Origin of the sequence: Methylomonas sp. DH-1 (genome assembly GCF_046097555.1) — a bacterium.
Lineage (GTDB): Bacteria > Pseudomonadota > Gammaproteobacteria > Methylococcales > Methylomonadaceae > Methylomonas > Methylomonas koyamae.
Genome location: NZ_CP143089.1, coordinates 4,182,142 through 4,239,812 on the forward strand (window position 1 = coordinate 4,182,142; position 57,671 = coordinate 4,239,812).

At 56.5% G+C, this 57,671-nt stretch carries 50 protein-coding genes (2 of these 50 only partly in view); 22 read left to right on the forward strand and 28 right to left on the reverse strand.

Going from position 1 to position 57,671, the window contains the following annotated elements; genetic code table 11:
• The 8 genes from VXJ35_RS19150 to VXJ35_RS19185 all read right to left on the reverse strand — a co-directional run.
• Positions 1 to 606, reverse strand: partial view of a hypothetical protein gene (locus VXJ35_RS19150; RefSeq protein ID WP_157198234.1) — the 5' portion only. The gene continues 471 nt to the left of window position 1, outside the view; the window shows 606 of its 1,077 coding nt (coding positions 1–606); its start codon is at positions 604 to 606; its stop codon lies off the left edge, out of view.
• Positions 581 to 1,993, reverse strand: a complete 1,413-nt coding sequence (locus VXJ35_RS19155; protein ID WP_064022787.1) for an MBOAT family protein — start codon at positions 1,991 to 1,993, stop codon at positions 581 to 583. Before VXJ35_RS19155 ends, VXJ35_RS19150 begins: the two co-directional genes overlap by 26 nt.
• Before the next feature lie 130 nt (positions 1,994 to 2,123).
• A complete protein-coding gene (mltB, locus tag VXJ35_RS19160) occupies positions 2,124 to 3,095 on the reverse strand; it encodes a lytic murein transglycosylase B (RefSeq protein WP_331711080.1) in 972 nt (323 codons plus the stop codon).
• Between the two features lie 46 nt (positions 3,096 to 3,141).
• The gene (gene rodA, locus VXJ35_RS19165; protein ID WP_064022789.1) at positions 3,142 to 4,272 is read right to left on the reverse strand and encodes a rod shape-determining protein RodA; all 1,131 of its coding nucleotides are present in this window, start codon (positions 4,270 to 4,272) and stop codon (positions 3,142 to 3,144) included.
• Complete coding sequence (gene mrdA, locus VXJ35_RS19170; RefSeq protein WP_064022790.1) at positions 4,269 to 6,119, reverse strand: penicillin-binding protein 2; 1,851 nt, start codon at positions 6,117 to 6,119, stop codon at positions 4,269 to 4,271. The genes rodA and mrdA overlap by 4 nt, the downstream gene beginning before the upstream one ends.
• Positions 6,120 to 6,125: 6 nt before the next feature.
• Entirely contained in the window at positions 6,126 to 6,614 is a 489-nt protein-coding gene (gene mreD, locus VXJ35_RS19175) for a rod shape-determining protein MreD (protein WP_054760570.1), read from the reverse strand.
• Positions 6,601 to 7,500, reverse strand: coding sequence for a rod shape-determining protein MreC (mreC, locus tag VXJ35_RS19180; RefSeq protein ID WP_082409741.1), 900 nt, complete (start codon positions 7,498 to 7,500; stop codon positions 6,601 to 6,603). Before mreC ends, mreD begins: the two co-directional genes overlap by 14 nt.
• A gap of 166 nt (positions 7,501 to 7,666) precedes the next feature.
• Positions 7,667 to 8,710 (reverse strand): rod shape-determining protein, encoded by a 1,044-nt coding sequence (locus VXJ35_RS19185; RefSeq protein ID WP_054760567.1) that lies wholly within the window; start codon positions 8,708 to 8,710, stop codon positions 7,667 to 7,669.
• A gap of 114 nt (positions 8,711 to 8,824) precedes the next feature.
• Here VXJ35_RS19185 and gatC point away from each other — a divergent pair, with 114 nt between their 5' ends.
• The 4 genes from gatC to gatB are packed head-to-tail and all read left to right on the forward strand — an operon-like array spanning position 8,825 to position 12,644.
• Positions 8,825 to 9,112 carry an Asp-tRNA(Asn)/Glu-tRNA(Gln) amidotransferase subunit GatC gene (gene gatC / locus VXJ35_RS19190; RefSeq protein ID WP_064022791.1) on the forward strand — a complete coding sequence of 96 codons (288 nt, stop codon included), beginning with the start codon at positions 8,825 to 8,827 and terminating at the stop codon, positions 9,110 to 9,112.
• Positions 9,113 to 9,121: 9 nt separating this feature from the next.
• Positions 9,122 to 10,573: an Asp-tRNA(Asn)/Glu-tRNA(Gln) amidotransferase subunit GatA gene (gene gatA / locus VXJ35_RS19195; protein ID WP_064022792.1), complete on the forward strand. Its 1,452-nt coding sequence runs from the start codon at positions 9,122 to 9,124 to the stop codon at positions 10,571 to 10,573.
• A 13-nt stretch (positions 10,574 to 10,586) separates the two neighbouring features.
• Positions 10,587 to 11,189 carry a Uma2 family endonuclease gene (locus tag VXJ35_RS19200; protein WP_064022793.1) on the forward strand — a complete coding sequence of 201 codons (603 nt, stop codon included), beginning with the start codon at positions 10,587 to 10,589 and terminating at the stop codon, positions 11,187 to 11,189.
• Positions 11,190 to 11,207: 18 nt separating this feature from the next.
• The gene (gene gatB / locus VXJ35_RS19205; protein ID WP_064022794.1) at positions 11,208 to 12,644 is read left to right on the forward strand and encodes an Asp-tRNA(Asn)/Glu-tRNA(Gln) amidotransferase subunit GatB; all 1,437 of its coding nucleotides are present in this window, start codon (positions 11,208 to 11,210) and stop codon (positions 12,642 to 12,644) included.
• Between the two features lie 96 nt (positions 12,645 to 12,740).
• Here the strand turns inward: gatB and VXJ35_RS19210 are convergent, their stop codons facing one another.
• The 4 genes from VXJ35_RS19210 to VXJ35_RS19225 all read right to left on the reverse strand — a co-directional run bounded on the left by VXJ35_RS19210 (position 12,741) and on the right by VXJ35_RS19225 (position 15,944).
• Complete coding sequence (locus VXJ35_RS19210) at positions 12,741 to 14,054, reverse strand: selenium-binding protein SBP56-related protein (protein WP_054761074.1); 1,314 nt, start codon at positions 14,052 to 14,054, stop codon at positions 12,741 to 12,743.
• Between the two features lie 170 nt (positions 14,055 to 14,224).
• Entirely contained in the window at positions 14,225 to 14,497 is a 273-nt protein-coding gene (locus VXJ35_RS19215; RefSeq protein WP_064022795.1) for a DUF4242 domain-containing protein, read from the reverse strand.
• A 165-nt stretch (positions 14,498 to 14,662) separates the two neighbouring features.
• Positions 14,663 to 15,292, reverse strand: a complete 630-nt coding sequence (locus VXJ35_RS19220) for a hypothetical protein (protein WP_064022796.1) — start codon at positions 15,290 to 15,292, stop codon at positions 14,663 to 14,665.
• Positions 15,293 to 15,347: 55 nt separating this feature from the next.
• Positions 15,348 to 15,944: a TetR/AcrR family transcriptional regulator gene (locus tag VXJ35_RS19225; RefSeq protein ID WP_064022797.1), complete on the reverse strand. Its 597-nt coding sequence runs from the start codon at positions 15,942 to 15,944 to the stop codon at positions 15,348 to 15,350.
• 168 nt (positions 15,945 to 16,112) lie between these two features.
• Here VXJ35_RS19225 and dcd point away from each other — a divergent pair, with 168 nt between their 5' ends.
• From dcd to VXJ35_RS19245, 4 genes are all read left to right on the forward strand, one after another.
• Entirely contained in the window at positions 16,113 to 16,679 is a 567-nt protein-coding gene (gene dcd, locus VXJ35_RS19230; protein ID WP_054761080.1) for a dCTP deaminase, read from the forward strand.
• 39 nt (positions 16,680 to 16,718) lie between these two features.
• Positions 16,719 to 19,934 carry a glycoside hydrolase family 15 protein gene (locus VXJ35_RS19235; protein WP_064022798.1) on the forward strand — a complete coding sequence of 1,072 codons (3,216 nt, stop codon included), beginning with the start codon at positions 16,719 to 16,721 and terminating at the stop codon, positions 19,932 to 19,934.
• A 7-nt stretch (positions 19,935 to 19,941) separates the two neighbouring features.
• Positions 19,942 to 20,925: a glucokinase gene (glk, locus tag VXJ35_RS19240; protein ID WP_064022799.1), complete on the forward strand. Its 984-nt coding sequence runs from the start codon at positions 19,942 to 19,944 to the stop codon at positions 20,923 to 20,925.
• Positions 20,926 to 21,041: 116 nt separating this feature from the next.
• Positions 21,042 to 23,465: an EAL domain-containing protein gene (locus tag VXJ35_RS19245; RefSeq protein ID WP_064022800.1), complete on the forward strand. Its 2,424-nt coding sequence runs from the start codon at positions 21,042 to 21,044 to the stop codon at positions 23,463 to 23,465.
• Positions 23,466 to 23,561: 96 nt separating this feature from the next.
• Here VXJ35_RS19245 and VXJ35_RS19250 read toward each other — a convergent pair whose 3' ends face one another.
• Together VXJ35_RS19250 and VXJ35_RS19255 are read right to left on the reverse strand one after the other, a co-directional pair.
• Positions 23,562 to 23,942 (reverse strand): hypothetical protein, encoded by a 381-nt coding sequence (locus tag VXJ35_RS19250; RefSeq protein ID WP_064022801.1) that lies wholly within the window; start codon positions 23,940 to 23,942, stop codon positions 23,562 to 23,564.
• Between the two features lie 182 nt (positions 23,943 to 24,124).
• Positions 24,125 to 25,117, reverse strand: coding sequence for a hypothetical protein (locus VXJ35_RS19255; protein WP_064022802.1), 993 nt, complete (start codon positions 25,115 to 25,117; stop codon positions 24,125 to 24,127).
• 281 nt (positions 25,118 to 25,398) lie between these two features.
• On the opposite strand from VXJ35_RS19255, the gene VXJ35_RS19260 reads away from it, so the two are divergent.
• The 4 genes from VXJ35_RS19260 to VXJ35_RS19275 are packed head-to-tail and all read left to right on the forward strand — an operon-like array spanning position 25,399 to position 27,875.
• Positions 25,399 to 25,953, forward strand: a complete 555-nt coding sequence (locus VXJ35_RS19260; protein WP_064022803.1) for a flavodoxin — start codon at positions 25,399 to 25,401, stop codon at positions 25,951 to 25,953.
• Positions 25,954 to 25,961: 8 nt separating this feature from the next.
• Positions 25,962 to 26,735 carry a 4Fe4S-binding leucine-rich repeat protein gene (locus tag VXJ35_RS19265; protein WP_064023602.1) on the forward strand — a complete coding sequence of 258 codons (774 nt, stop codon included), beginning with the start codon at positions 25,962 to 25,964 and terminating at the stop codon, positions 26,733 to 26,735.
• A complete protein-coding gene (locus tag VXJ35_RS19270) occupies positions 26,725 to 27,402 on the forward strand; it encodes a hypothetical protein (RefSeq protein WP_064022804.1) in 678 nt (225 codons plus the stop codon). The genes VXJ35_RS19265 and VXJ35_RS19270 overlap by 11 nt, the downstream gene beginning before the upstream one ends.
• Before the next feature lie 17 nt (positions 27,403 to 27,419).
• Positions 27,420 to 27,875: an ankyrin repeat domain-containing protein gene (locus tag VXJ35_RS19275; protein ID WP_064022805.1), complete on the forward strand. Its 456-nt coding sequence runs from the start codon at positions 27,420 to 27,422 to the stop codon at positions 27,873 to 27,875.
• 206 nt (positions 27,876 to 28,081) lie between these two features.
• Here VXJ35_RS19275 and VXJ35_RS19280 read toward each other — a convergent pair whose 3' ends face one another.
• The 3 genes from VXJ35_RS19280 to VXJ35_RS19290 all read right to left on the reverse strand — a co-directional run bounded on the left by VXJ35_RS19280 (position 28,082) and on the right by VXJ35_RS19290 (position 31,232).
• Positions 28,082 to 29,308, reverse strand: a complete 1,227-nt coding sequence (locus VXJ35_RS19280; protein ID WP_197495901.1) for a methyl-accepting chemotaxis protein — start codon at positions 29,306 to 29,308, stop codon at positions 28,082 to 28,084.
• A 470-nt stretch (positions 29,309 to 29,778) separates the two neighbouring features.
• Complete coding sequence (locus tag VXJ35_RS19285) at positions 29,779 to 30,876, reverse strand: IS5 family transposase (RefSeq protein WP_064022807.1); 1,098 nt, start codon at positions 30,874 to 30,876, stop codon at positions 29,779 to 29,781.
• 47 nt (positions 30,877 to 30,923) lie between these two features.
• A complete protein-coding gene (locus VXJ35_RS19290; protein ID WP_157198236.1) occupies positions 30,924 to 31,232 on the reverse strand; it encodes a hypothetical protein in 309 nt (102 codons plus the stop codon).
• Between the two features lie 98 nt (positions 31,233 to 31,330).
• On the opposite strand from VXJ35_RS19290, the gene VXJ35_RS19295 reads away from it, so the two are divergent.
• Positions 31,331 to 32,248 carry a glycosyltransferase family 2 protein gene (locus VXJ35_RS19295; RefSeq protein ID WP_197495903.1) on the forward strand — a complete coding sequence of 306 codons (918 nt, stop codon included), beginning with the start codon at positions 31,331 to 31,333 and terminating at the stop codon, positions 32,246 to 32,248.
• Between the two features lie 5 nt (positions 32,249 to 32,253).
• Here the strand turns inward: VXJ35_RS19295 and VXJ35_RS19300 are convergent, their stop codons facing one another.
• The 6 genes from VXJ35_RS19300 to VXJ35_RS19325 are packed head-to-tail and all read right to left on the reverse strand — an operon-like array spanning position 32,254 to position 39,948.
• Complete coding sequence (locus tag VXJ35_RS19300; protein ID WP_064022808.1) at positions 32,254 to 34,383, reverse strand: bifunctional diguanylate cyclase/phosphodiesterase; 2,130 nt, start codon at positions 34,381 to 34,383, stop codon at positions 32,254 to 32,256.
• 4 nt (positions 34,384 to 34,387) lie between these two features.
• The gene (locus VXJ35_RS19305) at positions 34,388 to 36,010 is read right to left on the reverse strand and encodes a HAMP domain-containing sensor histidine kinase (protein WP_064022809.1); all 1,623 of its coding nucleotides are present in this window, start codon (positions 36,008 to 36,010) and stop codon (positions 34,388 to 34,390) included.
• On the reverse strand, positions 36,010 to 36,630 hold the full coding sequence (locus VXJ35_RS19310) for a DUF1638 domain-containing protein (protein WP_054761112.1): 621 nt from the start codon (positions 36,628 to 36,630) through the stop codon (positions 36,010 to 36,012). The genes VXJ35_RS19305 and VXJ35_RS19310 overlap by 1 nt, the downstream gene beginning before the upstream one ends.
• On the reverse strand, positions 36,627 to 37,655 hold the full coding sequence (locus tag VXJ35_RS19315; protein WP_064022810.1) for a uroporphyrinogen decarboxylase family protein: 1,029 nt from the start codon (positions 37,653 to 37,655) through the stop codon (positions 36,627 to 36,629). The genes VXJ35_RS19310 and VXJ35_RS19315 overlap by 4 nt, the downstream gene beginning before the upstream one ends.
• Complete coding sequence (locus tag VXJ35_RS19320; protein WP_064022811.1) at positions 37,652 to 38,317, reverse strand: B12-binding domain-containing protein; 666 nt, start codon at positions 38,315 to 38,317, stop codon at positions 37,652 to 37,654. The genes VXJ35_RS19315 and VXJ35_RS19320 overlap by 4 nt, the downstream gene beginning before the upstream one ends.
• Before the next feature lie 5 nt (positions 38,318 to 38,322).
• Positions 38,323 to 39,948: an ASKHA domain-containing protein gene (locus VXJ35_RS19325; protein WP_064022812.1), complete on the reverse strand. Its 1,626-nt coding sequence runs from the start codon at positions 39,946 to 39,948 to the stop codon at positions 38,323 to 38,325.
• A gap of 368 nt (positions 39,949 to 40,316) precedes the next feature.
• On the opposite strand from VXJ35_RS19325, the gene VXJ35_RS19330 reads away from it, so the two are divergent.
• Both VXJ35_RS19330 and VXJ35_RS19335 read left to right on the forward strand, forming a co-directional pair.
• Positions 40,317 to 41,597 carry an ATP-binding protein gene (locus tag VXJ35_RS19330; protein ID WP_064022813.1) on the forward strand — a complete coding sequence of 427 codons (1,281 nt, stop codon included), beginning with the start codon at positions 40,317 to 40,319 and terminating at the stop codon, positions 41,595 to 41,597.
• A 94-nt stretch (positions 41,598 to 41,691) separates the two neighbouring features.
• Entirely contained in the window at positions 41,692 to 42,231 is a 540-nt protein-coding gene (locus VXJ35_RS19335; RefSeq protein WP_064022814.1) for a response regulator, read from the forward strand.
• A 17-nt stretch (positions 42,232 to 42,248) separates the two neighbouring features.
• Here the strand turns inward: VXJ35_RS19335 and VXJ35_RS19340 are convergent, their stop codons facing one another.
• Positions 42,249 to 43,553 (reverse strand): HD domain-containing phosphohydrolase, encoded by a 1,305-nt coding sequence (locus tag VXJ35_RS19340; protein WP_064022815.1) that lies wholly within the window; start codon positions 43,551 to 43,553, stop codon positions 42,249 to 42,251.
• A gap of 5 nt (positions 43,554 to 43,558) precedes the next feature.
• Complete coding sequence (locus VXJ35_RS19345; protein WP_082881003.1) at positions 43,559 to 45,349, reverse strand: bacteriohemerythrin; 1,791 nt, start codon at positions 45,347 to 45,349, stop codon at positions 43,559 to 43,561.
• A 101-nt stretch (positions 45,350 to 45,450) separates the two neighbouring features.
• Between VXJ35_RS19345 and VXJ35_RS19350 the strand changes: the two genes are divergently transcribed.
• On the forward strand, positions 45,451 to 45,861 hold the full coding sequence (locus VXJ35_RS19350) for a hypothetical protein (RefSeq protein ID WP_064022816.1): 411 nt from the start codon (positions 45,451 to 45,453) through the stop codon (positions 45,859 to 45,861).
• Here the strand turns inward: VXJ35_RS19350 and VXJ35_RS19355 are convergent.
• Entirely contained in the window at positions 45,846 to 46,616 is a 771-nt protein-coding gene (locus tag VXJ35_RS19355; protein ID WP_064022817.1) for an ATP-binding protein, read from the reverse strand. The genes VXJ35_RS19350 and VXJ35_RS19355 overlap by 16 nt on opposite strands.
• Before the next feature lie 530 nt (positions 46,617 to 47,146).
• Between VXJ35_RS19355 and hsdR the strand changes: the two genes are divergently transcribed.
• Positions 47,147 to 50,554, forward strand: a complete 3,408-nt coding sequence (hsdR, locus tag VXJ35_RS19360; RefSeq protein WP_064022819.1) for a type I restriction-modification system endonuclease — start codon at positions 47,147 to 47,149, stop codon at positions 50,552 to 50,554.
• Positions 50,555 to 50,565: 11 nt separating this feature from the next.
• Here the strand turns inward: hsdR and VXJ35_RS19365 are convergent, their stop codons facing one another.
• Together VXJ35_RS19365 and VXJ35_RS19370 are read right to left on the reverse strand one after the other, a co-directional pair.
• A complete protein-coding gene (locus VXJ35_RS19365; protein WP_064022820.1) occupies positions 50,566 to 50,919 on the reverse strand; it encodes a DUF5615 family PIN-like protein in 354 nt (117 codons plus the stop codon).
• The gene (locus tag VXJ35_RS19370) at positions 50,916 to 51,149 is read right to left on the reverse strand and encodes a DUF433 domain-containing protein (protein ID WP_064023605.1); all 234 of its coding nucleotides are present in this window, start codon (positions 51,147 to 51,149) and stop codon (positions 50,916 to 50,918) included. Before VXJ35_RS19370 ends, VXJ35_RS19365 begins: the two co-directional genes overlap by 4 nt.
• A gap of 105 nt (positions 51,150 to 51,254) precedes the next feature.
• On the opposite strand from VXJ35_RS19370, the gene VXJ35_RS19375 reads away from it, so the two are divergent.
• The 5 genes from VXJ35_RS19375 to VXJ35_RS19395 all read left to right on the forward strand — a co-directional run.
• Positions 51,255 to 52,742, forward strand: a complete 1,488-nt coding sequence (locus tag VXJ35_RS19375) for an N-6 DNA methylase (RefSeq protein ID WP_064022821.1) — start codon at positions 51,255 to 51,257, stop codon at positions 52,740 to 52,742.
• 1,373 nt (positions 52,743 to 54,115) lie between these two features.
• Positions 54,116 to 54,583: a restriction endonuclease subunit S gene (locus tag VXJ35_RS19380; protein ID WP_082881004.1), complete on the forward strand. Its 468-nt coding sequence runs from the start codon at positions 54,116 to 54,118 to the stop codon at positions 54,581 to 54,583.
• 81 nt (positions 54,584 to 54,664) lie between these two features.
• A complete protein-coding gene (locus VXJ35_RS19385; RefSeq protein ID WP_064019980.1) occupies positions 54,665 to 55,762 on the forward strand; it encodes an IS5 family transposase in 1,098 nt (365 codons plus the stop codon).
• Positions 55,763 to 55,836: 74 nt separating this feature from the next.
• Positions 55,837 to 56,934 (forward strand): restriction endonuclease subunit S, encoded by a 1,098-nt coding sequence (locus VXJ35_RS19390; RefSeq protein ID WP_082881005.1) that lies wholly within the window; start codon positions 55,837 to 55,839, stop codon positions 56,932 to 56,934.
• 142 nt (positions 56,935 to 57,076) lie between these two features.
• Positions 57,077 to 57,671, forward strand: the 5' portion of a protein-coding gene (locus tag VXJ35_RS19395; protein WP_064022822.1) for a DUF6933 domain-containing protein. 29 nt of this gene lie beyond the right edge of the window; only the first 595 of its 624 coding nucleotides appear in the window; it begins with the start codon at positions 57,077 to 57,079; the stop codon falls past the right edge of the window.

Genomic DNA, 57,671 nt, shown 5'->3' on the forward strand with positions numbered 1-57,671 from the left:
GGCATAGGTCGTCAAATAAAACGGCCGGACCATGCCGGGAGAGGTCAGCCGCGTGAACAATACCTGCGGCGGAATTCCGCCACCGTACAACGCCAACTGCTGTTGCACCTGGCTTTTCAACAGGGTTTCCAATTTGGCCGAAACCAGATCCTTGTATTTGCGGTGGTAAAACGCCACCCATTCTTCGGCGCGGTCGTGCGGCCGGTCCGCGGCCAATTTCCAAACGTCGCCGGACACCAACAATTTGCCGGTGATTGCCGGATCCTGCGCCATATCGGCCAGCACCGGTAAAAACTCCGACCCGTCTATCGCCAATTGCACCGGCGCCAGTCCGGTCTCGGCAGCCAATACTTCCAAATCCATGCCTAACTGCATCCTAGAGTCGCCGACCAAAATCAAGGCCTGCTTACCCAACAAAGCCGCTTTACCGCGTTGCGCCGCCCAGAGCTCTTTGCTGTCCTGCACCGTCGGCCGAAAGCCGATTTGCCGCAGCCTGAGTTCGACCACAGCCAACAACACAACGGCCGCCAACAAACCGAACGCAAACGCGCGTTTGGCGGCGGGATTCGGCAACCTATCGCTAGAATTGGAAATAAATGAAGGCACGGCTGTCACCGTTGGAAAATAGCACGACGGAAATCGTCAACCCGGCAATCACCGAGCCGCGGACCATGGGCGAAAATCGTTCGAACAACTGCTCCAGCCGAATTTCCCGGGCCAGAATGTGCCATACCAACATCGCCGATACGATACCGGCCACCGCGATGCGGCTGGACTGGTCCAGCGCGGCGGCACCATCGCTACGCACCAACGCGGCCGCCATCGCCGCCAGGTTTTCGAAGCCCTGAGCCCGAAACGGAATCCAGGTTAACGACACCAACAAAAATGTCGCCAACATCAGCGCCAGCTTGGCGGCCGGACTTTCAAGGCGGAAACCGGCGGCGTGCTTGACACCGTGTTCCACCGCCAACAACCCGCCATGGATGATGCCCCATAAAGCAAAAGTCCAGGCGGCGCCGTGCCACAAGCCGCCCAGAACCATGACCAGCACTAAATTGAAAACGGTCCGCAATGGGCGGACGCGGTTACCGCCCAGACTGAAGTAAAGGTAATCGCGCAGCCAGCTCGACAGCGAAATATGCCAGCGCCGCCAGAAATCGGAAAAGCCCAACGCGCCGTAGGGGCAATGGAAATTGTCGGGCAGGCTGAAGCCCAAGGTCATCGCCGCACCGATGGCACACAGCGAATAGCCGGCAAAATCGAAAAATATCTGGCCGGAAAATGCCAATACCGCCAACCAGGCATCCGCCGCGGCGAAGGCTGCGGGATCGGCATAGACTCGGTCCACTACCGGCGCCAAACCGACATCGGCCAGTATGGCTTTGGCGAACACGCCGAACAAAAACAAGGTCAAGCCCCAGACGAAATGGTCGGCTGCGGTTTGCCGCGGCGTCTTGCATTGCGGCAGGAATTGCGGCGCCCTGACGATGGGACCGGCCACCAACTGCGGAAAAAATGTCACGAACAACGAGAAGTCGAGCAAGCTGGTTTCCGCGGCGATTTTGCGTTGGTAAACGTCCAGGGTGTAGGACAGGCTTTGAAAGGTATAAAACGATATGCCGATCGGCAATACGATGCCTAAAGGTTGCGGCTGGTAGCCTATTCCGAACCACGCCAAGATTTCGGCAGCGGTCTGGTTCAGGAAATCGGCATATTTGAAAAACCCCAGAAAACCCAGATTAACCAGCAGGCTTACCGCCAATAACGCCTTACGCCGAGGCTGATTCTGCGCCGCGCCGATCAGTTTGCCCAGACAAAAATCGACATTGGTCGAAATCCACAGCAACACAACGAACGGCGGGTTCCAGGCCGCGTAAAACAAATAACTGGCGATCAACAGCATCAGCTTGCGGCTGCGCCAATCCGGGATCGAGTAATACAAGGCCAGAACCACTAGCCAAAAAATCAGAAATAAAAATGAATCGAATTGCATAAAGACGTTGCTGACCGAGGCCGGAAGGGACGGCCGCCGAAAAAGTTTCGGCTAAGAGTAGTCCATAGCCGCAAATTCGATAGCTCGCGAGCCGAATAATCCGCCCCGACCCGGTTAGCTGCCCAGCAGATTACGCCTTGCGTGCGGCGATGGCCTGGCTCAGTTGGTATACCGCCATCGCGTACAGCGGACTGTGGTTGTAGCGGGTAATCACGTAAAAGTTATGCAGGCCGATCCACAGGTCCTCGCCGGTTTGCTGCTGGTAGCTGAGCAGCTTGGCCTTTTCGGCGCCGGCCAAATGCGGCGGCAGTTCGACCTGCAACTGACGCAATTCGGCCACACCGATATCCGGTTTGACGCCTTTGCTCAGGGCCTGCCGATACGATTCGCCCTTGGCCGAGACCGGAAAAGCCACCGGCGCACCGGCCTGCCACTGGTTGCGCACGAAATAATTGGCAACGCTGGCGATGGCGTCGGCCGGATTGCTCCAGATATCGCGTTTGCCGTCGCCGTCGAAATCCTTGGCAAAGCTGCGGAAACTGCTGGGCATGAATTGCGGGAACCCCATCGCCCCGGCATAAGACCCCATCGGTTGCAACGGGTCCATGTGCTCTTCCCGCGCCAGCACCAGGAATTGTTCCAGCTCCTTCAGAAAAAACTCGCTACGCGGCGGATAGGCGAAGCCGAGCGTCGCCAACGCGTCGATGACCCGGTATTTGCCGGTATGTGCGCCGTACTTGGTTTCGACGCCGATGATGGCGACGATGATTTCGGCCGGCACGCCGTACTGGCGCTCCACCGCCTGCAAGGTGGCGGCGTTGTCTTTCCAGAATTGCACGCCGCCGGCGATGCGGGCTTCGGTCATGAAGATTTCGCGGTACTGAAACCAGGGCTTACCCTCGGCCGGCTTGGACATCGCATCCAGAATCGGCTGCTGGATGTTGACGGCTTTGAACAGAGCGCGCAATTCCGCTTCGTTGAAACGGTGTTGCTTCGCCATCTGTTTGACAAAGGCGTTAAAAGAGTCGGTCGGCGCGATTTCGGCGGCAACCGGGCCGATGCCGATCAGCGACAACAGCAGAACCGCGAATTTGGTTTTCATAGTCATGTCAAAGTTGGATAAAAATGGCCCGGCAGCCAGCCGGGCGTTATACCGGCAACAACTTCCGGTGGGTATGGATCGACATCAAAATACCGAAACCGGCCATCAATGTCACCATCGACGTGCCGCCGTAACTGACCAACGGCAGCGGCACGCCGACCACCGGCAATATGCCGATCACCATGCCGATGTTGACGAATACGTAGACGAAAAACGTGAACGACAGGCTGCCGGCCAGCAAGCGGCAATAGGTATCCTGAGCTTGCACCGCGATGTAAAAACAGCGGCTGATCACCAGTAAATACAACAGCAGCAGGCCGACGCAGCCGAACAAACCAAACTCTTCGGCGAATACCGCGAAGATGAAATCGGTGGAACTCTCCGGCAGAAAATCCAATTCGGCCTGGGTACTGCCCAGCCAGCCTTTGCCGTTGATACCGCCGGAGCCGATCGCAATTTTGGATTGAATGATATGGTAACCGGTGCCCATCGGATCGGCCTCCGGATTGAACAAGGTCAACACCCGATTGCGCTGGTATTCGCGCATGAAGTGCCACAGAATCGGCGTCGATGCCGCCAGCCCGACCACCGCGCTCAGCATAAACCACCACGACAGTCCGGCAAAAAACAACACGGCCGCCCCCGAACTGGCCACCAGCAATGCCGTGCCCAAATCCGGCTGTTTGGCGATCAACAACACCGGCACCAGCAGCAACCCGGCAGCGATCATGACATGCTTGGGTTTGGGCGGCAGCGAATGTTCGGCCAGATACCAGGCCACCATCATCGGCGCGCTGATTTTGGTGAACTCGGACGGCTGAAACCTAAAAAAACCCAAATCCAGCCAGCGCTGGGCACCCATGCTGATCTGACCGATGACTGCAACGGCGATCAGCAATAACACGCACACCGAAAACAAAGCGACGGAAAAAGTCTGAAACCGGCGCGGATTGATGTGCGCCAATACCGTCATCAGGCCGATCGCCAGCCCGGCGCGGCTGGCATGGCGTACCAGCATCGCCACTTCCTGGCCGCCGGCGCTGTACAAGATCACGAAACTCAGTGCCAAAATCATCAACAAGCCGATGAATAGCGGAATATCGATATGCAATTTGCGCAGCAGATTGCCAAGCAGCGACGGCGTTTGAAATTGTTCGTTGCGCATTTCGTGTCTCATGGCGCAGCGTCCTTGGTTTGGTTAAGGTAAGCGTCGATGATTTCGGCGGCGATAGGCGCGGCCACGGAACCGCCGTGGCCGCCATGCTCGGCGATCACCGCGACGGCAATCTGCGGGTCGTGCACCGGCGCCAAGGCGATAAACAAGGCATGGTCGCGCATTTTGAAGTCGACCGCATCCTCGTTGTATTTCTCCTCCTGCTTGACCGTGAACACCTGCGCGGTTCCGGTTTTGCCGGCAATCTGGTAATTGATATTTTTTGCGATCAATTTCGCGGTGCCGCGCGGGCTGTGAACCACGTTGGTCATGGAGCGGAGGATGTTGTCGACGTTGGCCGGTTTCAACGGAATGTCGGGGACGATACGCAGTTCGGGCGGCGCGGCGTAATCCGGCGTGATGATTTCCTGCACCAGGTGCGGGTTGACGACTTTGCCGTAATTGGCCAGCGTCGCGGTGGCGCGCGCCAATTGCAGCGGGGTCACCTGGGTGTAGCCTTGGCCGATCCCGGTAATCACCGTCTCGCCGGGAAACCAGACCTGGTTGCGGTAACGCCGCTTCCATTCCTTGGACGGCATCAAGCCGTCGACCTCTCCGACCAGATCGATACCGCTTTTCTCGCCGAAGCCGAATTTATGCATGAAGCCGGACATCTTGTCGATGCCCAAAGCCATCGCCAGATCGTAAAAGTACACGTCGCAGGACTCGGTGATCGCTTCGTTCATGTCGACCATGCCGTGTCCCCATTTCTTCCAATCCCGGTATTTGTGGTCGACGTTGGGCAATTTGTAATAGCCGGGGCAAAACAGGCGGTGGCCGTAATCGATCACGCCGTACTCCAGGCCGGCCAAGGCATAAAACGGTTTCATCGTCGATCCCGGCGGATACAAGCCGCGCAAAGCCCGGTTATACAAGGGCTGGTCTTCGGAATCCTTCAACGCCTTGTAATCCTTGGCCGAAATGCCGGAGACGAACGGATTCGGGTCGAAGCCGGGCCGGCTGGCAAATACCAACACCCCGCCGGTCTTGATTTCGATCGCCACCGCGGCGCCGTTGTATTCGTGCAGCGCGTCGTAGGCGATTTTTTGCAGATCGATGTCCAGCGTCAAATAAATGTTGGACCCGGCTACCGGCTCCACCGTCGATACGGTACGTAAGGCTCGGGACTGGGCGTTGGTTTCGATTTCCTCGTAACCGGCAGTTCCCAGCAAATGGCTTTCGTAATATTTCTCGATGCCGATTTTGCCGATCTGGTCGGTGCCGCGGTACTGTTCCAGCGGCAACTTTTTCAGCTCGTCCTCGCTGATCCTGCCGACGTAGCCGACTACGTGGGCGGCCAGATCGGCGTAAGGGTAATGCCGCACCAGGCGGGCGTAGACGTCGACGCCGGGAAAATACGGCCGCACCACGGCAAATTTGGCAACGTCCTCGTCGGTCAGATTTTGCAGTAACGGCGTCGTGGTAAAGGATTTATTGCGCTTGCGCAACTTTTGGAAGGCATCGATTTTTTCCTCGGAGATATTCAGCAACTGCTGCAAACGCTTCAGCGTATCGTCCAGGTCGGCGATCTGTTCCGGGATCAATTCCAGGCTGTAAGTCGGCACGTTCTCCGCCAACATCCGGCCTTTGCGGTCGTAAATGACGCCGCGGGTCGGGGGCAGCGGCGAAATTTTGATGCGGTTGTCTTTGGACAGCGTGGCGTAATGCTCGTGGCCGACCACTTGCAGGTAAACCAGGCGCACCACCAAGCCGACGATCAGGAACAATATCAAAATAAAAGCCGCGACGATGCGGCTCAAAAACAGGCGACTTTCCGCCAACGGGTCCTTGATCGCGAATTTTCTATCCATGCCCGATCAAACGATGCGCGCCATGACCCGGATATAGCGCAGCACCACAAACACCAGCGGCCATGCCAAAGTGCCGCTCAGCACCGGATACCAAAACTCCAGCGGCAAACGGTTGCCGGCGCGCATGCTTTCCAAACCGAACACCACGCATTGCGAACCCAACAAACAGAAAAACACCCACAGGCACTGCTGCACGATCGGAAATTGGCGCAGGCGGCGGTGCTCGTTGATGCTGAAATAACAGATCAGCGCATAGATCAGCGCATATTGGCCCAACAAGCGGCCGGTCAGCACGTCGGCCAATAGCCCTACCGCCCAGGCGGAAAATACGCCGAAGCGCTCAGGCAGAGCGATGGCCCAGTAAATCAATACCAGCACCACCCAATCGGGGTTGAATATGTCCATCGCCGGAAACAAGGACATCACCCGCAACACCATCGCCGCGGCAACGGTCACGGCGAAATAAGAACCGGCCAACACATCAAGGCGCGCCATTGGCACTTTCCCGCGTATCCGAAACGTCCGCCGCCGGCTTGCCCGGCTCGCCCAACACCACCGGCGTCGAATGGCTCCAGACGATCAAAAATTCCCGGCTTTTTTCCAGATCCGCTTTCGGCGTGGCATAAATGTTGGCGAAGGATTTGTCCGGCCGGGCTTCGAACTTGTCGACCACCGCCACCGGATAACCGGCCGGGAACACGCCGCCCAAACCCGATGTGACCAGCAAGTCGCCCGGCACGACGTCGGCGTTATTCGCCAGAAACGGCAAATGCAAGCGGTTGGGTTGGCCGGTACCGAACGCAATGGTACGCAGGCCGTTGCGGTTGACTTGGACCGGGATGGCGTGGTCGGGGTCGGTGATCAACATTACCTCCGAGCTGGACGGCAAGGCCCGGACCACTTGGCCGACGATACCGTTGGCATCCAGCACCGGCTGTTCGGGGTGAACGCCGAACCGGGTGCCTTTGTTAACCACGACGGTATGCTCGTAAGGCGCCAGTTTGACCGAAACCAATTCGGCAACCAGCACTTGCTCGCCGAGTTGAAACGAGTTTTCCAGCAGCATGCGCAGGCGGGTGTTCTCCTTCTCCAGCGCCGCCAGTTTCAATAATTTGGCATCGTTGACGAATTGCTGCTCCTTCAGGCGGCGGTTCTCTTTTTGCAGTTCGACGAACGAAATGACGGTGTCGGAGAAGGAATGGGACAAATCGACCGGCAACGAAGCCAGCGCTTGTAACGGATAGGTCAGCACGGACAGCAGCGACCGCAAGCGGCTCAGCCGCTCGCTGCGGTAATCGACTACCAGCATCGAAACGGAAACCAGCAACGCTACCAATAAACGGGTGTTAAGCGAAGGACCTTTGGCGAATAAGAGTTTGATGGCAAACCTCTAATGTCTAAACGCAATGATCAAAATCGCCGCCAACGCGTGCGGGCGTGGACCGATCCAGTCTGCGGTACATTGCCGGGCTAGATACAAGCCTATTTGGTTAAGACGGCTGGGACTAGGATTTCCCCACCGGTCCCGGAGAGAATTGTGGCGGATTTTATTCCAAAGAAAAGGCCGAGGCGCCTTTGGCGTCGAGCATTTCCAGCACCATTCCGCCGCCGCGGGCGACGCAGGTCAGCGGGTCGTCGGCAATATACACCGGCAGGCCGGTTTCTTCGGAAATCAAGCGGTCGATGTCTTTTAACAGTGCGCCGCCGCCCGTCAACACAATGCCGCGGCTGGCAACGTCGGCGCCGAGTTCGGGCGGGGTCTGCTCCAATGCCACCTTGACCGCGCTGACGATGCCAGATAACGGCTCCTGCAGCGCTTCCAGAATTTCGTTGCTGTTCAGCGAAAAGCTGCGCGGCACGCCCTCGGCCAGATTGCGGCCGGTGACCTGCATCTCCCGCACTTCGCTACCGGGATAGGCGGCACCGATTTCGTGTTTGATTTTCTCGGCGGTGGCTTCGCCGATCAAGGTACCGTAGTTGCGGCGCACATAGCTGATAATCGATTCGTCGAAACGGTCGCCGCCGATCCGCACCGACGCGGAATAAACGATACCGTTCAAGGAAATCACCGCCACCTCAGAGGTGCCTCCGCCAATGTCCAGCACCATGGAACCGTGCGCCGCATCGACCGGCAAGCCGGCCCCTACCGCAGCCGACATTGGCTCTTCGATCAGGTACACTTCGCGGGCGCCGGCCATCGCCGCCGACTCGCGGATTGCCCGCCGCTCGACCTGGGTCGAGCCGCAAGGTACGCAGATCAGGATGCGCGGGCTCGGCCGCAGCAATTTGTTTTCGTGTACTTTTTTGATAAAAAACCGCAGCATGCGCTCGGTCACGGCAAAGTCGGCGATCACGCCGTCTTTCAAAGGCCGGATGGCGGTGATGTTGCCGGGTGTGCGGCCCAGCATGTTTTTGGCGTCGGCGCCGATTGCGGCGATGGTTTTCTGGCCGCGAATTTTGTCTTCCTTGATTGCGACGACGGAAGGTTCATTGAGTACGATGCCCTGGCCCGGAACATAAATCAGCGTATTTGCCGTACCCAAATCGATTGACAAATCGTTGGAAAACAGGCCACGAATTCTTTTAAACATTTTGAGCAGTACCCTAAGCGCACACGGAAAATCCCGCTACTTTATCAATCAAGCGGGTATTTGAGCAAGATATAAAGTATCATAGTTTTACTAAGAAAACCTGGAGTTAGAAGAATGTCCTTAACGGCGAATGACGTTAAAAAAATCGCTCACCTGGCTAGGTTGGGCATTGCCGAACAAGACGTCGAACACTATGCAAAAGACCTGTCCGGAATCCTGGACCTGATGACCCGAATGGGCCAACTCGATACCTCCGGCATCGCGCCGATGGCGCATCCGCTGGACCAAACCCAACGCCTGCGTGCCGACCAAGTAACCGAATCCAACCAACGCGAGCATTTCCAGGCAATCGCCCCGCAAACCGAAGCCGGATTGTATCTGGTGCCCAAAGTCATCGAGTAAGGACGCCCCATGCACAACAAGACTTTAAGCGAGCTGGCCGCCGGCCTGCGCGGCAAGCAATTTTCCAGCGTGGAGCTGACGCAAGCTTTCCTGGCACGGATCGATCAACATCGCAATTTAAACGCCTTCGTCACCGTTAGCGCGGAAACGGCTTTACAACAAGCCCAGGCCGCCGATCAACGCTTGGCGGGCGGCAACGCAACGGCCTTGACCGGAATCCCTATCGCCCAAAAAGACATCTTCTGCACTCTGGGCATTAAAACCAGTTGCGGCTCGAAAATGCTGGACAACTTTATCGCGCCTTACGACGCCACGGTGGTCGACAAATTCAACCAAGCCGGCGCCGTATGCCTGGGTAAATTGAACATGGACGAATTCGCGATGGGTTCGTCCAACGAAACCAGTTTCTACGGCCCGGCCCGCAACCCCTGGAACACCGATTGCGTGCCTGGCGGCTCGTCGGGCGGCTCGTCGGTCGCGGTCGCCGCGCGCTTGGCACCGGCAGTGACCGGCACCGACACCGGCGGCTCGATCCGCCAGCCGGCAGCCTTGTGCGGCATCACCGGCCTGAAACCGACCTACGGCCGGGTGTCGCGCTACGGCATGATCGCCTACGCCTCCAGCCTGGACCAGGGAGGACCGATGGCGCGCAGCGCGGAAGACGCGGCCTTGCTGTTGCAGGCCATGGCCGGTTTCGATCCCAAAGACTCGACCAGCGTCGATCAACCGGTACCGGACTACAGCGCCACGTTAAACGATAGCTTGCAAGGCCTGAAAATCGGCCTACCGAAACAGTTTTTCAACAGCCAGCTCGACAGCCAAATGGCGGCGACAATTCAGGCGGCTATTGCTGAGTACCAAAAACTCGGTGCGATCGTTCAGGAAGTGGACATGCCGAATCTGGAACTGGCAATTCCGGCCTACTACGTCATCGCTTCGGCCGAATGTTCCTCCAACTTGTCGCGTTACGACGGCGTACGCTTCGGTTACCGCTGCCAGAATCCGGCCGACCTGACCGATCTCTACACCCGTTCGCGCGGCGAAGCCTTCGGTGCCGAAGTCAAACGGCGGATTTTGATGGGTACCTACGCTCTCTCGGCCGGCTACTACGATGCTTATTATTTAAAGGCGCAGCAAGTACGCCGCCTGATCAGCGACGACTTCAAACGCGCGTTGAGCGAAGTGGACGTGTTGATGGGTCCGGTCACCCCCGGCACCGCGTTCAAAATCGGCGAAAAAACCAGCGACCCTATCCAAATGTATCTGGAAGACATTTACACCATCGCCATCAACCTGGCCGGTCTACCGGCACTATCGCTGCCGGCCGGTTTCATAGCCGGCTTGCCGGTCGGTTTGCAGGTGATCGGCAACTACTTCAGCGAAGCCAAATTGCTGAACATCGGCCACCGCTACCAGCAAGTGACCGGCTGGCATCTGCAAAGTCCGAAAGGTTTCGAATAACACGGGAGGCAACATGGCGCCGATTACTCAATTGTCGCAACTGGACCCCGAAGGCACTTATAGCTACGCCGATTATCTGACCTGGCAGCTCGAGGAATCGGTCGAGCTGATCAAGGGCAAGATCATGGCGATGTCGCCGGCACCGAACCGCAAACATCAGAGTGTCTCCGGCAATCTATTTCTTCATTTGGGAAACCATTTCAAACGCAAAAGTTGCCAAGTGTTTGTAGCACCCTTCGACGTCAAACTCTATGATCGCCGAAAATCCTTGCTTCAGGATCGTGAAGTTTTCAGCGTCGTGCAGCCGGATTTATGCGTTATCTGCGACAAGGAGAAGTTAACAGAACAAGGTTGCGACGGCGCGCCGGACTGGATTATCGAAGTCTTGTCGCCCGGCAACAGCCGCAAGGAAGTGCGCCTGAAGTACGACCTGTATCAAGAATGCGGCGTCGGTGAATATTGGTTGGTATTCCCTTACGAACAAATCGTTCAGCAATTCGTGCTCGACGATAGCGGCAAATACCAGCTACGCGCCTTGTACCCCGGCAACGAAACCGCCGCCCCGCACTTATTCCCCGACCTGCAAATCGATTTGAACGACGTTTTTGCCGAATAGTTTTTAAAGGAACGCAACATGAACTCACAATGGGAAGCCGTCATCGGCCTGGAAATCCACACCCAACTGTCTACAAAATCGAAGATTTTCTCCGGCGCCGCCACCGCCTACGGCGCCGAACCCAACACCCAGGCCTGCGCGGTCGATTTAGGTCTACCCGGCGTATTGCCGGTACTCAACGAAGACGCGGTGCGCAAGGCGGTGACCTTCGGTTTGGCGATAGACGCGGAAATCGCTCCGCATTCGGTGTTCGCCCGTAAGAATTACTTCTACCCCGACTTGCCCAAAGGCTACCAGATCAGCCAGTTCGAACTGCCCATCGTCGGCAACGGCCATCTGGACATCGAAGTCGACGGCATCGAAAAACGCATCGGCATCACTCGCGCTCACCTGGAAGAAGACGCCGGCAAATCCTTGCACGAAGACTTTCACGGCCTGACCGGCATCGACTTGAACCGCGCCGGTACTCCGTTGCTGGAAATCGTCTCCGAGCCCGACATGCGTTCGGCGAAGGAAGCCGTGGCTTACATGCGCAAACTGCACGAACTGGTGCGCTATCTGGAAATTTGCGACGGCAACATGCAGGAAGGCTCGTTCCGCTGCGATGCCAACGTCTCGGTGCGCCCGAAAGGCCAAAAAGAGTTCGGCACCCGCGCCGAAATCAAGAACATCAACTCCTTCAAGTTCGTCGAAAAAGCCATCAATCACGAAATCGAACGCCAAATCGACGTCATCGAAGGCGGCGGCAAAGTCGTGCAGGAAACCCGTTTATACAACGCCAACAAGGACGAAACCCGCTCGATGCGCAGCAAGGAAGAAGCCAACGACTACCGCTATTTCCCCGATCCGGACCTGTTGCCGGTGGTGATCGAAGAATCCTTGAAAACCGAAATTCGCGCCACGCTGCCGGAACTGCCCGGCGCCAAGAAAAGCCGATTCATCGCGCAATACGGTATGGACGGCGAAAGCGCCGCGACCCTGACCTCATCGCGTGAATTGGCGGACTTTTACGAAAAAGTCGCCGCCGAATCAGGCGAAGCCAAATTGGCAGCCAACTGGTTGACCGGCGATGTGCTGGGCGCGTTGAACAAAGCCGGCCTGGAAATCGGCGCTTGCCCGGTCAGCGCCGAGCGTTTGGCGGGCCTGCTGAAACGTATCGCCGACAACACCATATCCGGCAAGACCGCCAAACAAGTGTTCGACAAATTGTGGAACGGCAGCGAATCGGCCGATGAGATCATCGAAAAAGAAGGCTTGAAGCAAATCACCGACACCGGTGCCATCGAAGCGATTGTCGACAAAGTCATTGCCGCCAATCCGGTGCCGGTCGAGCAATATCTGGCCGGCAAGGACAAGGCGCTAATGGCTTTGGTCGGCCAGATCATGAAGGAAACCCAGGGCAAGGCTAATCCGGCTGAAGTCAACAAAATGTTGATTGCCAAGCTGAAAAGCTAAGCGTTGCGGCTCCCCCGTTAAACAGGGGAGCCGCAGCAAAACCGCCATTCCCACTTACCCCTCGCATAATCCGGGAGCGGTCAGTGGGCCAACCGCTTATTTCGGCGTTTTACCGTACAAAGCGTAAGCGCCGAAACGCATCTGGTGCGCCCTGCCCAGCTTCTCTTTGTTAAAGTCGATCGAGAATTGCTCGGTCAACTTGTCGCCGTCCCAGCTATAAGCCTTGAAATATTGCTCGTTGTCGGCGCCTTTCTTATCCCAATTCGCCAGTAGCGACGAGGTGTAATACAAGCGTTTGCCGTCCCAGCTCGACGACACCATGTTGACCTGGGCGCCGATTTTTTGCTCGAACACTTGTTTGGGATGGAATGGGTCGCTGATGTCGAAACGGCGGGTCTTGCCATCCATGAAGGTGTTGACCCACAAGGTCTTATCGTCGCTGGAAATGGAGATATCCACCGGCAGCGGGATTTTGGCCGGTTCGCCGATGTCCGCCACATCCTTAGCTTGCCATTCGCCTTTGTCGTCCTGGTAAATCAGCCAGATTTTCGAGGTCAGCGCGGTGCTGGTGAAGCAATAGTTATGGGCTTCGTCCCAAGCGCAACGGATTTCCAACGGCGCGCCCGGCACGTCGAACACTTTTTTCGGCTGGCGGCTGTGTAAATCCCATTGCACGACGGTGTTGCCGAAGCGTTTCATCGCCTCCTGATCGTTCAACATCTTGCCGAAATCCATCATGTAATTCGACCAGCCGGTGAACGACGAAGTCAGCATCAGGTTTTTGCGCGGCAAGGCGCGTACGTCGTAGTTATAACCATCGGCGTATTTACCGGATTTGATTGCACCTTGCAGATTGTCGTCGGTCGGCAACCAATAGGTGGCAATGTAGTCACCGGCATTGCTGTACTCCACAATCGCAGTGCGGCCGCCGTGGTCTTTATTATTCGACAGGCCGGTAATGACCATCCGCCCCGGCAACGCATACAAGCTGTGCGGGCCGACCACGCCGCCGCTCTTGGCGACGAAATCGGTGATGGTTTTGGTCAGTTTGGGTTTGGCCGGATCGGTCGCCACGTCGAAGATGAAAATCTTGTTGGTATCCAAACCGCCGGCCCACAGAAAGCGGCGGTCGTCGGTAAAGTCGGAATGGTGCGCTTCGTTGCGGCCGCCGACCGACAGGCTGGCAACCACCTTGCCGTATTGTTTGGACTTTGGATTCACATCGACGGTGACCAGCTTGTCCTGCTCGTCGCCGACGCCTTCCGCGCCCAAAGTCCAGATGTAAACGAAATCCTCCTGGCCGGTAATTTTTGCCATGTACGGCGAAGCGCAGGTTTCGTCGGCGCTGGCCGACAGGCTGGCGCTGCCGAGCAACAGCGCGGCGGTAAAAGTGCTGAGTTTAAAGTTCATAAAGTTCTCTCCCCCGAGAAGGTGTATTGGTGGTGTAGGCCGGAATAAGCGTTAGCGTTTCCGGCAGAAATTTAAAGTGGCTGCGTCGAATAGCCTGCCGGAAATGCCTGGCGGCTGATTCCGGCCTACTGTTTGACCTGGCAAATAGGCGCTAGGCAATCTAATATCGCTCAATCGGCCGTAGTCGGATCGATCATGGTCTTGATTTCCTCGATCCGGTTGGCCGGAAACCCGCCTTGCTCGGCGTGTTCCCGAATCGCTTGTTCGTTGTCGGCGATGTAGATGCAATACACCTTGTCGCCGGTTACGTAGCTGTGCAGCCATTGAATGCGCGACCCCATCTCGCGCAGCACGCCGCAGGACTTTTGCGAAATGCCTTGCAGCTCGGCTTGCGTCAACTGCCCTGCGCCGGGAATATCGCGTTCGATGATGTATTTTGGCATTATGACCTCCTAATAAATGACCGGTCGTCTTGAAGGCCGGCGTTAAAAAATGCTGCTGGGTGGGCGGCGGGTTGCCTTGTCAAATGTAGGATGTGCCGACGTTAGGAGGCGCATCTGTCGCGAACGATGCGCTTCACTTTGTTCAGCACATCCTACGGTTCTTCCTCAAACTAAAAATGGATACTCATATTCAAAGATCAGCTTAACGAAATCGAATAACTCGCAATCTTCTTGGCCGGACGTATGCCGCGACATGCAGATATAATAGTTTTGATCATTATGCTTTGCGAAAATTATCCATTCCCCGGTGAGTCCCGCTAATCCCTTCTTACTTGTTCTTTCCTTATACGCACCCATCACCATTTCGTGTGTAAGGCGCCCTTGCCAACCGAATTTCGACGGTGATTTATTTTCCTCAACTTTAACTCGCTCAAGCAACGATAAAAGTTTTGGACTATTTTCGAAATCCAGCCCCCAATGATTGTAAATATTTTTCAATATGAACCTTGCATCATGAAAGTGTGCTTTCCAGAGTCCTTTTAAGGGCAAATGCTTAAATGGCTCAACACGTTGCCGACAACCACGACCAACACCTTCAAGCTCTTGTATTACATCAGTAATCGAAAATAAATTATAAATCCTATGTTTTTGAATTGAGGCTAGTTGAATCAGCAAAAAATGACTTACACGGGATAAGTCAATATTGCATAAGCCAGGGTGATTATTCTTGAAATATTCAATGTCATCTTTAGAAAGCCCAAAGCCTTCGTATACATCTACAGAATAGTTGTCCATTTTGTGTCAACTAGAATTTCTAAATAAAAAGTGACTTATTTAAATTCAAAAAACTTCAAGCCCGAAAATAATCATCCAACAACTCCCGACAAACCGCCTGCAACGGCTCGACCGATTGCTCGACCTTCATCCTCAATAACGCCCCCTGCCAGCCGTTCAGCATCAAATCCGCCATGCTTTTCGCGGTCTTGTCGGTGCGTACCCTGCCGTCTTTCTGGCCGCGCTCCAAAGCAGTTTTCTGCAAATCGGCGTAGCGGCCGACCGCTTCGAGCAGGGCATCGCGGCACAGCGGACTGGTATCGCCGATTTCGCCCATCAGATTTCCCAGCAGGCAGCCGCCCTTGAAACCGGTTTGCGCGACTTCGTCTATCAGTTCGGCGTAATACGCCTGCAACGCCCCCAGGCCGTCCAACTCGGGGTTTTGCAAATGGCCGGACAATCGCTGGATAAACGGTTCGATGTAATGCTTGACGGCCTCGGCGGCGAATTCTTCCTTGCTGCCGAAATAGGCATAAAACGAACCCTTCGGGATTTGCACCGCCTCCAGGATTTCTTTCAAGCCGGTGGCGTGGTAGCCCTTTTCCAATAGCAAGCTGACGCCCCGGTCGAGCAATTTTTCCCGCTTGATTTGTTTAGGCTTCAACATAGTCATGGCCAAATTATGCGACCGGTCGTCTAATTTGTAAATCAGTTTTTCCTAATTCTTTAATGCTTGCTGCCAACGCCATCGGCAAACAGCGTCGGGCCAGGCAATTAGCGATTTTTCGGCTTCATTATGTTATGTTGCAGCTTTGTTTCCGTTTACCGATAAACCAGCCACATGAGCATCAAATCAGACCAATGGATTCGCCGCATGTCCGAGCAACACGGCATGATCGAGCCGTTTCAGGCCGGCCAGATCCGCGAATCCTCCCAGGGCCGCATCATTTCCTACGGCACCTCCAGCTACGGCTACGACGTCCGCTGCTCCAACGAATTCAAAATCTTCACCAACATCAATTCTACGATCGTCGATCCGAAAGATTTCGACGAAGCCAGCTTCGTCGACGTCAAATCCGATGTCTGCATCATTCCGCCCAATTCGTTCGCGCTGGCTCGCACCGTCGAATATTTCCGGATTCCGCGCGACGTGTTAGTGGTATGTCTGGGCAAATCGACTTACGCCCGCTGCGGCATCATCGTTAACGTTACGCCGCTGGAGCCGGAATGGGAAGGCCACGTAACATTAGAGTTCTCGAACACCACACCGCTGCCGGCCAAAATCTACGCCAACGAAGGCGTCGCGCAAATGTTGTTTTTCGGCGGCGACGAAGTCTGCGCAACCTCGTATAAAGACAGGGGCGGCAAATACCAGGGCCAGACCGGAGTCACCCTACCCAAAGCCTGAGCGGCATCCCGCCGTTTTAACTTCACCTGGGATAACGACATGACGTCTACCAGTACATCCGAAACGCTCGACAGCTACTACCGCCAAGTCCACGACATCATTCTGCAGCGGCAGGACTGGATAAGCGGCCTGCTGCCGGCCAGCACCGCGGTCACCACCCACGGCAATTACACCGACGCCTGGGTTCGCGACAACGTTTACAGCATTCTGGCGGCCTGGGGTTTGGCTTTGGCCTACCGCAAAACGGCAGGCCAGCAGGAACGCGCTTACCTGCTGGAACAGAGCGTGGTCAAGTTGATGCGCGGCTTGCTGATTGCGATGATGCGCCAGGCTGACAAAGTCGAAAAATTCAAGCACAGCCAAGACCCGCTCGATGCCTTGCACGCCAAGTACAACACCCACACCGGAGAAGTCGTGGTCGGCGACAGCGAATGGGGCCATCTGCAACTGGACGCCACCTCGCTGTTTTTGTTGATGCTGGCGCAAATGACGGCATCCGGCTTACGCATCGTGTTTACGATAGACGAAGTCAACTTCGTGCAGAATCTGGTGCACTACATCAGCCGCGCCTACCGCACCCCGGATTACGGCATTTGGGAGCGCGGCAACAAGATGAACCTCGGCATCGCCGAACTCAACGCCAGCTCGATCGGCATGGCCAAAGCCGCATTGGAGGCCATGTCCGGCTTCAATCTGTTCGGCAAGGACGGCGGCCAGACCGCCGTGATCCACGTCATCAGCGACGACATCGCCCGCAGCCGAATCACACTGGAATCGCTATTGCCGCGGGAATCGATTTCCAAGGAAGTCGATTCGGCCGTATTGAGCGTGACCGGTTTTCCGGCGTTCGCCGTCGACAACCCGGAACTACGCGCCCGCACCGAGCGGCTGATCGTCGAGAAACTGCAAGGCCGTTACGGCTGCAAACGCTTCCTGCTCGACGGCCACCAAACCGCGATCGAAGACCACCAACGCCTGCATTACGAGCCCAGCGAATTGAAGCAATTCATGGATATCGAATGCGAATGGCCGCTGTTCTTCTGCTACCTGTTACTGAACAAGTTGTTTGCCGGCGACAGCGAAGGCGTCGGCGACTACCGGCGCAAACTGGAGGACTTGTTGGTGGAACACAACGGCCAATGGCTGTTGCCGGAACTGTATATCGTGCCGGAACATGCCATCGCCGCCGAAAAGCGCCACCCGCACAGCCAAGCCCGGGTCGCCAACGAAAACGTACCGCTGGTTTGGGCGCAAAGCCTGTACATCCTCGGCGGACTGCTGCAGGACGGCTTGATCGGCCTGGACGATATCGACCCATTGGGCCGTTACAAGGCAAACCGGCTGCACGCCGCCGCCACCGTGCAAATCGCTTTGCTGGCCGAAGACGACGAGGTTCGCGACGAATTGCGCGGCTTGGGCATTCCGGCGCAGACCTTGACCGAAATCGCGCCGATTCAGGTCCGCGACGCCAGCGAATTGGCGGCCGCTTACCACCAGGTCGGCCGTAACGACCGCATCGGTCTGACCGGCCGGCCGTTGCGGCAATTGCGCGCGCTGTCGACCTCCAAACTGTATTTGTTGGCCGGCGAACCGCTGCTGTTCCTGCCGCAATTCATGAGCCAGAAGGGGTTCTATCTGGCAATGGACAACCAACTGCTGATCCAACGCCTACGCATGGAGCTGACCTACCTCAGCAACCATTGCGACAGCGCGGCGCCGCCGTTGCTGGCCATCAATGTCCGCCACAATATGCTGCACAGCGCCGACCGCGAGGTGCTGTTGGATTTCATCGAGCAATTGCGCCGGGGCAAACTGGAAGGCGTCCGCGCCTCGCTGGGCTTGCTGACCGAACTGGTCGCATCGGCCGCCCGCGAACGTATCGGCCACCTGCACGATTTCAAATTCTCCGAAGCCAGTTGGGAAGAAAGCGAACGCCCTTTCGCCCAGGTTTTGCCCGACGGCGATACCAGTGCGCAAGCCATCGACAACCTGTTGGTAACCGAATGGGAAATCGGCGGCGACGACCAGTTGATCGATTTATTGCAGACCAACCCCAACCTGTACGCCCAGTTGGAAGCGCTAAGCCTGTTGTGTCAGCGCCACGGGCTGGAGTTCGATACCGGCCTGCGCAACAGCGAAGGCACACCCTGCCTGGTGCGCGACCTGCTGGAGGAAGTCTACGCCCGCGCCGGAGATTGCCACGCCTGGTATGCGGTACGCCGCTGCGCCGGCTTATTGGGAAAATACGATATCAATCTGGAGCAGGCCGCCACCGAAATGCTGGTCCGCCAACATGGCCTGACGGTGGGCCGTGCTTACAGCGGCAAAGCCACATTGCGCCGGCCGACCGATTCCTGGCAAATACTGGAAACGATCCGCACCTTCAACCCCGGCGACAGCAGCCAGCAAATCATCATCCAGGAGTTGATCATCTACCTGGGCATGCTGATCAAACTGAAACCCACGCTGTTCGCCGACACGCACACCATCCGCGTCGGCCATATCCTGCAATTGATCATCGCCCGCTACAAACGCGTGCACAGTTCTTCGCTGGACCAAGCTTTCAACGACATACTGTCGCTGCCGCCGCACCAAGTGGCGACGCTGGCACAGGAAACGCTGGAAGACTACAACAACAGCGAAAACCAGCTCGGCCAAGTGGAAACCCTGAATTACGAAGGGCCGCAGCGCGATTTGGCCGCCGCCCGCTTCCCGGAAACGATGGACCCGAAAGACCGCGCCGGCGCCGAGGATTGGTATGCCTGGCGCGAGCAGCAAGGCAGCGTCGGCCGCGAAAACGAAGCGTTTTTCAGCGGTTTGTGGAGCTTACTGCACCACTGCAAGGGCTTGATGGTCGGTGAAAAATACAACAGCAAACGCCGTATCGACAGCGAAATGATGCTGGCGCAAATGACGGCCGGCGAGCAGACCTTCCGCCTGCACATCAACCATATTTTGAACAAAATTCAGGCGCCGGTGTATCGGCAATTGAGCGTGGAGGCACTGCGCGCACTGGCCTCCATCGTCAAGGAAAATCCGGATTTGTATATCGACGATACGCTGGTCACCGACATTCTGATCGGCCACGCGGTGCGGATCAGTTGGCTGCAACGGCATCCGCAATACCGCGACCACTACGAAGAATGTGTCTCGCTGGCTTGGCAGGCTTTCTACCAATTGCCGCCGCACGGGGTCGCCAATGCGATACTCGACGCCTTGATCCACCTGCTCAACAACGCCAACCCAACTGAGTGAGGACATTATGATTCTAGCCGGCGACATCGGCGGAACCAAAACGGTTCTGGCCTTAATCGAAATCCTGGGCGACGGCTCGTTGAATTGCCGGCGCGAACAAACCTTCGCCAGCGGCGAATTCGCCGACTTCGACGAGATTCTGGCTCTGTTTCTGAACGGCACGCCTGCCGTCGCCGCCGCCTGTCTCGGCATCGCCGGCCCGGTGTTGAACCAGCGCTGCCAAACCACTAACCTGCCCTGGTTGCTGGACGGCGCCGAATTGAAACGGCGCCTGGGTACTGAGCGGGTCAAGTTACTGAACGATCTGGAAGCGATGGCCATCGGCATGCTGCATTTACCGGCGCAGGATTTTATCGAGCTGAATCCCGGCGCCGAAACCCAAACCGGCAACGTGGCCGTGATCGCCGCCGGCACCGGACTCGGCGAAGCGATTTTGCATTGGGACGGCAACGCTTTCCACCCGATAGCCACCGAAGGCGGCCATTGCGATTTCGCGCCGCAGAACCCGCAGCAAGACCGCTTGCTGGCCTACTTGCGGCAAAAATATCCGGCTCACGTCAGTTGGGAACGGGTATTGTCCGGTCTCGGTTTCAGCAATATCTACGACTTTTTGGTCGATAGCCGCTTTGCCCCACCCTGCCCGGCGGTTCCGGCCCCGGCCGACGCGGCCGGCGTAGACCGTAATGCCTTGATTTCGCGGTTGGGCGTGGACGGCGAAGACCCTGCTTGCCGGGAAACCGTGCGCCTATTCGCCGAATTGTACGGCGCCGAGGCCGGCAATCTGGCGCTGAAAGCCTTCGCCACCGGCGGCGTCTTCATTGGCGGCGGCATCGGCCCGAAAATCCGCCCGGTGCTGGAATCCGGCGAGTTTCTGCAGGCCTTCGTCACCAAGGGCCGGTTTCACGCCATGTTATCCAAAGTATCGGTCAAGCTGGCGCTGAACCCGCGCACGCCGCTGTTGGGAGCCATGCACTACTACGCCGCAGGCTAAAGCCGTTTTCACAAACCGCGCATATCCTCGCCAAATCCGCCAAATCGGCTAGGCTTAAGCGATTCGTTCGCGTTAAAGGCCTAAGCCGAAGCCTGCGCCCTACCCCTTTCGCCGCCATGCTTCATTCAGAGCAGAACCCAAGCCAACTGCGCCAGTCGCTAGCCATCCTGCAGGCCGCACTCGACTCTACGGCCGACGCCATCCTGGTTATCGACGCCGCCGGGCGAGTCGCGGCGTTCAATCCGCAATTCAAACGGATTTGGGGCATAGCCGACACCAGCTTGAATGTCGGCGACTCTGCGGAATCGCTGCGTTACATTTTCGGCCAACTGAAACAAGCCGACGAATTTCTGCGCCGCGTCGACGCCATTTACCGCGAGTCGAAACTACGGCATTACCAGGAACTCGAGTTCAAAGACGGCCGCATCATAGAGAGCTACTACCAGCCGCAAATCGCCGACGGCGAGACCGTCGCCCGGGTTTGGAGTTTCCGCGACATCACCGAACAAAAAAACTCGCGCCGGCGCTTGGCCCAACTCAGCTTCGGCATGGACCAAATGCAGGACAGCGCCTATCTGATCGCGGAAGACGCCCGCTTCCTGTACATCAACAACCAATCCTGCAAAACCTTGGGCTACAGCCACCGGGAGTTGTTGCAGATGTGCGTATTCGATATCGACCCGTTGTTTCCGAAAGCGGTTTGGAGCGAGCATTGGCTGGAATTGAAAAGCCGGCGCTCGGTAACCGTGGAAACGCTGCACCAAACCAAGCACGGCGAGATTTTGCCGGTCGAAGTAGTCGCCAATTATTTCGAATACGGCAACGTCGGCTACAATCTGGCGATCGCCCGCGACATCCGCGAACGCAAGCGCGTCGAGGAAGCCCTGCAACAAGCCGCTTTGATTTACCAGCACAGCAGCGAGGCGATGCTGCTGGCCGATGCCGACGACCGCATTCTGACTATCAATCCGGCATTCACCGCCATTACCGGTTACGAAGCGGACGAAGTGGTCGGCAAACACATCGGTCTGCTGAACCGGGACATTCATAGCGAGGCGATGTGGCAAGCGATCCGCAAGGACGGCCATTGGCGCGGCGAAGTGTGGGATAAACGCAAAAACGGCGAGAGTTTCGCCAAAGCCTTGACCGTCAATACCATATTCGACGCCAACCGCCAGGTCCACCGGCGCATGGCCTTGTTCTCCGACATCACCGAAAAGAAGCAGGCCGAAGGCCTGATCTGGCAGCAGGCCAACTTCGATCCGCTGACGCAATTGCCGAACCGGCGTATGTTTCACGACCGGCTCGGCCACGACATCAAAAAAGCTAAACGCGAATGCAGCCGGCTGGCGGTGTTGTTCATCGATCTGGATTTGTTCAAGGAAGTGAACGATACCCTGGGGCACGATATGGGCGACCGCTTGCTGCAGATCGCCGCCCAACGCATCGTCGCCAGCGTCCGCGAAACCGATACGGTCGCCCGGCTGGGCGGCGACGAATTTACCGTCATTCTCGGCGAGGTCGGCGACCCCAGCAATGTGGAGCGCATCGCCCGGGACCTGTTGGAGCGGATGACCGAATGCTTCGAGCTGGGCAACGAAGTCGCTTACATTTCGACCAGCATCGGCATCGCATTTTTTCCGGACGACGCCGGCGACCTAAAATCGCTGCTGAAGCATGCCGACCAAGCCATGTACGAAGCCAAACGCCTTGGCCGCAACCAATACTGTTTTTTCATTCCGGCCATGCAGGAAGCCGCCCAATCCCGGCTGCGCCTGAGCAACGATTTGCGCCATGCAGTGACCGACGGCCAGTTCTTTTTGTGTTACCAACCTATTGTGGAACTGGCCAGCGGCCGAGTCCGCAAAGCCGAAGCGCTGATCCGCTGGAGCCACCCGCAGCGCGGCATCGTCAGCCCGTCCGAATTCATCCCGATCGCCGAGGAAACCGGACTGATCTGCCAAATCGGCAACTGGACCTTTCAACAGGCCGCCAAGCAACTTCTAGTCTGGCAGGCTTCGATCGACCCCGGTTTTCAAATTACCATCAATAAATCGCCGGTGCAGTTCCGCAACGAGCGCGACAGCCACCGCGACTGGCGCGACCAATTGCAAGCCCTGAATCTGGCGGGCAACAGTATCGTTATCGAAATTACCGAAGGCTTGTTGCTGGAAGCCAGCGGCAGCGTCGCCGAGCAATTATTGGCTTTCCGCGACGCCGGGATCCAGGTGTCGCTGGACGACTTCGGCACCGGTTATTCGTCCTTGTCGTATTTGAAGAAATTCGATATCGATTACATCAAGATCGATCAAAGCTTCGTCCGCAATCTGGCGGCGGGCTCGGACGACATGGCGCTGTGCGAGGCCATCATCGTCATGGCCCATAAATTGGGGATTAAGGTGGTGGCGGAGGGCATCGAGACCGGCAACCAGCGCGAATTGCTGGCAGCCGCCGGTTGCGATTACGGCCAAGGCTATTTGTTTGCCAGACCGCTGCAGGCTGCAGACTTCGAACGCCTATTGGCCGAAACTGCGGATTGAGAATGGGAAATTGGCGGCAGTAAGGCGAAACGGCGGACGCCGAATCGTCATAAGCGCCGCCGGGCGGTTAAACCCGGCGACAGAACGGCAGGCCGATTAGTGAGCGGCCAGATAGACTTTCAACATTTCTTTATACAGTTCCAGCGTGGCTTTCAACGATGCGGGGCCGTTAGCGTCGCCTTTTTCGATTTCGTCGCGCGCGACTTTCAGTTTGTCACCGGCTTTTTGGCGCAAACGCTCGGTTTGTTCGTAACGGAATTCTTTTTGCAACTGGCGGACTTCGCCCAGCGCTTTCAACACTTCGGCTTTGTCGGCGCCCTTGTCCAACAAACTGACCGCTTCCTCGACTTTGGCCACGGTGCCTTCGGCAGCGGCACGTACCTTAGCGTCTCCTGCGCTGTTGGCATTGGCGGATGTGGAAACCAAAGCCGCGGCGATCACCAGAAATGAAGCCAAGGTTTTTTTAACAATATTCATACGATTCCTAATCAATTGGTATTTAAGGTGTTTTCAATTACCACATTAAAATTACAAAATTGTGACTGCATATTTTAATCCGGCAGCTTGTTCAAGCAGCTCCATACTACCATGGATTTTACAAATAACGGCAACATCGAAAAAACAAATTAATTACCACAAATATTTAGCGGAATATATTATCAGCCAAGCAAGCCGTTAATATGCTTGATAAAACCGGTTTCGTTGACGAAAGTGATATCGTACATTTTGGTCAATCCCTGCACCTGCTCGTCGCTAACGCCCAACACCAGCAACAAAAAATTTTCCTTGGCGATCTCCAGCCGGCGCCGCATCTTGCCGTACTTCTCGATGAAGGGCCGAAACTCGCCGGACTTGCACTCGATGAAAACCGGAATTCGGCTATTAATCAGAAAAAATACATCCACCTCGTATTTATCGTCATTGGCGAATTGAATATTAAAACTGCGCAGACAGGAAAATAGGCCTTTATTTTCGTAACAATGTTTAAGCAGTTTCATAAATACATACCATTCCAGCCATTCGCCGTTGAAAAATCCAGCAATGGCCGGAGCGGTCTGCAAGGTTAAATATGCCCGCTTTTCATTCTTGTTATAAAAATATTTGGCGAAAAACGAAAATTCGTACAGGTTTCGGCAAAACCCGGTAATAGTTTTAATATCGTTTTGGCTGTGGTTGCTTAAATTCAAAACCACCGAAGTATAGTTATTACGCTGAGCCTTCCGAATCTTGTCCAACACCTGTTGCAAAACCGGAAAATTGTCGCCCAGCTCGACGGCAACCTCATCGAAAAAGCCCTGAGTATCGAGTGCGTCGTGATCGACTTCTACCCGGATATTCTTGCGTTCGAACCATTGGATAACCGGCTTGTACTGCATGCTGTTGGTCATTACCGCCGTGTTATGCAAATCCAACTCTTCGTCTTTGGGCAAAAATTTCGGAACGTTGGCGGCGGCCGACATATTCTGCGCGGATTCCAGTTCCCGGTATTTCGCCAATAAGCCGCCGTATTTATCGATCAATTTTTTGATGAAGTCGACGCTATCGTAAATAGCCGCCGCCTGTTCGCACACCGGGCATTTCACGGTTTTACCCACGTGTTCCTGAGAAACTTCTCTGAGATAACCGCAATGGTTGCAGCGCAGAATTGCCATAACTAAACCTTACCTGACGATTTCCATTTACTACCGGGGCCGAACCGGCATCCAATTAACGCCGCAACTATAGCAACAATGTCGCGAATCGGCCCACTTTCGGTGCAATTGTCGCCTTAACTGCACCGATGCGGCGGAACCCGCCAAAGACCGAATACTATCCTATTGATCTAAAACAAAAATATCGCCACAAGTTATTCCTATCCACCTGGACCGATATTTGCTGAAGTTTCACAAACGGCTGCAAAGCCGAATTCGGCACATTCCATTACAGGTGACCTATGAGCAAAATCGGCATTTTTTTCGGCACCGACACCGGCAGCACCCGGCTAGTCGCTAAAAAGATATACAGCCTGTTGGGCGAAGAACTGGCGGACAAACCGAAAAACATCAACCGCGCCAGCCCCGAGGATTTGCTGAAATACGACGCGCTGATCCTGGGCACGCCAAGCTACGGCATTGGCGATTTGCCCGGCCTGGCCGCCGGCTGCCAGGAACGCAGTTGGCACGAATTCGTCGGCTTATTGGACGGTCACGGCTTCGCCGGCAAACGCGTGGCCTTGTTCGGTTTGGGCCATCAGGAACGCTATGCCTCGCGCTTCGCCAGCTCTTTGATTCAACTGTATCGGGTATTCTACGGCTACGGCGCCGACATCGTCGGCCGCTGGAGCAGCGAAGGCTACCGCTTCGAACATTCCGATGCCATCGTCGACGGCGAATTCGTCGGCCTGGTACTGGACCAACGCACCCAAGCCCATTTAACCGACGAACGGCTGCAGGTCTGGCTGGCGCAAATCACGCCGCAGTTGTTGCCGGTCATGGCCAAAGCGGCATGACGATGGCAATGCACAGCACCGATGCGCAAGATGCGGATTTAACCCCGCTGGCCGACTGCAACCTGTGCGAATACCGGAATACACTGTTGGCTAACGGCGGTTGCAAACCGGGCGACATCTGCATCCTCGCCCATAGCGGCCGCCAAATCGACCGCTTCCTGAAGCGACACCCCGGCTTGGCCGGCCAGTATATTGCCGACGAGTTCTGGGAGCGCCGCGCCATCGCCGCCCGTTATCTACCGACCAATTTGCTGCGGCCGCTGCTGAACGACCCCGACGAAGCGGTGCGCCGGGTGCTGGCCTACCGGGTGCCATTGGACTGGCTGCTGGAATTGCGCCAAGATAGCGACCGCGAAGTCCGAGTCACGGTTGCCGACCGGCTGCCGGAGACCCAATTGGAATTGATGGCCGACGATCCGGACTATCTGGTGCGCGCTTACGTGGCCAAACGCTTGCCGAAAGGCCGCCTGTTCCGTTTGGTGGCCGATCCGGACACCGAAGTGCGGCGCATCGTCGTCGAACGCATCCCCAGCGTCAGCCTAGGCCTGATGGCGGAAGACAAGGAAACCAACATCCGCCGCATCGTCGCCCAACGCATGGAGATCGAGGATTTAGCCTTGCTGAGCCGGGACCCGGATTGGACCGTCCGCTATGAAGTGGCCATCCGCGCCGAAGAAGACTTACTGGCGCAACTGGCGGAAGACCCGGACCCGGAAGTCAGCCAAATCGCCCGGGAGCGCCTGGCCAACCAACCCGAACGGCAGGCATCCGATGAGCGCTGAATTTTTGGTCGGTTTGACCTACGCCGACCGGCTGCGCTTGGCCGGCGAGGCCCGACACGCCGCAGTGGGCCAGCTATTCGATTCCGAGCTGGCATCGCTAACCTCGCTGATGGGACCGATGAGTGACGGTCCGGAATGGCCGGCCGGCGCCGCTTGGCTGGCGGCACGGCATGGCGCCAACGCCTGCGTGATTTCCGACGGCCTGTCCGATCCATGGGTGGAACGCTACCGGCCGGAAACCGGCCTGGGTCTGGAAGTCTTCGTCGAAAGCCCGGATTCCGGCATCTCCAGCGACAGGCCGCTCAGCGCCATGGTGGACAGTTGGTTGTTTCCAATGGCGGCCGAAGTCAGCCATACGCTGGCCGGACATCCGGTATTGTGCGAAAAGCTGGTGGCCGGCGAACCGCTGTCGCTGGAATTCAATATCGACCACATCAAAGACGGCCGCGGCCGGGTCGGCGCACTGTTGAGCCAGGTAGCCGGCGCTGCGGCCAACGCGGCGCTGCCCGGCGGCCAAATCCAGCTGATTGCAATTACCTTGCTGACCGGCGCCGAATTGGCTTATTTGCGCGGCAAGGGCGCCGCCGCCCGCCGGGAATTGTTGGCTGGTCTGGCCGCTGCCGGCAGCGGCCACCTGTCGTTATTGCACCGGCCTTCTCTGATTTAAAGCGCGAGGAAGCAAAATTGAACCCATTCGAACAATGGCTGGAACAACGCGGCTTCGCGCCGTTGTCCGAGGTAACGGTCAACGGCTGCGGCGAATACGCTGTGATTTTGGCGGCACGCGAAGGCCGTAGCGACGTGTTGGCGTATCTGATCCGGGAGCGCGGCGCTGACCTCGGCGTATGCGACGCTTACGGCAACAACGCACTGTGGGCGGCCTGTTTCGCCGAATCCGCCGAGTGCGTCGCCCTGCTGCTGCAGGCCGGCATCGACATCGATTACCAAAATCCCAGCGGTTCAACAGCGCTGATTTACGCCGCCTCGGCCGGCAAACACACTATCGTCGCGCAACTGCTGGCGGCCGGCGCCGATTGGCGCCTGACCACCGAGGACGATTTCAGCGCGCTGGATCTGGCCGCCAACCGCCAGTGTTTGCAAATACTGCGCGACCTCAGCCGCGGCGTCCGCGCCGACTGAATCGAAAGCTTTCGCCTGCGCAGGAAGCCACAAACGCAGCAGCGGATTTTCCTGCAGCCGGCCTCGACCGTCGATCATGCTAAATGCCGAAATTAACCAATTCACCGGTTAAGCGACCGCTTAGCCGCCCCGAAAACTGGCGCCTGCGGCCCATTGACGACGGAGCCTGGGCTAGTCAAACGCATAGCGCAAGCAATTCGACCGAATTAAAACAACTCCACGTCTTGGCCGGAAAATGCCGGCATTTGCATCGAATCGGGCTTTGTCGAGTGATTCAACAATAATTTCAAACCGGAAACCCGCTTATCGAAGCGTTGCAGGCCGCTACTTTCATCGCGATCCCGGTGCAATTCCATAAACTTATGGAAAATATCGCCAATTGCCTGATTTTTCTGGGACAAGCGGCCCATCATCTGGGTAACGATGTCTTCGAATTGAACGGCGACGACGCCTTCCATGGTTAATTGATGCATCTGCTCGGTGACTTCGGTGATCTGGTGCGAGTGTTCGCGCGCTAACTTCGAAAGCGCAACCAACTCAGTACCGATCTGCATCAAATTTTCTTGGGAATCTTCGGCGATACTCAAGTCGGTATTATTTGCCAGCGTCACGCTGGCGTCGATATCCGACATCGAACGCAAAATCTCCGCCAGAGTACCGCGAATTTGGTTGTTGAATTCGCTGGTATTGTGAGCCAACTTTCGAACTTCATCGGCGACTACCGCAAAGCCGCGTCCGGCCTCGCCCGCTCTAGCCGCTTCGATAGCGGCATTGAGTGCAAGCAAGTCGGTTTGCGTGGTAATCGATGTAATCTGGTTCAGCAGGCCGCTAATCCGCTCGACCTGGGTTTTCATCTGGTTAAAACTATGGGAGATACGCCGGCTGTTGTCGTTGAGTTCCTTTATTTTGCGGACGAATTCGTCGATCAGATGATTGGCTTCGCTGAAAAAACGGTGGATTCCGACTTGTTCTTGCGCCTGCTCTTGCTCACAGTTGCCGGTCATCAGCAACATTTGGTCGATTAACGTGGCCAAGACCGCCTGTTGTTTTGCCGAAAGCGTTTGCAAACCGGTCAAGCTGCCGTGCAATTTACCGACCGAATCTTTGATCAAATTTTTCGCCGTATCCATTTCGCTCTGGAAATCGGTGATTTTCCGGCCGGCTTGGCCCAACACTTGGTCGGATAACTGTTGGTATTCGCTGATCACCGCGTCGAGTGCGGCCATACGGCTCTGTTGCTCGGAGTACCATTTGGCCCGACTCCGCGACGACAAAACGCTAGCGACGGCTAACAGCAGCATTAAAGCCAAGTAGCCATGCGGCACGAAACGGTCGGTCAGTAAATGCCATAGCTCGAAGCCTATCGACATGAAAATAGCTGCGGCAGTCAATTGGAAATCGACGCGCTTGGCAATCGCGGTGGTGGACAACATCGGCATTGTTCTCGGATAGCTGAAATTGACAAACGCTTGCGCATCAGTACGACGGCAAGCGCCCCGATACAATTGTAGGCTAATTCTTGGTTACATGTAGTCATAGGACTACATTGGTGCCGGAAACGGATTCTCCGCAATCAACGGAGCTCGTTAATTGTTGCGACTGATTCGAGTACAAAGCGGCAATGGCAGACACTACGCCGACCGCTGCTAACCGGCGCGACGCGGCGGGCTGCTACTGCTGCTTGTCCGCGACCAGGAGATTGGGCATGGCAAGCGTTCGAACCCGCAACCGCGGCCTAGCAGGCTGGTGAAAAACCCACCGATATTTCCCCTTACCCACGGTTTCCGTGATTTTTTCGTGTTGAAATCGGTCATGACATCGAGTTTCAACCGTTTTGCCCCTGTTTCAAGGGCTTTTTATTCGCCTGAAGCCGTCTGTGGACGGTTTTCAGGCGTACTTCACCCTAGGTGGGCGCACTCCACGCCGGTTTCGGCGTGAACACCAATAGGTTGAGCAAGCGCGTCAGGTTGTAGGCGGCGAAGCAAAACAAGGCTTGGCCAGCGACTTTGGCTAAGCCGATGTGACGGGTTTTGCGCAGGCCGCCGACCGTTTTGACCCAGCCGAAGGCTTCTTCGACGATTTTGCGGCGCTTGAGGCTTTGAGCGTACGCTTTGCCGCGAGCGGTGCGGCCATCGACGGCACTGCCGGTCTTTTTGCGGGCCACATGGGCCTTGATGTCTTGGGTGTTGAGTCCGTTGACGAACGCCGGTTGGTCATAGCCTTTGTCGGCACCGACGCTACCGCCTTTGGGCACACGGCGTTTGATCATTGTTTGTGCGGCTTCGATTTCAGCGGTGCCGGTGGCTTGGGTGGTTTCGACATCGACAATCAGGCCGTTACGATTCTCGGATAGGGCATGGGTGATGTAACGCAGTTTGGCCTCGGTGTATTCGCCTTTTTTGTAGAGCCGCGCTTCCGGGTCTGTCGTGCTTTGGTGGGTGGCGTTGCTGCGCTTTTCGCCGCTGAAGTCGACCTCGGGATTGCGGCCGGCGGGTTTATCAGGACCGCTGCCGTCTTTCTTCACGAAGCTTTTGTGCGAGGCCCAGGCTTCGATCAGGCTGCCATCGACACTGAAGTGCTCGTCGGACACCAGATTCTGCCATTCGGCAATGGCCAAGACCCGTTCAAAAAACTCGCGACTCAGTGCTTCGGACAGCAGGCGCTCGCGGTTGGCGCTGAACACGCTGCGTTCCCAGACAGCATCGTCGATACCCAAACCGACAAACCAGCGAAACAGCAGGTTGTAGTCCAGCTGTTCCATCAACTGGCGTTCGCTACGAACGGTGTACAGCACTTGCAATAGCAAGGCGCGCAGCAATTTTTCGGGCGCAATCGACGGGCGGCCAGTGTGCGAGTAACGCTCGGCAAAGACGGCATTCATAGAGGTCAATACGCCATCGACGAGTAGACGTAAACGACGCAACGGATGCTGTTTGGGAATACGTTCTTCCAGGCTAACGTAGCTGAACCAGCTACTTTGAATGGCATCGTGTCCGCGCATGGGGGGCTTCTCCAATTTAGATGCGCTATTTTACTTGTTTGCTGAGGCTATGCGCCTTGATGACTGCAGCTTTGGGAGTTTTTCACCAGCCTGCTAGCCGCCGCTGGAATTAACGCTGAAAATCGAGTATTTTTTGCAAAGATTCGATTTTGCAAAAAGATTTTTCCGCTCATTCCGCTCAAATCCAGCAAAATCTCGGGATAACCACTGCCTTCGCGGCCCGATCCGGTGACGCATTGTTGCGGTTCAAAAAACGGAACCGATACTCGGACTAATGCATAATTCGATGCTGCGAAGCGATACCGGGTGAATTTTCTCCGCTTAATCCGATTGTTTACAGAACCTTGAGTTGCCATGGCTCGGGAATATGTATCCAGGATTCATACTGCTCCGAAACAACTGGGCTTCGGCAAATCAGAAAATCAATCCATCGTTAATATTCAAGGATCTGGTAATGAACACCTCCCTTATTTCCGTAATCATGCCTTGTTACAATGCTGAAAATTACGTTGAGAGCGCAGTCGAAAGCGTGTTTCGGCAAACCCACGCCAATGTGGAATTAATTGTTGTTGACGACGGTTCAACTGATAAAAGTTATTCGGCTCTAACCCAATGCCAACAGAAATACCCGAATCTAAAAGTTTTTCAGCAATCGAATCAAGGCCCTTTTCCGGCCCGGAATTTGGCGCTGAAACATGCCGTCGGCGAGTTTATTGCCTTTCTTGATGCCGACGACTACTGGGCACCGGATTTCCTCGAAAAACTGTTGCAAGGTATCGAGAACAATAACGCCGACCTTAGTTATTGCGGTTGGCAAAATGTGGTTGAAGGCGGAGAAAATGGCCCGGCTTATCTGCCCCCCCCCTATGAGAAAGGCGATATCTCGCAAGCATTTCTAGCGTCTTGCCCATGGCCTATTCACGCCGCCTTGGTGCGGCGAGAAATTATCGAAAAAGCCAACGGGTTTTCGCTGCGCCGATTCAGCGCGATGGACTACGACTTATGGATCCGTATCTCGGCGATCACTCGGAATATTGTTTTAGTACCCGAAGTCTTGGCATTTTATCGCTGGCATAACCATGGTCAGATTTCGTCGATTAAGTGGCGGCAAGTGCTGGATGGCTGGCAAGTCAGAAAGGATTTTGTAACGCAAAACCCCGAATTGGTGGCCCATATTCCCCAGGAAAGGCTAGACGAATTAGTAAACGGCAGCGTTTTTACTCAAGCGTATTCGGCTTTTTGGAAGCGAGATTTGGTTTCCTCGCAACGCTTATTTCGAGAAATATTCAAATCCGGTATTTGGCGCTTTAAGGATTTGAAATACATCGGCTTGAGCTTCCTTCCTTATGCTGTTCTCAGCCGGATAGTTTAATCCGATTACCCCACCCTCAGCGGCTGCGTCTGCCGCCCCGGACCCAACCGCCATTCCTGGTGCGGCGTCCAGGCGGCTATCCAAGCCGACAATTGTTCGGCCGGCATCGGCCTGGCGATACCGTAACCTTGGGCGTTGTCGCAGCCCAATTCCAGCAACAGCAAGCCATGGGCAGCACTTTCCACGCCTTCAGCGACGACGCGGCGGTTGAAGGCGGCGCTCAAGTTGATGATGCCGGCGACGATAGCCAGATCCTCCGGATCGGCCAAAATATCGCGGATGAAGGACTGGTCGATTTTCAGGGTTTCGGCCGGCAGGGCTTTCAAATAGGTCAACGACGAGTAACCGGTACCGAAATCGTCCAGCGCGAAACTGACGCCCAGTTTCTGGCATTCCCGCATCACACCGGTGACGCGGCCGATATCTTCCAGCGCGGCGGTTTCCAAAATCTCCAGTTCCAAGCAATTCGCCGCCAATTGCGGATATTGGGCAAAACCGGCTTGCAATGTGGTAACGAAATCCGCATCCAACAAATGCCGCGGCGCGATATTGACGCTGAGCGGAATATTCAGGCCGCCGGCCTGCCACTGCGCGGCATGCACCAAAGCCTGGCGCAGTACCCAGTTGCCGACGGCAATAGCCAGGTCTGAGCCTTCGATGTCCGGCAGAAACGCCGCCGGCAGCAACAAGCCACGTTCGGGATGGTGCCAGCGGATCAAGGCTTCGGCGCCCAATATCCGGCCGCTGCGCATATTGACTTTGGGCTGGAAGTACAGCGCCAATTCGCCGTTGCGCAATGCCGAGCCGATCCGCGCCAGGGCGCTTCCGCGTACCGAGCAGAGCCGGTCCTGCTCGCGATCGAACAGGTGGTAACGGTTTTTACCGCCCTGTTTAGCGGTGTACATGGCCTGGTCGGCATGACGCAGCAAGGTTTCGGCATCGGCCGGGTCGGCCGGAAACAGCGTGTAACCGAGGCTGGCCGAAACGCTGACGTAATGCCCGCCGATTGCGGCCGGTTCCGCCACCCGGTCCAGCATGCGCTGCAACACGGCCTGGCATTCGTGGGCCGCATTAAAATCCAGCAACAGCAACACGAATTCGTCGCCGCCGATCCGGGCTACCGTGTCGCCGGCGCGCAAACAGTCCTTGATGCGCTGCGATATCTCGATCAGTAACTGGTCGCCGACATCGTGGCCGAATTGGTCGTTGATCGGCTTGAAACCGTCCAGGTCCAGATAGCACACCGCCATGGTATTGCTGGCGCGGCGGGTGTGCGCCAGGGCCTGGCTCAGGCGATCGGCCAGCAAAACCCGATTGGGGATGCCGGTCAACGGATCGAAATGGGCGATGCGTTCCAGGTCGAGTTCGTGGTTCTTCAGCGGCGTAATGTCGGCGGAAAGGCCGATGTAGTGGTGCACCCGGCCGTGTTCGTCCCGCACGACCGAAATCGACGTCAACGCGGCGTATACCTCGCCGCTTTTGCGCCGGTTCCACAACTCGCCGTTCCAGTAGCCGCTGCCGAGCAGCGAACACCACATGCTTTCGTAAAATTCGGCCGATTGCCGCCCGGATTTCAGCACGCTGGGATTTTTACCCAGGGCCTCGTCCTTGCTGTAACCGGTCATTCGGCTGAACGCGTTGTTGACGTCGATGATCCGGTTTTCGGCATCGGTGATCACCACGCTGTCGTGGGTATGGGCGAATACGCTGGCGGCCAGGCGCAGAGCGGCCTCGCGCCGCTGCAACTCGCGGCGTAGCCGTTCCCGTTCCAACAGGTTGCGAATCCGCAGCCGGGCGATTTCGATATTCAGCGGCTTGGTCAGGTAGTCGGCGGCGCCCAGCGCAAAACCGTGGGTCTCGGCCTCGGCATCGTTCATCGCAGTGATGAACACGACCGGAATGTCGCGTAACCGCGGATCGAGTTTCAACCGGCGGCAAGTTTCGTAGCCGTCCATGTCCGGCATCATGATGTCCAGCAGTATCAAATCCGGCGGATCGTCCTGCGCCAGCTCCAACCCCCTGGCGCCGGAGGTGGCGATCTGGATCTGGTAATCGTCCTGCAATGCCAATCCCAGTAGCGCCAGATTGGTCGGCATGTCGTCGATGGCAAGGATCTTCTGGTTATCTTTAGCCATGCGCCTAGCCAGCCTCGGAATTTAGCGCGGCGCGAAACAGCCGCAGTTGGGCTAAAGCTTGTTCGAACTTCATATCGTTCACCGCTTGGCCGATCGCGGCAAACCGTTCCGCCGCAACCGGCGGCTCAACTTCGGCTTGCAGCCGCTGGTACTGGCCGACCGCCTGGAACATGTTCTTCACCAATAGCCGTTCCAGTTCGTCCAATTCCGCGCCAAGCTGCGGTAAATCGCGCAGCAACGCGATTTCCGCGGGCGGTATTGCCGCTGGCGGCAGCTCCCGGCCGTTAAGCGCCGTCTCCGCCGCTGCCGCCGGCGATTCGACAGCTTGGACCGCTTCCTGATGCACCGCTCTGCCATTGACTCCATTCGCAAGCAGCGGGCATTCGATCGGTTCCGCCCCAATCCGAAACCAAAACCTCGAGCCCTGGCCGAGCACGCTGTCCACGCCGGCTTCGCCGCCCATCAGTTCGGCAAAACGGCGCACTATGGACAGGCCCAGCCCGGTGCCGGCATAGCGCCGGGTCGAACCGGCGTCGATTTGGCTGAACGGTTTGAACAGCAGACGTTGTTGTTCCGCGCCGATGCCGACGCCGGTATCCGCCACCGAAAACTCCAGCCGCGCTCCGCCCTTGCCACGGCCGAGTTCGCAGCCCTGCAAGGCGATTTCGCCGGAGTCGCTGAATTTAATGGCGTTGCTGACCAGATTGGACAGCATTTGCCGCAGCCGGATTTGGTCGAGTAGATAGCATTGTTCGGCCGGCCCGCGCCAGACCGCGGCCAGCGTCAGATTTTTTTGGCGGGCGCTTTCGCCGAACAGCGAATGCACTTCCCGCAGAATATGGGCCGGGGCCACCGCCGCGTAATTTAATTCCAGGCGATTGGCTTCGATCTTGGATAGATCCAGCACGTCGTTCAGCAGCGTCAACAGGGTTTGGCCGGAAGACAGAATGGTGCGGGCGCACTCGCGGTGTTTTTCCGGCGAGCAGTCGGGCAGGGCCAGCAATTGCGCCATGCCGAGGATGCCGTTCAATGGAGTACGGATTTCGTGGGACATCGTTGCCAGAAAGTTGCTTTTAGCCTTGTTTGCCGCCTCGGCAACCCGGGTTTTGATCTCGTTGCTCAAAATCAAGGCCATGTGCGAAAAAAAGGGGGTCAGATAGTCGCGCATTTGCGCGCTGCCGAGCATATCGGTCATTTTGACCACGCCGATCAGTTCGTTGCCGGCCAGCAACGGCATCACCCAAGTGCAAGCGACGGCCGGCGTCGAACCGCGTAGTAGGGTATGCGCCGAATCGCTGGGCTGTTCCACGAAACGGCGCTGAGCGAATACATTGGCCACCAACGGATCGTCGATTTTGCCGACCGTACGCCGCTCGCCGGCCAAATTGGCGTAATGGATCTCGCCTTCGTCCAGATAGTAGATTTCGACGTTGCTGCCGCCCAGACTGCCGCACAAAGCCATCATCAAATTTTCCAGCATGCTGTCGACGCCGGCTATCGGGTTCAACAATTCCACCATGTGCAGAATCAGATACAGGTTGGCTTTTTCTTCCGATACTTTGCGCAAGCGGGCTTCCAGATGCTCGATGCGATCCAGTAACGCCTGCTGGCCGGCTGGGACGGACATTAGGGTTCGGCCGCCAAACGGCGTTGAATGGCATCGGCCAGCACCAATTCCAGATGGCTCAGGTCGACGTCCTGCCAACGTAGCGGCAAATCGACAAAGCGCGCCGCCGCCTCGGCAGCGCTGGTAAAGTCGGAGTTGCAGGGTGTGCGCAGCGCCAGAATGTATTTGTGGCTGCTGTGGAAAATCTCGCGAACAACGGCGTTATTGTTGCCGAAGCAAGCGGTGATCATCGGCTCCCAGGTCAGGGCCCAATCTTCCAACAAAAAATAGGCGCCCTGTTCCAGCTCCTGCATGAAACGCTCGTAACCGAGCAGCATGACGATGCAGTTTTGGCCATGAGTACGGCAGGTATGGTGGCCTTCCAGATAATTTTCCATCAACGGGTGGCAACTGCCATAGAACACCACGGTCTTCTCGCCCAATTTCTCGCGCTCTTCCAGGGCTTGGTTCAATTCGGTCGACAAGCGGTTCAAATAATTGTGCAACGCCGAATTCAAGTAATGGGTGTGCACGTTCCAATGGTTCTTTTCGATCAAACGGTCCACTTCCTTGCGCAGGATACCGCAGCCAACCAAGGTTAAGGCGGGTTGCGGCTCCGGATTCAAAGTAAACGTTTTCATTGCCAACTCCCGTATTCGAAGGCAGCGGCCAACATCGCCCGGATATTGGCTTCCGGCACCGCCAATGGCATCACGCCGTTGCCGAACAAGAAATGGCCGCCGGGCTTGCCGATTTCGATGATGCGTTTGACTTCGGCCCGGGTCTGCTCCGGCGTCCAGTGGATCATGCGGATATCGTCGATCACACCGCAGCATAGCCCCCGGTTGCCGATCAAGACTTTGGCTTCGGCCAAATCCGCAAGCGGTCCAAGATAATGCGTCGTGATTCCCAACTCGGCGAACACCAAATCGATGACTTCGTTGAACGGCGCCATGCCGCAATAATAGACAATACCTTCCACTCCACCCGGGACCAAGTCGCGCCGCATCCAGGGCAGCACGCCTGCTTCGACTTGGCGGCGGCCGACGAAATACGGCGAACCGAACGGGGTGGAGTAGATCAGTACATTGGCGCCGGCGGCGCGCAAAGCGCCAATCTCCTGGTGGAAAAAATCGGAACATTTGCGCAGTAACTCGTCGCGCAAGTCGAACGGACCGAGCAAAAACAACTCCATCCATTTATCCATGCCCATCAGGATGGCGGGCAGCGTGGTCGAGGCCGTCGCATACGCGCAAATCGGATGGGTGGCGCCGACTTCGTCGACCAATATCGACAGGCATTCGCCGATCGGCTGCCAGGCTTCGGTTTGAGTGATGTCGGCCGGGATTTCGAATTTAGCGATATCGTCCAGACTTTTGATTACGAAGTCGGCGACGTTCGGCACGCCGTCGTCCGCGAACAGGATTTCTTTACAACCCAATATCTCGGCCTCTTTACCGACATAGTGCAAGCTCCAAACATTGTCGTGGCCGTACCGCAGTTGCATGCGTAATTGGGCTTCGGCGACCGCGGCACCGTCGGCAAAATAGCTCTGCGGCCGCAGGCCCATTTCGCGGGCGCCTTGGTCGAGCAAGTTGCAAAACACCGGAATTCGCGGCGCCGGAGTGCCGTTTTGTGCGGCGGCCAATATTTGTAGCGGCGTCACGGTTTCACCTCGCGGATCAATTCGACAATGGTTTTGGCGGCATTGACGCCGTCGGCGGCCCAGGCGTCGGCGCCGACCTTCAAATAAAGCTCGGTGTCGAAACGGTAAGGCGCGCCGCCCACCGCCAGTTTGATCCGGTCTTCCAAGCCGCGCTCCTTCAGCAGCGCCCTCACCTTCAGGCTGCCGTTTTCGCCGATCGCGGTGTGTACCATCATCGCCGAAATAGCGATGACCTGCGCCTGCTCGGCCACCGCAGCATCGACGAAACGCTCGGCGCTGACGTTGGAGCCGAGATCGACAACATCGACCATCAACGACTTCAGGCAACCGGAGACGATGCGTTTACCGAGCGAATGCAGATCGCCGTAAGCGGCGCCGATCACAACCCGGCCTATCATTTCCGGCGGCTTGCTGAATTTTTCCAGCATTTTTTCGGTGACGTCCGCGGCGATCTGCGCGGTCATGAAGTGTTGGGCCAGATTGGCGTCGGGATCTTGTTCGATGAAGGCCATCATTTGTTCGACGGCCGGAATCACCAGCTTGAACACGATTTCTTCGGCGCTGAAGCCTTCCTGCAGCGCCCGGTTGACAACGTCGAGCGCGGTTTGTTTGTCGGTTTCGAACACCGCGTCATTGTAAGCTTGAATGTAGGCCTCAAGCATCGTGTTTACTCCGTAGCGCCGATGGGTTGCAGGCGCAAGTGGTCGATGAAGCGGTTTTCGTATTCGACAACCCCGCCGAGATTGACGACCTCGATCCGCTGCGTGATTTCGGCTCTGAATTTACCGGGCTCCGCCGCCAGCAACAGTTTTTCGCAGCCGGCCAGACTGGCGTCGGCCAGCAGCCGGAAACGCGCCTGACTCAAAGCAGGCAGCAGGCCGAGACGGATGGCGGCGGACAGTTGCAAATGCCGGCCGAAGCTACCGCAAATCCAGAAGCTGTCGAGGCGGGCCAAATCGAGCCCGGCGAACACCGCTAATTGTGCCATGGCGGCCGCGGTCGAAGCTTTAGCGCGCTGGAAAATGTCGATGTCGCTCGCAAAAATAGCGGTACGCGGATTGTCCGGGTCCAACCGTAAGCCCGCCGCCGGTTGCGCCGCGGCAAAACGGCCGGACGGCTTCAACCGCCCCTCCGCCAGCAGCAGCGCAACGGCATCGATAAAGCCGCTACCGCAAAAACCGCGGGCCGGCGCGGCGTCTAGGGTATGTAACCGCGGGATGCCGGCGCCGGGCTCGACCCGGTGGATTGCCCCCGCCTCCGCGCCGATACCGTTACGGATGCCGACGCCTTCGAATGCCGGACCGCCCGGCACCGAAGTAGCCCATATGCGGCTGCCGTCCCACAACGCGATCTCGGTATTGGTGCCGAAATCCGCCAGCATGGCCGGAGCGGGCTGAGCGGTGATGTCGGCGGCAATCAACGCGGCCAGCAGGTCAGAACCGACAAAGCCGGCCAGGGGCTGGCCAATTTCGATATCGGCATGCGGCATGCGCCAGCTCTCGCGCCAGGCGGCCGCGTCGTCCGGGATGCAGGCAATCGGCGCTTGCCAATTTGCCGGATCGTATAGGCTGTCGCCGCTTGCGCCGCAAATCAGACTCAGCATCGCGGTATTACCGACGATCAGCACTTTACCGATTTGCGCCAGAATCGGCGCGATTTCGCCCAAATCGCGGCTAAGGATGTCGCGAATACCCTCGATCACCGCCTTGCGCGCTTCGCCGGCCAGCACCCGGCTCTGCGCCGGGGCCAGGCGTTCGGCATCCAGCCGGGTCAAAACGTCGGCGCCGTGGCTAAGCTGGGGATTGATGCCGATCCGGCTGCCGATCCGGCGGCCGGTTTGCCGCTGCCATAGCGACAAGCGGATGTGGGTGGTGCCGAGATCGACCGCAACGCCGAAAGGATGATCGCCCAGCGCGGGGTTGCCTGCCGTGCACAAGCGACAAGCGCTGTCCAGACTTTTCCATACCGACTCCGGTGCAGGATGCTCCAGAGACAACTTCGCCGGGCCGCGGGCATACAACTGGCAAGCCAGGCGCCGGCCCTGCGCCAGGTCTTCCGGCAACAGTTTTTGCCGTTCGGCCATGGTCGGCGGGTTGAAGTCCCCTTCCAGAACGGTGATCAGACAGGCGCCGCAGGTCCCCAACCCGCCGCAGGCGGCGCGGACCCGCAATTCGCCGGTATCCAGGGCGTGGCGCACCGACGTTTGCGGGCCGATTTGCAGCGTCCGCTGCCGGTCGCCGCAAACGACATCGACCGGCGATCCGGCGGCCGCCGGCCGGCTTTCGCTATTCATAGCGCGCCGGCCCGGCCGCGGAAGGAAAAACGGCTCGGCGGCAAGCGTCGGCCTGGCGTTGAAAACATTTGCCTCGTCCCCCTGTAATTTGGCTATGCTCGCGTTAAGCGTTGACAGCAGATGAAGACGCCATCCCGCAGCGGATTCACTTCGTGCGCCATGGCGATGCCGGAGCAACGCCATTTTAAAAACACAAACTTAGCCTTAATGTCCGGCTCCGGACCCGTTCGGCGCGAGCGCGGTTGGCGTAACCCCGCGCGCAGCCTAAACTATCCGGGCAATGACCTATTTTAGCAAGGCAGCGCAAGCGCGCCCGATCCGTTCTGGAACGGCGGCGTTGCCGGACGCGCCAATTCAAGCGGAAGCCGATGGATTCAGCCACACCCGACCAAAACCAACGCCCCACCATTTTGCTGGTGGACGACGAACCGATCAATTTATCGGTCTTCGGCGAATTTCTGACGCGTTACTACCAGGTATTGGTGGCAACCGGCGGCCAGAGCGCGTTGAAACTGGCCAACAGCAAGGCCAAACCGGATTTGATTCTGCTGGACGTGATGATGCCGGGCATGGACGGTTACCAGGTACTGGCCGAATTGAAGGCCCAAGCCGACACCCGCGACATCCCGGTGATCTTCATCACCGCGCTGACGTCGGATCTGGAGGAAGAGCGCGGCTTGGCCTTGGGTGCGGTCGATTACATCTACAAGCCCTGCCATTTGTCGATTCTTTTGGCCCGCATCGGAACCCAACTCGAATTGAAAAAGGCCCGCGACTGGTTGCGCAACCAGAATGCAGTTTTGGAAGCGGAAGTCGAACGCCGGCAAAAGGAAAACCAGTTGGTGCAGATGCAGTTGTTGCAGTCGGAAAAGCTCGCCGCGATCGGCCAGTTGGCGGCCGGCATTGCCCACGAGATCAACAATCCGGTCGGTTTCGTCAACTCCAATCTGAATACCTTGTCCGGCTATCTGGCAGACCTGTTCTGCGTGATGGATGCCTATGCCGCCGCGCTGGCGGCCAACCAGATCGCCGAGCCGGCGCGGAGCGAGTTGCAGGCGCTACTGGCGAAAAAACAGTTGGCTTATTTGCGCGAGGACATTCCGGATTTGCTGGCCGAATCGCGGGAAGGTTTGGCGCGGGTACGCGGCATCGTCCAGGATTTGAAGGATTTCGCCCATTCCGACAGCGACACCTGGGAACTCAGCGATTTGCACAAAGGCCTGGATTCGACGCTGAATATCATTTGCAACGAATTGAAATACCACTGCAAAATCGTCAAGGAATACACCGAGATTCCGCAGATTTATTGCCTACCGTCGCAATTGAACCAGGTCTTCATGAATCTGCTGGTCAACGCCGGCCAAGCTATCGAAACCCAGGGCGTGGTCACCGTACGCACCGGTTGCCAGGCAAACGAGGTTTGGGTCGAGATCGGCGACAACGGCAGAGGTATTGCCCCCGAGCACATCAGCCGCTTGTTCGAACCGTTCTTCACCACCAAACCGGTCGGCAAGGGCACCGGCCTGGGCTTGTCGATTTCGCGCAATATCGTCGCCAAGCACGGCGGCCGGATCGAAGTGGACAGCGAGCCGGGCCGGGGCAGCCGGTTTCGGGTCTGCCTACCGATCGCTCGGCCGCAACCGGCCTGAGCCGGATAAGCCCGGTTCGAGCCGGGAAACTTGCACGCCGCGCGTTACGTGCCAGACTATTCGTATTCCGACAGATTTCCGACGGCCGCCCGCTATGAATGCAAGTCCCGCTAAAATTTTGATCGTCGACGACGAACCCAACGTACTGAAAGCCCTCAGCCGTTTATTGAAGGCCTACGCCACGGTAACCGTGGAAAGCGCCGAGGAAGCGTTGCTGATTGCAGAGCAGCAGGCGTTCGATCTGGTGATTTCCGACTACCGGATGCCGGGCATCAATGGCATCGACTTCCTGATTCTGTTCAAACGGCTGCAACCGGATGCGATTCGGGTGGTATTGACCGGCTTTGCCGATCTGGAAGGCGCGCAGCATGCCATCAACGAGGCCGAGGTTTTCCGTTTCATCAACAAGCCGTGGAGCAATCTGGAAATCGTCCACGTCGTGGAAAGCGGGCTGGCGCATAAACGCATGCTGCTGGAAAACCGGGCGCTGGCAGACCAAGTGCGGGCCCAGCAAAAATTGCTGGCGGAAAAGGATGCGCTGATTCGCGCGCTGGAAGCCGAGGAGCCGGGGATTACCAAGGTCAATTGGGCCGCGGACGGTTCGATTATTCTGGACGACGCCGATCTGGAGTAATGCCGGCGGGACCGTTCTTAGTGCCCTTGCCCCAGCCTGACCCGCAACACCAGACTCTTGCCGTGCTTGCGCAAGCCGAGGATGTCTTCGACGTGTTTGTCGGTCAGAATTTGATCTTTCAGATAAAGCACGTCGTTGCATAGCACTTCCGCCGCTTCCATGCCGGCTTGCAGTTGGGTCCAGGATATTTCGATCACCGGCCGCTCGTCGTTGGCCCGGGTTTCCTCCAGTACGGCCAGAAAAGTATCGACCACCTGCGGATCGTAATGCGTGCCTTTTTTCGACAGTAGCCGGGCTTTAACCTGTTCCGTGCTCATCGTGCTGCCGGTGATACTGCCGTCTAGCATCGTGATATATTCCCGAATCACCGTCAAAATCCGGCTGCCCAGCGGAATCGCCGCCCCCGCCAATCCGGCCGGGTAGCCGGAGCCGTCGTAATATTCGTATTGGTGGGCCACCAGTTCGGCGGCTTGGTGCAACGGCTCGATGCCGGCCAACAGTTGGTAGCCTTCCTGGGCATGATTCAAAAAACGTTTGCGTTGCTGGCCGTTCATCGAAAAATGCGGCAGCGTCAGCAAACTGTCCGGCAGGCTCATTTTGCCGATTTGCAGCAGCAAGCCGGCAAACACCACGTTTCTGACCTCCGTCGGCGGCAAACCCAGCCGCTGTGCCACTTCTTTGGCATGTTCGGCGATGTATTTGGCGAGGCCGCTCTTGATGCCGGGGCGCATTTCGATGATCCTGGCGAAGGCTTTGACCGACTCGTTGTACTGCCTTTTCAACGATTCGTTGGCTTGTTCGATCACCTGCAGCGACTTTTTCAATTGCTCGGTACGCTTTTCGACTTTTTCCTCCAGGCTGGAATTGAGTTCCTTCAATTCCAGGTTCTGGCGCTGGACGATGTCGTACAGGCGTTGGCGTTCCTCGCGCAGGCGCTTTTGGTCCAGCGCGTTGTTGACCAGGATTTTCAGCTCGTTGTCTTCCCAGGGCTTGCTGCAATAGCTGTAAATCCGGCCGTTGTTGACTGCGGCGATGGTCGATTCGATATCGGCGTAACCGGTCAACAGAATCCGCACCGTGTCCGGATGGCTCTCCGCGGCCCGGCTCAAAAACTCGGCACCGTCCATCTGCGGCATACGCATGTCGGAAATGATCAAATCGATCGCTTGGGTTCGCAGGATCTCCAGGCCGGCAGCACCGCTCTCGGCCAGGTGCACGGCGTATTCCGCCGAGCGGAACAGGCGTTTCAAGGCTTTCAGTACGTTCGGCTCGTCGTCGACGAACAGCAGTTGCGCGGTCGGGGCTTCGATATTCGCATTCATGGCAGTTAGGGCGCGAGGTTGGCGGAAGGTAGCGGCAGCAGGATTCGGAACACCGTGCCTTGGCCCGGAGCCGAATCGACCTGAATGTCGCCCTGGTGGTCTTTGACAATTTTATAGGATAGCGACAAACCCAAGCCGGTCCCCTTACCGACCGGCTTGGTGGTAAAAAACGGATCGAAAATCTTGGCTTTGACCTCGTCGCTCATGCCGCTGCCGGTGTCGGCAATCTCGACAAAAACCCGGTCGCCGCCGCGGTAGCCGGTGCGTATGGTAATTTTGCCGAAATCCGGGATGGCCTGGGCGGCGTTGACCAGCAAGTTCATGAATACCTGGTTGAGCTGGGCGCCGACGCAGGCGAAAGGCTTGACGCCGCCGTATTGTTTGACGACTTCCGCCTTGTATTTCAACTCGTTGTTGACGATGTTCAGCGTAGAGTCCAAACCGGCCTCCAGATCGAACACGGCTTGCTCCTGCCGGTCGATGCGGGAGAAATCGCGCAGGTCCTGGACGATGTTTTTGGCGCGGGTGGCGCCCTCCAACGATTCCAGGACCAGGTCGGCCGCGTCCGCTTTGATGAAGTCAAGATCGACCCGCTTTTTAAAGGCGCAGAATTCGGCGGCGACGGGATCGCCCGCGGGTAAATTTTCGGCCAAGCGCTCGGCCAGAGTGGCCGCAAACGCCAATTCGCCGATGTACTCCTGCAAGGTATTCAGGTTGGAATAAATATAACCGAGCGGATTGTTGATTTCGTGGGCAACGCCGGCCGCCAACTGGCCGATCGACGCCATTTTTTCGGCCTGGACCAAATGCGTCTGCGCTTCCTGCAACTGCCGGTTAAGCTCGATTTGCTGGTTTTTTTCCCGTTCCAGGTTTTGGTTGGTTGCAGTCAGCTCCCGGGTCCGCGCCGCGACCTGCGCCTCCAGTTTCTGGTTCAGCTTGAACAATGCGGCTTCGGCCTTTTTGCGCAAGGTGATATCCATGCCGCAGCCCATCAAGCCGACGAACTCGCCGTTGCGGCGAATGCGGGGCGCTGCGGTTTCCAGGATCCAGGTGATTTTGCTTTCCGCGCCGAGCAGGCGGTACTCGATCTTTAACTTGGTTTGTTCGCCGGCGGCCTTGCCGTAAGCGGCCATGACCTGCGCCCGGTCTTCCGGATGGATCACCCCCATCCAACGCTGTTTTTCCAGTTCGTTACGCTGCAAGCCGAAGGATTTGAACCAGAACCGGTTGCAAAATATCGGCATATGCTTGGCGTTGGTGATCCAGATCAGCGCCGGCAGATTGTCGGCCAGGTCTTTGAACCGCTCCTCGCTTTCCCGCAACGCCGAATACAGGTTGCTGTGCAGCACGTCCAGGTGTTCGCGCCGGTCGAGTTCGATCCCGGCGGCATCCACGCCCTTGTTCAAACTGATCGCCATCAGTTTGTCGGTCTTCAGAATATGGTGGCACAGCCAATCGACCAAAAAGTCCAGCAAGTCGCGGGAAATCGCCGAACGGTCGTGCTCGGCCTCGCTCTGCACTCCGCGGATTTTGTCGACGAATTCGCGGTGTTCCTTGCTGTGTTTGGCAAACAGCTCCGGGTTGAAATCGGCGGCGGCCATCAATTCCTCTTCGTGGCGAAAATGGTAGGCGGTGTAATCGGCCAGTTCGCCGACCGTCGCGACCATACTCTCGCTGTCGCCGCCCACCGCTACCAGTTCGTCCAGCTTGTTGATCAGTTCCACCAGTTTCTGGTGCTGGCCGTCGACACTATCGAGGCCGACGAGCAACTGATCGTTCCAGGTCAAAATACTCATGTTCGAGGTTCCGCAAACCGATTGAAAGCCGGATATTACTCGCGCACATGCTATGGCACAATGCCGGAGCCGAGTAATGTTAGGGAGACGACGCCAAAACCATGAAAATCGATACTTTCGCCGGTTTGCAAGCCTTGCTGGAATCGGCCTTTCCGAAACGCTGCCCGAATTGCGGTTACGTCTATTCCGGGCCGGAGCAGTTTTTCCGCGAAACCGGCGACATGCCTGGCGGACGCTCGTCGTTAAAGTCGTTCGTCGACGACGACGGGTTTGCCGTGGTCGAGGTATTCCGCAATTGCCGTTGCGGCTCGACCTTGATGGACGAATTCGTTTGCCGCCGGGATATGTCCGAACCCGGCAACCGCAGCCGCGAAGAATTCCAGCGGTTGCTGCGGGACTTGACCGCCCGCGGGATTGCGGCCGAAGCCGCCCGCGCCGAAATCCTGAAGTTCATGCTGGGCGCGCCCAACCGCTTGCCCTTGTGGCTGGAAGACGATCAAAACCCGGCCTGACCGTCGCTGACGCTGTTGAAAAACTGCTTGGCGGTGCGGCCGTTCTTGGCGGCGCGCAAATGGGCGAAATCCAAAGCCGCCTTGTGCAACAGTTCGCGGTCGCCGCGGTAATCCGGAAAATAGCTGTCGACGATGTCCAGGTAAGTTTGGGTCTGCTGCGGGTAAAACGCCAAGCGCAGGCCGAAACGGTCCGACAGCGAGATTTTTTCTTCGACCGTGTCGGAATAATGCACCTCGCCGTCGACCAGCAAGGTATCGAGATTGTCCCGCATCTGTTCCGGCAGCAAGTGGCGCCGGTTCGAAGTCGCGTAGAACAACACGTTGTCCGGCGGCAGCTCGATCGAGCCTTCCAGCACGCTTTTCAGCGGCTTGTACAGGCTGTCGCCGGCCTCGAACGACAGATCGTCGCAATAGATGACGAAGCGTTGCCGATGCTCGCGGATTTCGTCGACGATTTCCGGCAAGTACAACAAATCCTGTTTGTCGACTTCGATCAAGCGCAAACCTTCGTGCATGTATTCGTTCAACAGGGCTTTTACCAGCGACGACTTGCCGGTACCGCGCGCGCCCCACAACAAAACGTTGTTTGCCGGCAAGCCGGCCAGAAAACGTAGCGTATTGTCGACCAGTTGCCGCTTTTGCGCCTCGATCCCAAGCAATTGCTCCAGCCGAATCGGATCAATGTGCCGAACCGGACGCAAATATTCCTGGCGTTGGCGCCAAATGGCCGCGTAAGTGTTATTCCAATCAATCATGGTCGAATTCCGGTTTGAAGAGACGGCTGGATTGTATATTTTTTAGCCAATTTAACGCCAGTTTAGTTGCCGCGGGCCCTTGGCCGGGTTTTTAACGGTTTGCCAACAGACTTTTCCACAGATTTTGTGAACAGTTCGAGACACTATGGGGATTCCAGCTTGGTCTCCAGCCGAATTTTGTAAAAAACCGGCTAAAACCGGGCTTAAACGCGGGAAAAGCGGAATTTGTATAAAAATTGATCAGCTACAAATTAACTTTAATAAACAATTAATTAGTCGCAATTCCAATAGATTGCCAACAGTTTTTTCCACAGACAATGTGAATAAGATCGCCTATTTGTGCACATCGCTGTAGGCCGCAACTCGGCGACCGTATCGCAAGCCCGCAGTTGCCACGCGGCGAACGCTCGAAAACCCGGTTCGTAATCGAATATTATCGATAAACCTTCGATCGAAAAATCTTGCTTAAAATAGGCATGCCAGCTTTTGGCTTTTTTCGACGACTTAGCGGGCTTCACGGAAAACACTGGATGGAACTGAGCAATTTCGATTTCCTAAATCACCATGATGAGCTACTGGTGCGCTTGGCGCAGACAGCAGAAGCCTGTTTTGTCGCCGACCCCAACACCACGCTGATTAAAATGCGCCAACTGGGCGAAGAACTGGCGAAGACCATCGCCTCCCGCGTCGGAGTGGAATCCGGTAGCGGCATTAAACAGGTCGATCTGCTGAAAGAGCTGGATTACACCCTCAAGCTGGACCAGCAAGTCAAAGACGCTTTCCATGCCCTGAGAAAGCTGGGTAATTCTGCAACCCACGACATCACCTCGTCCTCCCATCGCGACGCGCTCAAGGCTTTGCAGATTGGCCATGCGCTCAGTGCCTGGTTTCATCAGCAATTCGGCGGCGAGAAAGCCCAAGGCTTCAAGCCAAAGCCATTCGTAAAACCGATAGACCCTTCAGAAAAAGTTCGCAGGCTCGAACAAGCCTTGCTGGAGCTGCAAAAGCAAACCAAGACGACCGCAGACCGCTTAACCTTGGCGGAGCAACAAAAAGCGGTCGAAGCGCAAAAAGCCGCCGCCGAACAGCAACGTGCGGAACAGATGGCGACCGAAAGCAAGCTCTGGGAGCAAATCGCCACCGAACACGAAAGAAAATTGGCTGAATACCGCGCCAAAATGGACGCAGCCAACCTCAAATACTTCGAAACCTTTGCCACGCTTGAGAAACAGCAGCAAGCCGAGCAAATCCGCCGCGTCGAAAAGTCCACCTTGCAACTCAACGAAGCGGAAACCCGGGTATTGATCGACCAGCAATTGATCGAAGCCGGTTGGGAAGCCGATAGCGTCAATCTCCGATTTTCCAAGGGCGCAAGGCCATTGGCCAACGCCAACCGCGCCATTGCCGAATGGCCGACCGACTCCGGCCCCGCCGACTATGTGCTGTTCATGGGCTTGACCCCGGTTGCGGTGGTCGAAGCCAAAAAATCCGCCAAAAATGTCTACGACGACATCGGCCAGGCCAAACGCTACGCCAAAGGCTTGCAAGCCCAAGGCGCGTTCAGCAGCGAAACCCATTACGGCGAATTCAAAGTACCGCTGACCTTCGCCACCAATGGCCGCCCCTATTTGCAGCAACTGGAACAGGAAAGCGGCATCTGGTTTCTGGACGTGCGCGACAACAGCAACCGCCGCAAAGTGCTCAAAGGGTGGTACACGCCGCAGGAAATCAAAACCTACCTGCGGCAAACGCCGCAACAGGCGGAAGCCGAGTTGGACGAGATGGCGTTCGATTACCATCTGAAGTTGCGTGACTATCAAATCAACGCCATCAAGGCGGTCGAAAACAGTATCAAGCAAGGCAAAGACACAGCGTTAATCGCCATGGCCACCGGCACCGGCAAAACCAAAACCGCCATTGCCATGGTGTATCGCTTGCTCAAATCCGAACGCTTTCGCCGCGTGCTGTTCCTGGTCGACCGGGCCGCGCTGGGCGTGCAAACCACCGGCGATTTCGGCGAAGTCCGTCTGGAACATCTCAACACCTTTGCCGACACCTTCGACGTGATGGGCATGGAGCAAAACAAGCCGGTCAAACCCAACCCCAACGACGACACCAAAGTGCATGTCGCCACCGTGCAAGGCTTGGTGCAACGCATTCTGTACCCCGGCGACAGCGAAAACAAACCCGGCGTCGGCCAGTACGACTGCATCATCGTCGACGAATGCCACCGCGGCTATTTGCTGGACCGTACCCTTGGCGATACCGAATTAACGTTCCGCGACCAGCAGGATTACCAATCCAAATACCGCGCCGCCATCGACTATTTCGATGCCTTCAAAATCGGCCTGACCGCCACCCCGGCGCTGCATACCACCGAAATTTTCGGGCCGCCGGCATTCACTTACAGCTACACCGAAGCCGTGCTGGACGGCTATTTGAACGACCACCTGCCGCCGATCCGCATTCACACCAAGCTTGCGGAACAAGGCATCAAATACGCCGTGAACGAAGAGGTGAAAGTCTACGACGCCGAAAACAACAGCGTCGAAACCTATAACACCCCGGACGAACTCAACTTCGAGGTCGCAGACTTCAACCGCAAAGTCATTGCGCCGGAATTCACCAAAGTCGTCACGCAATGGCTGATCGAAAGCGATGCCATCAACCCCTATTCAGCCGCCAAAACCCTGGTGTTTTGCGTCACCGACAAACACGCCGACGACGTGGTGGAAGCCTTTAAAACCGCCATCGAAAACTACCACGGCGAAGTGGAAGACGATGCCGTGCAAAAAATCACCGGCGCCAGCGACAAGCCCCTGGACAAAATCCGCAGCTACAAAAACGACCGCCTGCCCAATATTGCCGTCACCGTCGATTTGCTGACCACCGGCGTCGATGTGCCGAAAATCTGCAATCTGGTGTTTTTACGCCGGGTCAACAGCCGGATTCTGTTCGAGCAAATGCTGGGCCGCGCCACCCGCTTGTGCCCGGAAATCGGCAAAGGCCCGTTTCGGATTTACGACGCGGTGGACATCTACCAACAACTGGAAACAGTCAGCACCATGAAACCGGTGGTGACCAACGTCGACATCCGTTTCAGCGACCTGGCAGCGGAAATGCGCCAAACCAGCGCGCCCGATTTGCAAGACTTGGCCCGCAAGCAATTCATAGCCAAATTGCAGGTTAAAAAACAGTTCCTGACCGACGAGCAAGCCGACCAATTTGAAACCATCGTCGGCCAATCGCCCGCCGAATTTGCCAAACAACTGAAAACCATGCCGCTGGACCAAGTGGCGCAATGGTTTACCAATCATCCTGGCCTCGGCGAGTTGCTGGACGCCAAAGCCACCGGCAATGGCGGCTTCACACCAGCGGTGGTGATTCACGAAGGCGAAGACCAAGTCACCAACATCACCACCGGTTACGGCGAAGGCCAAAAACCCCAAGACTACCTGAATGCCTTTAAAGACTTCGTCAACGCGAACAGCAATCGCCTGGCCGCGATCCAAACCGTAATTCACAAACCGTGGGGCCTGAGCCGGCAAAGCCTGAAAGAGTTGGCCGTGGAATTGGATCGCAATCATTTCCGCGAGCAAGACTTGCAAGCCGCCTGGCGCGATGTCAAACAAGAAGAAATCGCCGCCCGTATCATCGGCTTTATTCGCCAGGCCGCACTCGGCGAAGCCTTGATTCCGTGGGAACAGCGCGTTGATCTCGCGCTGGAGAAAGTTCTGAGCAGCCAACCCTGGAAAACCCCGCAACGCGAGTGGCTGCAACTCATCGCCCAGCAAATGAAAGCCACCACCATCGTCGATGAAGCGGCTTTGAATCAAGGCATTTTCAAGCATCAGGGCGGCATCAAACGCGCGGATAAACTGTTCGAGCAGCCGGTTACCGAGGTGTTGGAGCGGTTTAATAAGGCTTTGTGGCAATGACGTTAAGATAACTAGCGGTGCTGAATCAATTGCGAAGCGGTAAGTTCGATAAAGTCATAGCTTTCCAGGGCGGCAACCATCATTGGGAGGTTTTTATCAAATAATTCAAGTAATGCGCGGTTGGAAATGTTGCCGACGGATATCAGCAGCAGCTTAAAAGGTTTGCCGAATAGCAAAAACGAATTCACAAAGTCGGCATCCTTAGAAACCACAACCCTTTGTTCTTCAACGGAGATTCGATTAATTTCGGTATCGCTGGTCCGATTGCCAAGCGGCAAATCCAAGGTATGTAGGGTGTCGTGGCCGCGCCAATTTAAACCCACTGCCAACTGTCTGGGCAGTTGAGCATCAACCAAAAATTTCATGCCGCCAACGAGTCAATCCGCTTTACTTGCGCCAGTCGGGTAGCAAATGCCAACACCGCCAAAATGTCCTCATGCTCTAAATCGGGATAATCAGCCAAGATTTCTTCGTGTGTCATGCCGGCACTGAGCCACTCCAGCACGGTTTCCACCGGATAACGCAGGCCGCGAACGCAGGGCTTACCATGACAAATATCAGCGTTTATAGTGATTCGGTCGGAAAGCGTCGTCATAATCAACTGCCTAGCTTGTAAAATAGAGTTCGCCAAATAGTAGCACTGTTCGATTGCCGTTAACCGGTAAAACACACTTCAACCTCATCCCAATTACCCCACTTTATGAGCACCCAAGACCTAGTCGCCAAACTCTGGAATCTGTGTAACCTGCTGCGCGACGACGGCGTCACTTACCACGAATACATCACCGAATTGACCTTTCTGGTGTTCCTGAAAATGGTCGAGGAAACCGGCCAGGAAGAACATATTCCGCAAGGCTACCGTTGGGCCGATCTGGAAGCCTGCAACGCCGCCAGCCGGCTGGAACACTACAAACAACTGCTGCTGCATCTGGGCAGCCACGGTTCCACCATCACCCAGGCCATTTATAACAACGCCAACACCGTGATCCGCAAACCGGCCACCCTCAACAAACTGGTGACCGAAATCGACAAACTGGACTGGTACAGCGCCAAAACCGAAGGCCTGGGCGACATGTACGAAGGCTTGCTGGAAATCAACGCCACCGAGAAAAAATCCGGCGCCGGCCAATACTTCACGCCGCGGGTATTGATTAACACCATGGTCGAGCTGATGAAGCCGACGCTGGACGACGTCATCGTCGATCCCACCGCCGGCACCGGCGGCTTCTTGATTAGCGCTCACCATTACATCAAGCAACACCACGACATTAACGCCCTCAACGAATTCGACTACGACCAATACCAGCACAAGACCTTTTACGGCATGGAGTTCGTGCCGGACACCCGCCGGCTGGCCTTGATGAATTTGATGCTGCACGACCTGGCCATCGACGACCGGCACGCCGGCATTCTGTTCGGCGACACTCTCAGCAACGAAGGCAAACAGCTACCACCAGCCAGCCTGATTTTGGCCAATCCGCCGTTCGGCACCAAACAGGGCGGCGGCATACCGACCCGCGACGACTTGGTGCACTACACCAGCAACAAGCAACTGGCCTTTCTGCATTTGATGTACCACGTATTGCTGGGGCCCGGCGGCCGCGCCGCCGTGGTATTGCCGGACAACGTCTTGTTCGAGTCCGGTACCGGCAAAACCATCCGCCAGGACTTGATGGAAAAATGCAACCTGCACACCATCCTGCGCCTGCCCACCGGCATTTTTTACGCCGCCGGCGTCAAAACCAACGTGCTGTTTTTCAGCAAGCCCAAAGACCCGAATAAAGACAAGGGCAACACCCAAAACGTCTGGGTCTACGACCTGCGCGCCAACATGCCGCAATTCGGCAAACGCACGCCGTTTACCGCCCAGCATTTACAGGAATTCTGCCAAGCCGTCGGCCACGACCTGACCCGTGTCGACGAAGCCGCCCGGCAGGACTTTGTAGATCGTCATTCCCGCGAAAGCGGGAATCCAGAGGCTTGCCGCCTGCGCAGCTTCAGCCGCGAACAAATCCGCCAGAAAGACGATTCGCTGGACCTGGCCTGGATCCGCGACGACAGCGCCGAAGACAGCGCCAGCCTGCCGGAACCGGATGTGTTGATTAGCGAAGCGCTGGAAGAAATGGCCGGAGCGATGCAGGGTTTGCAGGCGATTTTGGTGGAATTGGGCGCGGAGGAAGAGGTTTAGCCTCGTTTTTAATGGCTATGTTCGCATTAACAGTTGAATGAGATCGAAGCCGTCATCCCGGCATGGATTGCCGGGATCCAGGGTACAAGGATGTGTTGAAACTTTGCCATCCGTGGCTTCTGGGCCCCGGCAATCCACTTGTGCCCTTTGGGTATGCCGGGGCGACGCCAACTACTAACGCGGACATAGCCTTTTTAATAAGGTGTCGCTACCGCGACGGGTTTATTTTAAGTCGGGTCTCGGCCCGACAGCCGAGATACTTTCTTTTGCGTCGCCAAAAGAAAGTATCCAAAGAAAAAGCGACCCGGATTCCGCCTTAATCCTGCGCTTCTCGCTTTTTTCAGGGGTTTTCCGAAGGGGCTTCCCAGCCCCTCGGAAAACGAGCGGCATCCTTGCCGCTCCCCTTCGGGCCAATTCTGAAAAAAGCTGCGATGCTCGGGGCGGAAAACGGGATGACGCGCCCTGTAGCAAAGTGGCTGATTAATTTTGTTTGGCGGTTTGGTGGGTTGGGTTAGACCGAAGCGGTAGCGAGGGACGTAACCCAACATGTTGGCTGCCTATGTTGGGTTACGCTCTATCGAGCTAACCCAACCTACGCGCTTTTTTCTCGTTACCACGCGCCGCGTGGTAACGCAGGACTTGGCCGCGCTGCGGCCCGATACACACCGCAGCGCGGTAAATCGGCATTCCCACGCAGCGCGTGGGAACGAGAGAATGGGGCGCGGCAGGGATGCTCGGGGCGGAAAACGGGATGACGCGCCATGTAGCAAAGTGGCTGATTAATTTTGTTTGGCGGTTTGGTAGGTTGGGTTAGACCGGAGCGGTAGCGAGGGACGTAACCCAACATGTTGGCTGCCTATGTTGGGTTACGCTCTATCGAGCTAACCCAACCTACGCGCTTTTTTCTCGTTACCACGCGCCGCGTGGTAACGCAGGACTTGGCCGCGCTGCGGCCCGATACACACCGCAGCGCGGTAAATCGGCATTCCCACGCAGCGCGTGGGAACGAGAGAATCCCCTTAATACCGCCCCGAGCATCGCAGTGTTTGGCGAGAACAGCCCGCAGGGGCGCGGCAGGGATGCCGCGCGTTTTCGGAGGGGCAGGAAGCCCCTTCCGAAAACCCTCGCCAAACGCGACAAATTTGCCGGGAGCAAATTTGAACAGCCGACAGGCTGGCCCGCAGGGCGAAAACCAGGGATGGTTTTCGTACAAGCGCAGGAAACTGGCGGTATGTGGGGTGTCTTTTCTTTTGGATACTTTTCTTTGGACAAGCAAAGAAAAGTATCTCGGCTGTCGGGCCGAGACCCGACTTTAGAATGGCTTCGCGTAGCGTTGCCATAATATCCAAACTAATTTTTGAATTGTGCCCAAAATGAATCAGCATCCTACAGGTTGGTTTGAGGCTACTCTTGGAGAGTTATGCTCAAAACCTCAATATGGTTTTACTACCAAAAGCACTTTAGAAGGAAAGGTTAAGTATCTACGAACTACAGATTTGACTTCAGGAAGGATAAATTGGGATAACGTTCCGTTTTGTATTATTGAACCTGCTGATGAACGTTACCAATTAGAAGATAACGACATTGTTATTTCACGCGCCGGTTCTGTTGGTTTTCATTGTTTGGTAAAGCAACCGCCCGCTCATGCCGTATTTGCTTCATATTTGATTCGATTCAAACCTGATAAAGCTATTTTTCCAGAATATCTTTCTTTGTTCTTAAGAAGCCAAGATTATTGGGAGCAATTGAAGTCGAGGGCAGTAGGTGTTGCTGTTCAAAACGTAAATGCCACTAGCCTATCTGAATTAATAGTCCCCGTTGCTCCCCTAACAGGCTGGTGAAAAACTCGAAAAGCCAAGTAGGCTAAGGCATAGATGAGCCGCCAACTGTTAAAATAGGCTACCTAAATTTGGAGCCTTTCAATGCGCGGACACGATGCCATTCAAAGTAGCTGGTTCAGCTACGTTAGCCTGGAAGAACGTATTCCCAAACAGCATCCGTTGCGTCGTTTACGTCTACTCGTCGATGGCGTATTGACCTCTATGAATGCCGTCTTTGCCGAGCGTTACTCGCACACTGGCCGCCCGTCGATTGCGCCCGAAAAACTGCTGCGCGCCTTGCTGTTGCAAGTGCTGTACACCGTTCGTAGCGAACGCCAGTTGATGGAACAGCTGGACTACAACCTGCTGTTTCGCTGGTTTGTCGGTCTGGGCATCGACGATGCTGTCTGGGAACGCAGCGTGTTCAGCGCCAACCGCGAACGGCTGCTGTCCGAAGCGCTGAGTCGCGAATTTTTTGAGCGGGTACTGGCCATAGCCGAATGGCAAAACCTGGTGTCCGACGAACACTTCAGTGTCGACGGCAGCCTCATTGAAGCCTGGGCCTCGCACAAAAGCTTCGTTAAGAAAGACGGCAGCGGCCCGGACAAACCCGCCGGCCGCAATCCCGAGGTCGACTTCAGCGGCGAAAAGCGCAGCAACGCCACCCACCAAAGCACGACAGACCCGGAAGCGCGGCTCTACAAGAAAGGCGAATACACCGAGGCCAAACTGCGTTACATCACCCATGCCTTGTCCGAGAATCGCAACGGCCTGATTGTCGATGTCGAAACCACCCAAGCCACCGGCACCGCCGAAATCGAAGCCGCGCAAACAATGATCAAACGCCGTGTGCCCAAAGGCGGTAGCGTCGGTGCCGACAAAGGCTATGACCAACCGGCTTTCGTCAACGGACTCAAGGCGCAAGACATCAAAGCCCATGTGGCCCGGAAAAAGACCGGCAGTGCCGTCGATGGCCGCACCGCGCGCGGCAAAGGTTACGCCCAAAGCCTCAAGCGCCGCAAAATCGTCGAAGAAGCCTTTGGCTGGGTCAAAACGGTCGGCGGCCTGCGCAAAACCCGTCACATCGGCTTAGCCAAAGTCGCTGGCCAAGCCTTGTTTTGCTTCGCCGCCTACAACCTGACGCGCTTGCTCAACCTATTGGTGTTCACGCCGAAACCGGCGTGGAGTGCGCCCACCTAGGGTGAAGTACGCCTGAAAACCGTCCACAGACGGCTTCAGGCGAATAAAAAGCCCTTGAAACAGGGGCAAAACGCTTGAAACTCGATGTCATGACCGATTTCAACACGAAAAAATCACGGCAACCGTGGGTAAGGGGAAATATCAGTGGGTTTTTCACCAGCCTGCTAAACGAACAAATCCGCATCGCCGACAAACTCGACAGCCTGCTCGCCAAAGTCGATGAGGCCCAGGCGCGGCTGGAAAAAATCCCCACCCTGCTCAAACGCTTCCGCCAATCCGTCCTCGCCGCGGCCACTTCGGGGGAGTTGACGAGGGAGTGGAGAGCCTCAAATCCAGGTGAATCAGGATGGAACGTCATTGATTCCGATGCCCATGCGAAGGAAAAATTATGCAAACTTCAACCAGAATTAAGGAAAAAGAAATCATCAATAGAATCTGAGATAGATTCAGAATACATGTTTGAACTGCCAGAAACTTGGGGATTTACAACTTGGGGAAAAATGTCTGAGTGGATTACTTACGGATTCACAAGACCAATGCCAAAAGCAGAACTAGGAACAAAACTTTTAACGGCTAAGGATATTCAATATTTTTCTGTTGAAATTGATGGAGCAGGTCTTACAACCGATTCAGCATTTAACTCACTGTCAGATAAAGATCGCCCAATGCTTGGGGATTTATTGATAACAAAAGATGGCTCTATAGGTCGAGCAGCATTAGTTAGAACTAATACCCCATTCTGTATAAACCAAAGTGTGGCTGTTTGCTGGTTACGATCAACATCAATGAATAAAGATTATCTGGAGTTAGTCGCAAACAGCGATTTCACGCAGAAATTTGTCAAAGATAAGGCACAAGGTATGGCTATCCAGCATTTATCGATTATTGATTATGCGAAATGCCCCTTACCTGTGCCTCCGCTGGAAGAACAAACCGAAATCGTCCGCCGAGTAGAATCCCTATTCTCCCAAGCCGACGCCGTCGAAAAACAATACCTCGCCGCCAAACAACGCCTGGACCGCCTGAGCCAAGCGCTGCTGGCCAAAGCCTTTCGCGGCGAGCTGGTGCCGCAAGACCCCAACGACGAACCCGCCGCCGAATTGCTGAAACGCATCCAGGCCGAGCGCACAACCCTAACACCGACCAGACGCCAACGGAACCAATCGGCATGACGATAATCCCTGGCAATCAAGCTGTTACCGTAGGATGTGCTGAGCGAATAGCGAAGCGCATCGATCGCGACCGATGCGCTTCACGCTGTTCAGCACATCCTAAAAGGTATTTTCGCGGCGAACAGCAACGGAAACCGGCCTTATGATTGACATTCATGCCACCAAAAAACTGTATGCCAAACTGCCGGCCCCAATATCGGCGCCGCAATCCGAAACTACTCCCCTCACCCCAACCCTCTCCCTGGGGGAGAGGGAGCAGAACCCATTAAGCGGCTGGCACGCCAATCTGCTGATACTGCAACGCCGTAACTGCGTACTGCTGGTGCACGATGCCACCCGCTTTCCGCTATTCGTCAAAGGCCTGTTGAAGGCCGATTTCGCCAACTTCGACCATTTGTTTGCCGATGCGCTGATGAACACCTTACTAAAGCTGGGTGCCAGCCAAAGCCAGCTGGATACCGCCGCGGCACTGTTGGCGCCATGCCGCTTCGATACCGCTTGCGACCGCTCGGTGCAAGGCACCATGAACCAAATGGCGGGCGATCTTGAGCATAGACTGTGGTTCGATAACGCACGGCTGGACGATCTGAGCAGCTATGCCACGGGGGCCTGGCTGTCCGACCGGCCCTGTACGGTAAAAGGCCAAAAAGATTGCATCTGGCCGAATAGAGCGATGTTGGCGCTGCTGAGCCGGGCTGGCAATTCAGCACCGGCCAAACGGAATGTTATCCAGTTGG

What these genes read in the sequence shown, in the direction of transcription:
- VXJ35_RS19235 (WP_064022798.1), top strand. Translation starts at nt 16,719, where the DNA reads ATGACGTCTACCAGTACATCCGAAACGCTCGACAGCTACTACCGCCAA.
- gatC (WP_064022791.1), top strand. Translation starts at nt 8,825, where the DNA reads ATGTCCTTAACGGCGAATGACGTTAAAAAAATCGCTCACCTGGCTAGG.
- VXJ35_RS19310 (WP_054761112.1), bottom strand. Translation starts at nt 36,630, where the DNA reads ATGAAAACGTTTACTTTGAATCCGGAGCCGCAACCCGCCTTAACCTTG.
- VXJ35_RS19320 (WP_064022811.1), bottom strand. Translation starts at nt 38,317, where the DNA reads ATGCTTGAGGCCTACATTCAAGCTTACAATGACGCGGTGTTCGAAACC.
- VXJ35_RS19365 (WP_064022820.1), bottom strand. Translation starts at nt 50,919, where the DNA reads ATGAAATTTTTGGTTGATGCTCAACTGCCCAGACAGTTGGCAGTGGGT.
- gatA (WP_064022792.1), top strand. Translation starts at nt 9,122, where the DNA reads ATGCACAACAAGACTTTAAGCGAGCTGGCCGCCGGCCTGCGCGGCAAG.
- VXJ35_RS19335 (WP_064022814.1), top strand. Translation starts at nt 41,692, where the DNA reads ATGAATGCAAGTCCCGCTAAAATTTTGATCGTCGACGACGAACCCAAC.
- VXJ35_RS19265 (WP_064023602.1), top strand. Translation starts at nt 25,962, where the DNA reads ATGCACAGCACCGATGCGCAAGATGCGGATTTAACCCCGCTGGCCGAC.
- VXJ35_RS19245 (WP_064022800.1), top strand. Translation starts at nt 21,042, where the DNA reads ATGCTTCATTCAGAGCAGAACCCAAGCCAACTGCGCCAGTCGCTAGCC.
- VXJ35_RS19305 (WP_064022809.1), bottom strand. Translation starts at nt 36,010, where the DNA reads ATGTCCGTCCCAGCCGGCCAGCAGGCGTTACTGGATCGCATCGAGCAT.
- VXJ35_RS19255 (WP_064022802.1), bottom strand. Translation starts at nt 25,117, where the DNA reads ATGGCAATTCTGCGCTGCAACCATTGCGGTTATCTCAGAGAAGTTTCT.
- glk (WP_064022799.1), top strand. Translation starts at nt 19,942, where the DNA reads ATGATTCTAGCCGGCGACATCGGCGGAACCAAAACGGTTCTGGCCTTA.
- VXJ35_RS19155 (WP_064022787.1), bottom strand. Translation starts at nt 1,993, where the DNA reads ATGCAATTCGATTCATTTTTATTTCTGATTTTTTGGCTAGTGGTTCTG.
- VXJ35_RS19220 (WP_064022796.1), bottom strand. Translation starts at nt 15,292, where the DNA reads ATGGACAACTATTCTGTAGATGTATACGAAGGCTTTGGGCTTTCTAAA.
- VXJ35_RS19385 (WP_064019980.1), top strand. Translation starts at nt 54,665, where the DNA reads ATGCGCGGACACGATGCCATTCAAAGTAGCTGGTTCAGCTACGTTAGC.
- VXJ35_RS19185 (WP_054760567.1), bottom strand. Translation starts at nt 8,710, where the DNA reads ATGTTTAAAAGAATTCGTGGCCTGTTTTCCAACGATTTGTCAATCGAT.
- VXJ35_RS19300 (WP_064022808.1), bottom strand. Translation starts at nt 34,383, where the DNA reads ATGGCTAAAGATAACCAGAAGATCCTTGCCATCGACGACATGCCGACC.
- mltB (WP_331711080.1), bottom strand. Translation starts at nt 3,095, where the DNA reads ATGAAAACCAAATTCGCGGTTCTGCTGTTGTCGCTGATCGGCATCGGC.
- VXJ35_RS19380 (WP_082881004.1), top strand. Translation starts at nt 54,116, where the DNA reads ATGAATCAGCATCCTACAGGTTGGTTTGAGGCTACTCTTGGAGAGTTA.
- VXJ35_RS19325 (WP_064022812.1), bottom strand. Translation starts at nt 39,948, where the DNA reads ATGAATAGCGAAAGCCGGCCGGCGGCCGCCGGATCGCCGGTCGATGTC.
- VXJ35_RS19285 (WP_064022807.1), bottom strand. Translation starts at nt 30,876, where the DNA reads ATGCGCGGACACGATGCCATTCAAAGTAGCTGGTTCAGCTACGTTAGC.
- VXJ35_RS19355 (WP_064022817.1), bottom strand. Translation starts at nt 46,616, where the DNA reads ATGATTGATTGGAATAACACTTACGCGGCCATTTGGCGCCAACGCCAG.
- VXJ35_RS19260 (WP_064022803.1), top strand. Translation starts at nt 25,399, where the DNA reads ATGAGCAAAATCGGCATTTTTTTCGGCACCGACACCGGCAGCACCCGG.
- VXJ35_RS19225 (WP_064022797.1), bottom strand. Translation starts at nt 15,944, where the DNA reads ATGACTATGTTGAAGCCTAAACAAATCAAGCGGGAAAAATTGCTCGAC.
- VXJ35_RS19340 (WP_064022815.1), bottom strand. Translation starts at nt 43,553, where the DNA reads ATGAATGCGAATATCGAAGCCCCGACCGCGCAACTGCTGTTCGTCGAC.
- VXJ35_RS19290 (WP_157198236.1), bottom strand. Translation starts at nt 31,232, where the DNA reads ATGGCAACTCAAGGTTCTGTAAACAATCGGATTAAGCGGAGAAAATTC.
- mrdA (WP_064022790.1), bottom strand. Translation starts at nt 6,119, where the DNA reads ATGGATAGAAAATTCGCGATCAAGGACCCGTTGGCGGAAAGTCGCCTG.
- mreD (WP_054760570.1), bottom strand. Translation starts at nt 6,614, where the DNA reads ATGGCGCGCCTTGATGTGTTGGCCGGTTCTTATTTCGCCGTGACCGTT.
- VXJ35_RS19200 (WP_064022793.1), top strand. Translation starts at nt 10,587, where the DNA reads ATGGCGCCGATTACTCAATTGTCGCAACTGGACCCCGAAGGCACTTAT.
- VXJ35_RS19330 (WP_064022813.1), top strand. Translation starts at nt 40,317, where the DNA reads ATGGATTCAGCCACACCCGACCAAAACCAACGCCCCACCATTTTGCTG.
- VXJ35_RS19345 (WP_082881003.1), bottom strand. Translation starts at nt 45,349, where the DNA reads ATGAGTATTTTGACCTGGAACGATCAGTTGCTCGTCGGCCTCGATAGT.
- hsdR (WP_064022819.1), top strand. Translation starts at nt 47,147, where the DNA reads ATGGAACTGAGCAATTTCGATTTCCTAAATCACCATGATGAGCTACTG.
- VXJ35_RS19270 (WP_064022804.1), top strand. Translation starts at nt 26,725, where the DNA reads ATGAGCGCTGAATTTTTGGTCGGTTTGACCTACGCCGACCGGCTGCGC.
- dcd (WP_054761080.1), top strand. Translation starts at nt 16,113, where the DNA reads ATGAGCATCAAATCAGACCAATGGATTCGCCGCATGTCCGAGCAACAC.
- VXJ35_RS19280 (WP_197495901.1), bottom strand. Translation starts at nt 29,308, where the DNA reads ATGTTGTCCACCACCGCGATTGCCAAGCGCGTCGATTTCCAATTGACT.
- gatB (WP_064022794.1), top strand. Translation starts at nt 11,208, where the DNA reads ATGAACTCACAATGGGAAGCCGTCATCGGCCTGGAAATCCACACCCAA.
- rodA (WP_064022789.1), bottom strand. Translation starts at nt 4,272, where the DNA reads ATGAGACACGAAATGCGCAACGAACAATTTCAAACGCCGTCGCTGCTT.
- VXJ35_RS19370 (WP_064023605.1), bottom strand. Translation starts at nt 51,149, where the DNA reads ATGACGACGCTTTCCGACCGAATCACTATAAACGCTGATATTTGTCAT.
- VXJ35_RS19215 (WP_064022795.1), bottom strand. Translation starts at nt 14,497, where the DNA reads ATGCCAAAATACATCATCGAACGCGATATTCCCGGCGCAGGGCAGTTG.
- VXJ35_RS19350 (WP_064022816.1), top strand. Translation starts at nt 45,451, where the DNA reads ATGAAAATCGATACTTTCGCCGGTTTGCAAGCCTTGCTGGAATCGGCC.
- VXJ35_RS19295 (WP_197495903.1), top strand. Translation starts at nt 31,331, where the DNA reads ATGAACACCTCCCTTATTTCCGTAATCATGCCTTGTTACAATGCTGAA.
- VXJ35_RS19250 (WP_064022801.1), bottom strand. Translation starts at nt 23,942, where the DNA reads ATGAATATTGTTAAAAAAACCTTGGCTTCATTTCTGGTGATCGCCGCG.
- VXJ35_RS19375 (WP_064022821.1), top strand. Translation starts at nt 51,255, where the DNA reads ATGAGCACCCAAGACCTAGTCGCCAAACTCTGGAATCTGTGTAACCTG.
- VXJ35_RS19210 (WP_054761074.1), bottom strand. Translation starts at nt 14,054, where the DNA reads ATGAACTTTAAACTCAGCACTTTTACCGCCGCGCTGTTGCTCGGCAGC.